General features: G+C 64.3%; 34 protein-coding genes and 1 pseudogene. 19 read left to right on the top strand and 16 right to left on the bottom strand.

Annotation, left to right across the window (positions count from 1 at the left end):
* A pseudogene (locus H0921_RS17155) lies at window positions 1–501 on the top strand (hypothetical protein); the annotation flags it as partial.
* A 47-nt stretch (window positions 502–548) separates the two neighbouring features.
* On the opposite strand, the gene H0921_RS17150 reads toward H0921_RS17155, so the two are convergent.
* The 5 genes from H0921_RS17150 to H0921_RS18265 all read right to left on the bottom strand — a co-directional run bounded on the left by H0921_RS17150 (window position 549) and on the right by H0921_RS18265 (window position 9,666).
* Window positions 549–1,928: a 3-keto-disaccharide hydrolase gene (locus H0921_RS17150; RefSeq protein ID WP_228500059.1), complete on the bottom strand. Its 1,380-nt coding sequence runs from the start codon at window positions 1,926–1,928 to the stop codon at window positions 549–551.
* Window positions 1,929–1,980: 52 nt separating this feature from the next.
* Entirely contained in the window at window positions 1,981–4,089 is a 2,109-nt protein-coding gene (locus H0921_RS17145; RefSeq protein ID WP_194539754.1) for a PPC domain-containing protein, read from the bottom strand.
* A gap of 187 nt (window positions 4,090–4,276) precedes the next feature.
* Window positions 4,277–4,993 (bottom strand): TapB family protein, encoded by a 717-nt coding sequence (locus tag H0921_RS17140; RefSeq protein ID WP_194539753.1) that lies wholly within the window; start codon window positions 4,991–4,993, stop codon window positions 4,277–4,279.
* Between the two features lie 254 nt (window positions 4,994–5,247).
* Complete coding sequence (locus H0921_RS17135) at window positions 5,248–6,936, bottom strand: WD40 domain-containing protein (protein ID WP_194539752.1); 1,689 nt, start codon at window positions 6,934–6,936, stop codon at window positions 5,248–5,250.
* Between the two features lie 255 nt (window positions 6,937–7,191).
* Window positions 7,192–9,666, bottom strand: coding sequence for a DUF1549 domain-containing protein (locus tag H0921_RS18265; RefSeq protein ID WP_194539751.1), 2,475 nt, complete (start codon window positions 9,664–9,666; stop codon window positions 7,192–7,194).
* Between the two features lie 622 nt (window positions 9,667–10,288).
* Here H0921_RS18265 and H0921_RS17125 point away from each other — a divergent pair.
* The 8 genes from H0921_RS17125 (at window position 10,289) to H0921_RS17090 (ending at window position 22,196) form a co-directional block, all read left to right on the top strand.
* Entirely contained in the window at window positions 10,289–10,693 is a 405-nt protein-coding gene (locus H0921_RS17125; protein ID WP_194539750.1) for a hypothetical protein, read from the top strand.
* 773 nt (window positions 10,694–11,466) lie between these two features.
* On the top strand, window positions 11,467–15,072 hold the full coding sequence (locus H0921_RS17120) for a HEAT repeat domain-containing protein (RefSeq protein WP_194539749.1): 3,606 nt from the start codon (window positions 11,467–11,469) through the stop codon (window positions 15,070–15,072).
* Window positions 15,073–15,440: 368 nt separating this feature from the next.
* The gene (locus H0921_RS17115; protein ID WP_194539755.1) at window positions 15,441–16,361 is read left to right on the top strand and encodes a DUF1559 family PulG-like putative transporter; all 921 of its coding nucleotides are present in this window, start codon (window positions 15,441–15,443) and stop codon (window positions 16,359–16,361) included.
* 196 nt (window positions 16,362–16,557) lie between these two features.
* Entirely contained in the window at window positions 16,558–17,094 is a 537-nt protein-coding gene (locus tag H0921_RS17110) for a hypothetical protein (RefSeq protein WP_194539748.1), read from the top strand.
* 402 nt (window positions 17,095–17,496) lie between these two features.
* Window positions 17,497–18,384: a DUF1559 family PulG-like putative transporter gene (locus H0921_RS17105; protein WP_194539747.1), complete on the top strand. Its 888-nt coding sequence runs from the start codon at window positions 17,497–17,499 to the stop codon at window positions 18,382–18,384.
* A 271-nt stretch (window positions 18,385–18,655) separates the two neighbouring features.
* A complete protein-coding gene (locus H0921_RS17100) occupies window positions 18,656–19,174 on the top strand; it encodes a carboxypeptidase-like regulatory domain-containing protein (RefSeq protein ID WP_194539746.1) in 519 nt (172 codons plus the stop codon).
* A gap of 38 nt (window positions 19,175–19,212) precedes the next feature.
* A complete protein-coding gene (locus tag H0921_RS17095) occupies window positions 19,213–20,745 on the top strand; it encodes a tetratricopeptide repeat protein (RefSeq protein ID WP_194539745.1) in 1,533 nt (510 codons plus the stop codon).
* The gene (locus H0921_RS17090) at window positions 20,742–22,196 is read left to right on the top strand and encodes a tetratricopeptide repeat protein (protein ID WP_194539744.1); all 1,455 of its coding nucleotides are present in this window, start codon (window positions 20,742–20,744) and stop codon (window positions 22,194–22,196) included. Before H0921_RS17095 ends, H0921_RS17090 begins: the two co-directional genes overlap by 4 nt.
* 177 nt (window positions 22,197–22,373) lie before the next feature.
* Here H0921_RS17090 and H0921_RS17085 read toward each other — a convergent pair whose 3' ends face one another.
* From H0921_RS17085 to H0921_RS17075, 3 genes are all read right to left on the bottom strand, one after another.
* Window positions 22,374–23,957 carry an FG-GAP repeat domain-containing protein gene (locus H0921_RS17085; protein WP_194539743.1) on the bottom strand — a complete coding sequence of 528 codons (1,584 nt, stop codon included), beginning with the start codon at window positions 23,955–23,957 and terminating at the stop codon, window positions 22,374–22,376.
* 53 nt (window positions 23,958–24,010) lie between these two features.
* The gene (locus H0921_RS17080) at window positions 24,011–26,995 is read right to left on the bottom strand and encodes a hypothetical protein (protein ID WP_194539742.1); all 2,985 of its coding nucleotides are present in this window, start codon (window positions 26,993–26,995) and stop codon (window positions 24,011–24,013) included.
* Between the two features lie 374 nt (window positions 26,996–27,369).
* On the bottom strand, window positions 27,370–28,440 hold the full coding sequence (locus H0921_RS17075; RefSeq protein ID WP_194539741.1) for a M42 family metallopeptidase: 1,071 nt from the start codon (window positions 28,438–28,440) through the stop codon (window positions 27,370–27,372).
* A gap of 446 nt (window positions 28,441–28,886) precedes the next feature.
* On the opposite strand from H0921_RS17075, the gene H0921_RS17070 reads away from it, so the two are divergent.
* Window positions 28,887–30,212: a homoserine dehydrogenase gene (locus tag H0921_RS17070; protein WP_194539740.1), complete on the top strand. Its 1,326-nt coding sequence runs from the start codon at window positions 28,887–28,889 to the stop codon at window positions 30,210–30,212.
* A 201-nt stretch (window positions 30,213–30,413) separates the two neighbouring features.
* A complete protein-coding gene (locus H0921_RS17065; protein WP_194539739.1) occupies window positions 30,414–31,493 on the top strand; it encodes an AAA family ATPase in 1,080 nt (359 codons plus the stop codon).
* 84 nt (window positions 31,494–31,577) lie between these two features.
* Here H0921_RS17065 and H0921_RS17060 read toward each other — a convergent pair whose 3' ends face one another.
* Window positions 31,578–32,399 carry a putative metallopeptidase gene (locus H0921_RS17060; protein WP_194539738.1) on the bottom strand — a complete coding sequence of 274 codons (822 nt, stop codon included), beginning with the start codon at window positions 32,397–32,399 and terminating at the stop codon, window positions 31,578–31,580.
* Window positions 32,400–32,838: 439 nt separating this feature from the next.
* Here H0921_RS17060 and H0921_RS18060 point away from each other — a divergent pair, with 439 nt between their 5' ends.
* Window positions 32,839–33,141, top strand: coding sequence for a hypothetical protein (locus tag H0921_RS18060; RefSeq protein ID WP_228500052.1), 303 nt, complete (start codon window positions 32,839–32,841; stop codon window positions 33,139–33,141).
* A gap of 13 nt (window positions 33,142–33,154) precedes the next feature.
* Here the strand turns inward: H0921_RS18060 and H0921_RS17050 are convergent, their stop codons facing one another.
* Together H0921_RS17050 and larB are read right to left on the bottom strand one after the other, a co-directional pair.
* Window positions 33,155–33,904: a hypothetical protein gene (locus H0921_RS17050; RefSeq protein ID WP_194539737.1), complete on the bottom strand. Its 750-nt coding sequence runs from the start codon at window positions 33,902–33,904 to the stop codon at window positions 33,155–33,157.
* A gap of 183 nt (window positions 33,905–34,087) precedes the next feature.
* On the bottom strand, window positions 34,088–34,906 hold the full coding sequence (larB, locus tag H0921_RS17045; protein ID WP_194539736.1) for a nickel pincer cofactor biosynthesis protein LarB: 819 nt from the start codon (window positions 34,904–34,906) through the stop codon (window positions 34,088–34,090).
* A gap of 246 nt (window positions 34,907–35,152) precedes the next feature.
* Here larB and H0921_RS17040 point away from each other — a divergent pair, with 246 nt between their 5' ends.
* Complete coding sequence (locus H0921_RS17040; RefSeq protein ID WP_194539735.1) at window positions 35,153–36,961, top strand: hypothetical protein; 1,809 nt, start codon at window positions 35,153–35,155, stop codon at window positions 36,959–36,961.
* A 54-nt stretch (window positions 36,962–37,015) separates the two neighbouring features.
* Here H0921_RS17040 and cls read toward each other — a convergent pair whose 3' ends face one another.
* Window positions 37,016–38,464 (bottom strand): cardiolipin synthase, encoded by a 1,449-nt coding sequence (cls, locus tag H0921_RS17035; protein WP_194539734.1) that lies wholly within the window; start codon window positions 38,462–38,464, stop codon window positions 37,016–37,018.
* 99 nt (window positions 38,465–38,563) lie between these two features.
* Here cls and H0921_RS17030 point away from each other — a divergent pair, with 99 nt between their 5' ends.
* A complete protein-coding gene (locus H0921_RS17030; RefSeq protein WP_194539733.1) occupies window positions 38,564–39,559 on the top strand; it encodes a zinc-dependent alcohol dehydrogenase family protein in 996 nt (331 codons plus the stop codon).
* A gap of 303 nt (window positions 39,560–39,862) precedes the next feature.
* Window positions 39,863–40,744: a hypothetical protein gene (locus tag H0921_RS17025; RefSeq protein WP_194539732.1), complete on the top strand. Its 882-nt coding sequence runs from the start codon at window positions 39,863–39,865 to the stop codon at window positions 40,742–40,744.
* A gap of 128 nt (window positions 40,745–40,872) precedes the next feature.
* Here H0921_RS17025 and H0921_RS17020 read toward each other — a convergent pair whose 3' ends face one another.
* The 3 genes from H0921_RS17020 to H0921_RS17010 form a co-directional block, all read right to left on the bottom strand.
* Window positions 40,873–43,233: a tetratricopeptide repeat protein gene (locus H0921_RS17020; protein ID WP_194539731.1), complete on the bottom strand. Its 2,361-nt coding sequence runs from the start codon at window positions 43,231–43,233 to the stop codon at window positions 40,873–40,875.
* A gap of 806 nt (window positions 43,234–44,039) precedes the next feature.
* Complete coding sequence (locus H0921_RS17015) at window positions 44,040–44,480, bottom strand: tellurite resistance TerB family protein (RefSeq protein ID WP_194539730.1); 441 nt, start codon at window positions 44,478–44,480, stop codon at window positions 44,040–44,042.
* A 438-nt stretch (window positions 44,481–44,918) separates the two neighbouring features.
* Entirely contained in the window at window positions 44,919–46,196 is a 1,278-nt protein-coding gene (locus H0921_RS17010; protein ID WP_194539729.1) for an ABC transporter permease, read from the bottom strand.
* Between the two features lie 739 nt (window positions 46,197–46,935).
* Here H0921_RS17010 and H0921_RS17005 point away from each other — a divergent pair.
* The 3 genes from H0921_RS17005 to H0921_RS16995 all read left to right on the top strand — a co-directional run bounded on the left by H0921_RS17005 (window position 46,936) and on the right by H0921_RS16995 (window position 51,661).
* Window positions 46,936–49,173, top strand: a complete 2,238-nt coding sequence (locus tag H0921_RS17005; protein WP_194539728.1) for a 3-hydroxyacyl-CoA dehydrogenase NAD-binding domain-containing protein — start codon at window positions 46,936–46,938, stop codon at window positions 49,171–49,173.
* Window positions 49,174–49,242: 69 nt separating this feature from the next.
* Window positions 49,243–51,198 carry an acyl-CoA dehydrogenase family protein gene (locus tag H0921_RS17000; protein ID WP_194539727.1) on the top strand — a complete coding sequence of 652 codons (1,956 nt, stop codon included), beginning with the start codon at window positions 49,243–49,245 and terminating at the stop codon, window positions 51,196–51,198.
* A 175-nt stretch (window positions 51,199–51,373) separates the two neighbouring features.
* Window positions 51,374–51,661, top strand: a complete 288-nt coding sequence (locus tag H0921_RS16995) for a hypothetical protein (RefSeq protein WP_194539726.1) — start codon at window positions 51,374–51,376, stop codon at window positions 51,659–51,661.
* Here the strand turns inward: H0921_RS16995 and H0921_RS16990 are convergent.
* Complete coding sequence (locus H0921_RS16990) at window positions 51,654–52,001, bottom strand: HU family DNA-binding protein (protein WP_194539725.1); 348 nt, start codon at window positions 51,999–52,001, stop codon at window positions 51,654–51,656. The two genes, H0921_RS16995 and H0921_RS16990, sit on opposite strands and share 8 nt — an antisense overlap.
* A gap of 304 nt (window positions 52,002–52,305) precedes the next feature.
* On the opposite strand from H0921_RS16990, the gene tkt reads away from it, so the two are divergent.
* The gene (gene tkt / locus H0921_RS16985) at window positions 52,306–54,360 is read left to right on the top strand and encodes a transketolase (protein WP_194539724.1); all 2,055 of its coding nucleotides are present in this window, start codon (window positions 52,306–52,308) and stop codon (window positions 54,358–54,360) included.
* The last annotated feature ends 845 nt before the right edge of the window (window positions 54,361–55,205 follow it).

Raw genomic sequence — 55,205 nt, 5'->3', positions numbered from 1 at the left:
AGTGGTCAGTTGCGGCATCGGCTGGAGGGGCACAAGGGTCGGGTGTATGATGTTTCTGTGAGTGGTGATGGTGGGGTGGTGGTGTCGGGGGGTAGTGATGGTCAGGTGTTGGTGTGGGATGGTGTGCGTGGTCAGTTGCGGCATCGGCTGAAGGGGCACAGGGGTGAGGTGAAGTGTGTTTCCGTGAGTGCTGATGGCAAGGTGGTGGTGGCAGGGGGTGTTGATGGTCAGGTGCTGGTGTGGGATGGGAGGAGTGGTCAGTTGCGGCATCGGCTGGAGGGGCACAGGGGTGAGGTGAAGTGTGTTTCCGTGAGTGGTGATGGTGGTGTGGTGGTGTCGGGGGGTGGTGATGGTCAGGTGTTGGTGTGGGATGGGGAGAGTGGTCAGTTGCGGCATCGGCTGGCGGGGCACAGGGGTGGGGTGTGGGGTGTTTCCGTGAGTGGTGATGGTGGGGTGGTGGTGGCGGGGGGTGATGATCGTCAGGTGTTGGTGTGGAAGTGAGCGGCTGGTGGGCACTCCGAAGCCAGGGGGAACTCCTGGAGTTTTGACTAATCCGTCAGGGTTTCGATGGCGATGTGGCGGAAGGCGACCGGGTCACCATGCCCGGCGAAGCCGAAGTGGCCGCTGCGCCGTGTGATGCCGGGATGGGGCTGATTGTCCTTGAAGGTGGTGATGGCGGCTAGATCGGCGTGGAGGATGCGGGTACCGTTGAGTTCGACGGTGACGGTGGATTGTCGTACCGAGACTTCCAGAAAGTTCCACTGGCCGGCGGGGCGGAGGTAGCCGCGGGTGGCGGGGGCGATGCCGTAGGCGGAGCCGTTGAATTGGCGGGGATCGAGGCGGGCATAGCGGGGGTGGTCATCGTCGAGGATTTGGATTTCGCACATGCCGTCGGTGGAGGGGCGGCCTTTGCCGGGGTAGCGGATGGCCAGGCCGTTGTTGCCGCCGGGGGGGAGGCGGTATTCCAGTCGCACGGTGAAGTCCGCAAACTGCTCGCGGGTGTAGAGGACGCCGCTTTTGCGGGGCTGGCAGATGATCTGCCCCTGTTCGACGGTGTAGGAGGCGGTGTCGCCGGTCCAGCCGGTGAGGTCCCGGCCGTTGAAGAGGGGGCGGAAGCGGTCGGCGCGGTGCTGGCGGAGGCGTTCGTTGGCTTCCTCCGGGGGAATCTCGCGGACGAAGAGGTTGCGCCAGCGGATTTCGCCGCCGTGGGTCTGGAGGAGGATTTTGCCGGTGCGGGGCAGGGGGGCCTTGCGATTCCAGTAGTTCTCCATGCGGGCATGATCGACGACGAGCTGGTCGTTGAGGTAGACGGTGGTGCGTTCGCCGATTTGGAGGATGCGGAAGCGGTTCCACTGGCCGAAGGGCTTATCCGCCCGGACGAGGGGGTCACGTCCTGGGGCGCCGGGGGAGTTGTTGAAGAGGCCGCCAGAGCCGAGGTGGGGCTTGCGGTGGGGATTTTTCGGGTCGTATTTCTGGTTGGGGTCCCAGATTTGTACCTGGGGGGTGTTGCGCAGGTAGATGCCGCTATCCGCACCGGGGACGGTTTTGTATTCCACGAGCAGCTCGATGTCGCCGAAGGCGCGCTCGGTGGCGAGGTAGGGACCGCGGCCATCGTTGATTAGCTCGCCGTTTTCAACGCGCCAGTGTTTGCGGGCCTGTTCGGTCCAGGCGGCGAAGCGTTGGGCTTGTTCCTGGGGCGGGAGTTTTTCCAGGTCAGCGGGACTGGCCCCTTTGGCGTGGATGTCCCAGCCGTGCCAGCCGGAGAGGTCTCGGCCATTGAAGAGGGCGGTGAAGCCGCGGGGCGGTTGGGGGGTCGCCGGGTCGGCCGCGGGATCAGCAGCGGGGGTCAGGGACAGACCGGCGGAGGTCAGCATGGCGGCAGCGAGCAGGGCAGGACCAAAGCGGAAGCGGCAGGCGGCGGGCAGCATGGTCATTCCTCCGCAGCATGCAGGGCGGGGCCGGGGGAGAGACAAGAGAGCGTCACTTTTCCACGGTCAGCAAGATCGGTTCGCTGGCATAGCCGATTTTGACCACGAAGTTGATCGGGACGAAGGCCTGGACGCAGATGGGGACATCGGTGCAGGGCGGGGCATCCGGGGCGGCGCGGAGGGTGATCGTGCCGCGGTCGCCGGCGCCCAGGAGCGTTTTGCTTTTTCCATCCACGAGGGTCACGCCGGGGGGCAAGGGGTTGCCGTAGACCGTGCCGAGGTGGCGGAGCAACACGTCGAGCGTAACCGGTTTGCCGGCATAGCGGGGGGAGCGCTCCACCGTGACGTTGAGGGTGACTTCCTGACCGGGCTTGAGGGTGATGCGATTCGGTTGGACCTGGACGCGGAGAACGTCCGAGGTTTGGGTCACGGCCAGGGCCTGCATGCGGACATCGAAGCGTCCGCGCCCGCCGCCGGGGAAGTAGATTTCCTCCACTGCCGTCGCCGTGCGCTGGAGGGTTTCCTTTTGGCCGTTGTGTTCGACCGTGGCGGTGCCGACGACCCGCACCGGTCCGCCGCCAAGCGGAGCGCCGGCATCTGCCGTCAGCACCAGCAGCCCCTGGGTCATATTCGCTGGAATGATCAAGGGGTTGACGCGGACGCCCGGCGGCAGCCCATCCACGCTGATCGCCACCGGACCCGCGAAGCCGTGCTTCCGGTTGACCTGCACGTACCAGGCGGCGCTGGAACCAGGGCCGATCAGGGCGATGGAGGGGTCCACCTTGAGGGAGAAGTCTGGCTTGGCCAAGTCGCAGGTGAGGAAGTAGGCGTACTCCTCGCCGCCTTTGTTGTTGAGGTCGCGCAGTCGCAGGAGGTAATCGCCGTCAGCGGGGGCGGTGAAGACCAGGGCGCTGTCCTTCATCGCGGGGGATTGGTCGTCGTTAGTCACGAGCACGTTTTTGCCGTCGGCGGAGAGTAGGTCCAGTTGGGCGTCAAGGCGGCTGGTCAGTTCGGTGCCGAAGCGGCGGGCGAAGACTTCGAGGACGACGGTCTGTCCCTTTTTGAGGGAGAGGCGGAAGTGGTCGAGGTCGCGTCGCTGGCCGATGCGGCCGTTGACGCCGCCGGGCACGGGCAGGGGGTTGGCCTGGGCGGGCGAGTCGTTCGGTTCCTGTTCCCGCTGGATGGGCAGGGTGCTGACGACGAGCGGCACGGGATTGGTCACGCGGCTGCTGCCCGGCGGACGGAGACTAACGCTGTGCAGGCCCGGAGCGGCCGGCGTAACGGCGGTCCACTGGGGCCGTTGCGGCGTGGATAGGACCGGCTCGAAGACCACGGAGGCTGACGGCGGCACCCCGATCGGGAAAATTTGCTTCACATAGGGCCGGTCCGTGATCGTGACGGCGTAGCTCCAGCGGGAATCGCCGTCGTACTTGGCGTCGCGAATGGCCAGGCGGTAGAGGCCATCAGCGGGCGGCGTAAAGACCAGAAGCGGATCGGCGAAGCGGTCATCGTCGCTACTGGCCAGTTCTCGCCCGGAGGCGTCGGCGATGCTCACGAGCGGGTCGGCGTGCTTCTGCAAGTCGTGGATTTTGTCCTGCAAGCGGGCGCAGTGGACTTCGATCGTCAGAGTCTGGCCCGCTTTGGCCGAAAAGGTGTAGTAATCGACGCTTTCCGCGCGGTCGATCCGCCCGCACAGGACGCAGGGGACGGTTACAGTTTGGGCTTTGTCCGGCGTGTTGTTGCTGCCGTTTTCCAGGACGACGGGATCGTCCACGATGAGTAACTGGCCGAGGGAGGAGATGCCGTGGGCCGTGCGGATGCGGAACTCGCGCACTCCGAGTGGAGCGTCGGCGGCGGCCTTGATCCGCAGGGTCAACTGGCGGACCGCCGGCACCGGAGCGGTGGGTGCGGCCTTTGGCGCCTCCTTGGGCGGGACGATTTCTGCCGTCACTCCTTCCCCTTCGATGTGCACCGCGAGCGCCTCGGCGAAGGAGCCGCCGTTCGCAAAGACCGTCACCTCCTGCGTGCTGCCCCGCGTGACCGCCGTGGGGTGGGTATGCGTGATCATGGGAAAGGAGGTCTGCCCCCAGACCGGCCCGCCCCATAGCAAGCCGGCCAGGCACCCCGCCACACCGCCGAGGATGGCTCGCACACGGACCATAACTTGCCCTCCCTCCGGCAATTCATACTGCCAGTTCACAGGACCCGGCGTTTACCGCTCGAACCGTTCGCTGCCGGACTATTCACACCTGGGACCGTTCGCCCCAAAGGGGCCGTTCACCCCAAAGGGCTGTTCGCCCCAGAACCGCCCCTCTTTGGGACTCAGAATCGCCCCTCTTTCGGGCCGGTCAACCCTTGACCGTCGCCGGTTCGTACTTCTCCAGTTCCAGGGTCGATTCCGTATCCGCGATCTTGTAGCTCAGCTTGACCAGGCCGACACCTTTGGCGAACCACAGGCGCACCGTCGTCTTGGTTCCCCCGACATCCATATCGGTGCCTTCCACCAGGACCGCTTCAAACTCCCCGGCGGGGACTTTGATCTTTTCCTTGTCATTGACGATGCGGAAGGTCCCTTTGACCAATTGCCCGCCTTGCGTCCCGACTTTGCTGTTGATCTCCCAGCTTTTGCCCTTCTGAATGGACTGCGGGAGCACCTGGACTGGCGGGTTGATTTCGTCATCTTTGACCTTGACCCGATAGAGGCCGTCGCTTTTGACGCAGTACAACTCCGAAGCCACCACCTTACCGCTCACGAGCGTGTCCACCTTGGTGCACTTCTCATCCTTAAACTTCTCGTCTTTATCGACCAGGACCTCGACGGATTGGTCCTGAACCTTGTAAACCCACTTGCTTTTGGGAATGAGGGGGAAGTAGCTGCTGACGTCGGAGGAGGAAGCGGGGTTGGATTTGGGTTGGGTGGCCGCTTCGGCGGGTTTCGTTTGTTCAGCAGGTTTCGTTTGAGTAGGCGCCGCTTTGCTCGCTCCGATCTCTTGGGCGGACAAATGGCCCGCGACCAGAAGTGCAGCCAAACCAGTTGCCAGACGGAAGCAGAGGCACAATTTCATTGCGAACGACTCCTTGTAAGGTCCGTGTGCACCGAATGCCGTCGGCTAGCCCGCAGCCCGACGCTTGCGGACTGTTATACGACTGCATACGCCTCCGGTCCGCCGCCAGTTCGCTCCACTGCTTCCCGAAGGGTGTCGGTCCATCTCGGCAGGTTCCCGATGAGTGTTGGTTCGCCTCGGTGCTGTTCGCCCCAAAGCGGGGGGGAAAGTCATCCTCCCAGTTCACGTGGGGAAGTTGGCCCTGGGCCAGATTCTCACCATTGGGGGGCCGGCAGTTTCTCGCCGCGGGCGGCTTTGCTCAGGGCCTCTGGATTGAGCAAGGGGCGCAGGAGCTTGGGATCGTCCAGGTTTCGGCCAGCAGCGGACCATTGGAGCCGGCCGGTCAGGGGGGCGGCGGCGGCGTAGTATCCTTCGGGCGCGAGGGCGATCCAGAGGTTGTCCCGGCCGCTCCAGAGCGTGAGCAAGGGGCGCAGGTCCGCCGTGGCCCAGAGGCGGACCAGGCCGTCCGAGCTGCCGGTCGCCACCCGTTGGCCGGAGGCGTCGAGGGCCACGGCGAAGACGGCATCCGCGACCCGGACGGAGCGCAGCAGAGCACCGTTGCTGCCGTTGTAGAGGCGCACCGTGCCATCCCCGCCCGCTGCCGCCAGGATTTTCCCACCTCCATCGAAGGCTAGCTCGTGCACAGCTACGCCGGGACCGCCTGTGCGGTTCTTCCGCTCCGCCGTTCGCGCATCCCACCAGTTGATCGCTGTCTCCAGACCGCTGGTGACCACGAGTTGCCCGCCGGGCTGCACCGCCGCTGCCAGGACCTCGTCATTCATCCCGCTGAGTGTCAGTCGGCCCTGGCCGGTGGCGGCGTCCACGATCCGCCCCGTGCGGTCCTTGCTTGCGGTGACATACCACTGACCATCGGGAGCGAAGGCCACGGCATAGACAAAGTCCGAATGCCCACTGAAACTGTGGCGCATCTGCCCGCTCTCCACGTCCCAGAGGCGGACGGTCTTGTCGAAGCTGGCCGAAGCGAGCAGGCGGCCATCCGGCGAAAAAGCAATAGCCGAGACAGCATCCCGGTGTCCCGTGAGGGTGCGGCGGAGTTGGCCGCTGCGGGCGTCGAAGAGCCGCACTTCCCCCCGTCCTGCCGGTTGACCCCCTGCCACAGCCAGAAGCTGCCCGTTCGGCGAAAACTTGACGTCGTGGATCATCCCCAGCACGTGGGTCGAGGACCAGAGCGGCTGGACCCGACCCAGGTCCCAAACGGTAGCCAGCCCATAGCAGCCTGTCGCCAGGAGCTGCCCATCCGCGGAAAACGCCACGGCGGCCACCGGAGGCAGCGGGCCGATCGGTGCGGAAACTTGCAGTGTGCCGGACAGTTTCAAAGTCGGCGGCGGACTGGCCCGTGTCGGCAAAGACACCGGCAGGGTGCGCACCACCCGCAGCGGCGTGGCCGGCGCTTCCGTCTCCACCCGCCGTTCCCCTTCCGGCAACCCCGCTGCAATCCACCGCCGGATCGTCTCGATCTCCTGGGGCGGCAGGGGGTCCGCCTCCAGCGGCATGCGCTTCTTGACATCCGTCGTCACCAAGCAGAGGTAAAGCAGGGACTTTTCCGGCTGGCCCGGGGTGACTAGCGGCTGGCCTTGCCGCGCTCCCTGGCGGATGCTCGCGAGCTGATCCAGGGCAATCCCGGCGGAAATATCCACTTCCTCCCGCCGTCGCTCGTTGTGGCAGACCGTGCAATTGCGGCGCAAAATCGGGCGGACATCCTGCCACCAAGTGGGACTCTGGGCGGCTTGCCCTTTGGCTTCCGGTGCCGACCCGCCGCTAGTCGGTGGTGATCCCTTGGCTTTTGACGCCGACCCGTCGCTTCCCGATGACGACCCCTTGACTTTGGGCGAAGACCCGCCTGGCCCTTGGGCCGCCGCCAGCGGCAGCAGTAATCCCACCACGGCCCCAGCTCCCAGCAACGCTAGCCGGCAGCGACCCAATACGGTTGTCCGGCATTTCCTCATGAACTAGACCCTCAACAGAAACGGCAAGCTGTCCATCTCAAACCGGTGGGACTCCAATGGGTCGAACCGGCGGGACTGAATCGTGTCGAACCGGTGGCACTGAATCATGTCGAACCCTTGGGACCCTGTTGCGTTGAACCGGCGGGTTTCCGTCAGGCGGGCGTATCGGGACGGTCGGATGGCAGTAGGCGATCAGTAGTTGAACAGGAACTCCCGGCTGTTGGCCAGCACCCAGACCAGGTCCTGCAATCCCTCGCGCAGGTTCGGCGCGGAGCGGACCCAGCTTTCCGCCTTCTTAAGTTCATCGGCACTGGGGCGGCGTGACCAGGCGGCCAGGTACAACTCCTCGACGATCTGCGGCAGCGGCGTCTTAGCGGCCAGCAGTTTGTCGATCCGCCCGTTGGGATCGGCCAGCTTCCGCTGGAGGACCGCGCCGTTGAGCAGATGCATCGCTTGGGCCAGGTTAGGTGTGCTGGTCCGCTCGCATTCGCAGAGCACCTGCCGGGCCGGACGCCCAAAGGTGTCCAGGAAGTAGGACGCCACCTCGCTATCCGGCAACTGCACGGCGCGCGTTCCCGGCGGCAACCCCGGATACTTCTCTGGACTGCCCGTCAGGTCGTCCAGGGCGTCCGCCAGTTGTTCCGCTGTCAGTCGCCGCACCACCCGCCGGGTGAAATAGACATTGGCGGCATCCGCCTGGTTCCCAGGCGTCACCTGGGCCGAGAGCTGATAGGCTCGGCTGGTGAAGATGAGCCGCAACAGATGCTTGAGGTCGTATTTGCTGCGGATCAACTCGTCGGCCAGGGCTTCCAGCAGGGCGGGATGCACCGGCGGGTTTGTCGCCCGCATGTCGTCCAGCGGTTCCACCAATCCCCGGCCCATCGTGTAACCCCAGATGCGGTTGGCCAGGTTCCGGGCGAAGAGGCGGTTCTCCGGACTGGTCAGCCACTCGGCCAGGCGGAAGCGCCGATCCAGCGGATCGTCCCAGGATTGCTTCTTGTCTCCATCCAGAGGCCGAGGCGCGACAAAGCTCCCGCGGCGCGGATGCATGGCCTCACCCGTCGAGCGCACGAATACCACCGTCTCTTGGCCGAACAGGCCGAACTCCTGGCTTCCCTTCGTGCCGATCCGGACGAAAAAGGCCGTCAGGCCGTAGTAATCATCCTGGCTCCATTTCTCGAACGGATGGTGATGGCACCGGGCACACCCGATACGGATTCCCAGAAACACTTGGGCCGTACTTTCCGCCCAGTCCTCCGCCGTCCGTCCGATGCGGAAGAAGTTCGCCGGGCCGTCCATGAAGGTGCTGCCTTCCGCCGTGATGATTTCGCGCACGAAGCGGTCCAGCGGCACGTTGTCCCGCATCTGCGCCCGCACCCAGTTGTGGAAACTCCACATGCCTTTCTCTTGCAACGCCGTGCGGTTGATCCGCAGCAGGTCCCCCCAGCGCAAGGCCCACCAATCCGCGAATTCGCCCCGCTGGAGCACCGTCTCCACCGCTCGCTGGCGCTTGTCCGCGCCGGAGTCCGCCAGGAAAGCCCGCACTTCCGCCGGTGTCGGCAGCCGACCCAGCGCATCCAGATACAGCCGCCGCAGGAACTCCTCATCACTGCACACCGGCGACGGCGTCAGCCCCAGCTCCTTCCACTTTTCCACTAGCAGCCGATCGATGATGTTCTCCGTCGGATATTCCGGGAAAGAAGTCAGCCGGGCATATGGCCAGGTGATCTGAGCCACACTTGCCTGGCCGCCGAAGCGGATCATGATGTGCGTCTGCCCCGGCCCTTTCGCCCGCACCAAGCCGTCACTTGTCACTTCCGCGACGCCTTCGTTGAGGCTGTCGTACTGGGCATGCCGTGTGGCATCTGTCCGCCGTCCATCGGACCAGATCGCCGTCACCGCCAGTTGCTGCTGCTCCCCGTTTCCCAAGCTCCGCGCTGGGGGGAACACCTCCAGGCCCACGACTTCCACGTCGGTGCCGCTCGGTCCCGGCGCTCCGTCCGCCAGCCATTGGGCCAGGACTTCGTAATCCCGGCTGCCCCGCCGCAGGCGTTCCCCGCCCCCGTGCTCCATGACCAAGGCCGGCTTAGCCAGTAGAATGCTCCGGTCCGGCTCGGCCACCACCACGCGCCGCCCTTCGCTGCTCCGCACGATCTGGGCATAATCGAAGGCCGGGTCGAACCCGAAGAGCGACAGCCGGAAGCCGCCGCGTCCCAACGCCGCCCCATGGCACCCGCCGCTGTTGCATCCCGCCTTGGTCAGGATCGGTTCCACTTCCCGCACGAAATCCACGAGTTCATCCGCCGCGTAGCGCTCCACCCGCACCGGGACCGCCGCCTCCTGTCCCCCCGCCCGCACGCGCACCACCGTCTGCCCATCACCCCGCGGACGCACCACGCCCCCTTCCACCGCCGCCACCTGCTCATTCTCGACCTGCCACTGCGCCTCCCGGCTCCAGTCGCGCACTCCGCCAGCTCCCGCCGGCCCTAGCACCACTAGCCGCTGCTCCGCCCGCCGGCCGGTCAGCTTCACCTCGGCCGGATACACCACCAGCTTTCCCTCCCCCCCTTGCGGACCTTCCGCGGACCACACCCGCTCGCCACCCCAGAGCACCAGAAGGCACACACCCCAATACACCCGCAACCCACGCTGCTGGACTGGCTTCATGGCTCTTTTCCCTAGGATTCGACAAAACCTGAGATACGAACACGTAGGCGGGAATATCTTTTCAGGCAGGTTCCCTTTTATCCTGATACCTTCCCGCCGTCCTGTCAAGGATTTTTTTCTCGCACCGCCGCCCTTGTTCTCCGCCTACCCATGTGTCGACACCTGTCAGGATGCCGTCTCCCCTAGCGCGCCTGCCTACCTGTTTGCCGATCCGCCTTCGAGATTCCGAGTTTTCCACAGCGCCCTTCCGAGTCCGCTCTTGCGCTGCCGCGGGGTGCTGGAGCGTCCCTCGTTCCCTTCGGCTTTCGGCATCCTAAATCAATTTTTCACAATAACTTAGGATTGGCAGGAAAAAAACAGGCTCTGGCTTGACGCCCTCGCTCCGCTTCCCTAAGAAGCATCTACCTTGCTCCGGGAGGAGGCCGCCGTTGGCTCGTGGCCCTGCACGCCACCCTGACGCTCTAGCCTCTCCCCCTGAGCTTCCGTATAAGGGGATTGATCTGTCTGTGAGGGCAGACACCCCCAGGAGGATTTTCCCCCGTGTGACAGTGGACAGCGGCCTGCCGCCGTTGGCCTTGTCGGCAGCGGCCCACGGCCGTCACCTATACTTGAGGAATTGCCCATGACTGCACGCATTCTGCTCGAACCCTTGACATCCCGTACCTGGCCCATGCCGCCAACCCTGGAAGATCAGGACGATCTCCGCGCTCTCCCCGTCCTCCCCGACCTCTTCGCTTACGATGATGACGATGAGGACGACTACGACGATGACGACGAGGACTACGACGACGACGAGGATGAGGACTTCGACGACGAGGATGAGGACTTCGACGACGAAGACCTCGACGACGAATTCGATGAGGATGACGACTTCGACGAAGACTTCGAGGATGAAGACGAACTCGAAGACTTCGACGAGGAGGAAGATTTCGACGAGGATGACGACTTCGATGAGTACGAGGACGAGGACGACGAAGACGAGGACTATGACGAGGATGAGGACGATGACGATGAGGACGAGGATTGAGTCCTCCCCATCCGTCCGCTTTTCCTGACCCTTCACCCTGGTGCCGTTCGCCTGCGGTTGTAAAGCCAAGCTAGCCCTGTCGGCGCCGGCCAGAGTCGAGGGCCGGCTTTTCCTCGGCCCGTTCAGCTCAAAGCCACGTTGGCTCTGTCGGCGCCGGCCAGAGTCGAGGGCCGGCTTTTCCTCGGCCCGTTCAGCTCAAAGCCACGTTGGCTCTATCGGCGCCGGCCAGAGTCGAGGGCCGGCTTTTCCTCGGCCCGCTAGCCTCTCGGTAGTTCGCCGATTTCTCCGCTCGCCGCTCCTCCCTGCTGCTTCCTCACGCAGTTGTCACCGGCGGCACCGCATTTTGTCTGATCCTCATCCTGTTGATCCGCATTCTGTCGGGATTCGGGAATGAAGAGCAGCTCCCACGGGGGGGACGGCCTATTCCTCCCTTCGTGGTGCCAAGCGGCAATGTGTGCCCTTTCACTTCCGAGACGTATAGAAAATTCTGATCATCGTTAGTATATTCCAATGAAAAAAACGCCTACCGAGCTTGCATGACTTGTGCGAGCGCATTACAATTTCACGCGACGTCGGCCTCAGTGGTACCGCTACCACCTGCGGATCCTCCTTCCAGCGCTTCATGGTATTGGGAGTTACCGCTTGATCGCCCGTGGGGGAAGGTCCGCGTTGCCGTCCAGGAAGCTCGTGAAGTTGAGCAGCATCGGAGGCGTTGGGGCGTTCTTCCGCCGGAAAAAAAAAGCTGGGCTGTATTCCATCGGGAGGTGAGAGCGATGAATCTGAACCGCTGGTTTTGCCCGAAGTGCGGGGAGTCCTATGTGATGCAAACCACCTCGGCCAAGGCACACTGTCCTGGCTGTGGGGTCGCTTTGGTGCCACTGGCTCGCGAAGGAGCGGTGACGCCGGGGTCCTCATGGAATCCTGGCGGTGCAGAGGGCACACCCGCGGCTTCTGCCGGGCCGCCGCGCCCCGCTACCCCTGCCGCTCCGCCTGCCGCACCGATTCCGATTACGCCCGCCCGCATCGTGCCGCCTCCGCCGCTGCCTACCCCTCCGGCTCCTGCCGCCGTTCCGCTGGCTTACAGTCCGCCGCCGGCTTCCGCACCGGGAGCACGCCCACCTTCCGCAGTGGGGTTGCCGGCCCCCGCCGCTCCGGCTGGCCGAATGGGAGCCGGTTCTGGGGTAGCCCGCCGTCCCGTTCCCCCCGCCGCCCCCGCTGCGCCAACGCCCTCCTCCCCCTCCTCCACGGGACTGATCCTCCTCCTCATCGGCATCCCCCTTTTCCTGATCCTGCTCGCCGGCGCCGGCATCGGGGGTTATTACTACTACACGCAATACGTCAAAAACGAAAATGTATCCCAGGGTGGAGGGGGTTCCGGCGATGGGGGAGGATCGCAACCGCCTGGCGGCGGTGGGGGCAATGGGGACGGATCGCCTCCTGACATCCCGCCACCTCCGCCGCCCTCGGATGGCCCCCTGTCTCCTCAGGACATCGCGCGGGAGATGACCCGCTGCTCGGTCCTCCTGGCCGTCAAGAAAGGTTTACGGACCTACTACCAAACGGGTTGCATCATCGACACCTCCCATCGCCTGGCGGTCACCAGTAGCCAAATCTTCACCCAGCAAAACAACCCGGAGATTACGGTCTATTTCCCGATGTACGAGAAAACCTCGAACAATCTGGTCCATGACTTCTCGCGGTACAAGAGCAGCTCTTCCCCAGCATTCCGCACGAAGGGCCGAGCGGTCCTGCTCTATTCGCAGGCCAACCTGGTTTTGCTCCAACTGCAGCAGCTTGCTCCGAACGCTCAGGCCGCCGTTCTTCCATTGCAATCCACGGTGCAACCGGACCAGAAGGTCTACACCCTGCGCAACACGGTGGCGGGCCGCTCGAAATTGTGGCAGCTGACGCAGGACACGGTCCAGCCCAAGAAGAATAACAACTTCCTCGACGACCTCGAGGATTTGCTCGATGCCAATGAAAAACTTCTCCAAGGGAGTAAGCAGATGCTTGAGACTTTCGGCCTCGATGAGCTGGCCGAAGAGATGAAAGCCGATGAACTCCAGGAGATGATCGACAGCGAGCGCCAGATGTTGCGAAGCCTCAGGAAGCTGGTGGATCCAAACATGCCCGAAAATCGACAGGCGGTCTTCGCCACCCGCACGGTCAGCGACAAGGATGTCAACGGTGGACCCGTGGCCAACGACAATGGCGAATTGGTGGGGCTGATGGTGCAACGCAATCCCCGGAACCGCCAGACCTGCTTCAACATCCGTGTTTCCGAAATCGAAAATCTGGTCAACGAATACTTCAAAAAGCAGAATCAGACCTGGACGCCGGTTCGCGGACGGCAGGCGAGGGCCGAGGCGCAGGCCAAGCAATACGTTGAGCAATTGCTCCAAGTCGTTGAAAAAGGGACGGCCGAGGAACGGAGCAAGGCCCTCCAGAAGCTCGGAGAGCAAAAGTCCCGTGCTCAGGCGGCCATTCCGGTGCTGCTGCGCCTACTGCCGACGGCGGATCCGAAGTTGCAACAGGAGATTGAACAGATTCTCTATCTCTTGGGAGCGCCGTCCCCGGAGATGGCCAAGGCGCTCCTCGATGCTCTGGATTCCTCCTCCCCCGCCGCTCGCCTTTACGCCGCCAAGATGTTCGCCCAGGGTACGCCGACCCTTCCCGACGTCGACGTTGCGATTCTCGTCGCCAAACTGTCGAAGTATCCGCCGGAAATCCAGAAACTGCTCGTTACCGCCATTGGAAAAAACGGCGAGCTGAGCCACATCCGCCTCATCGAACTGGCCGAGATCACGCAGGGTACAGTGCAGGCGGAGTTGATCGCCAAGCTCTATGCGCTGCCGCCGCCGGATGCCTCCTGCACCGCTCACCTGGTCAAGTGCTTGCAGTCTCCCTCGCCGGCTTTGCGGAATTACGCCATCCGCATGTTTGCCAACAATACGCCGCCGTTGCCGCAGGAACAGCTCGCGTTGGCAGTGGAATTGCTCAAGGTCGCCCAGGGGGAAGCACGCCGGGACTTGTACAAAATCCTCAAGCAGGCCGGTCTGGCGGGTCGCAGCGTGGCGCTGGGAGTGGTCCTGGAAGGCGTGGCGGACCCCGACGCTGAGATTGCGGAGCTAGCCAAGGAATTGCTCGCCACCTACGGCCAAGCCCATATCAATGACAAGCCGCTGCTCCTGGAGAAGCTGCGCCATAACCATCCCGAGGTTCGGCAGCGCGCCCTGACCCTGCTGGTGCCCCTCTGTAGCGAGGCAGAACAGGCGAAAATCTGGGTCGAGGCGATCCGGGACCCGAACCTAGAAATCCGCCGCCTGGCTGCGCAAAACGCCTTGAAGCACCCGCTATTGCAAGCTCAACTCGAACAACTCGTCCCGCCTCTGTTCAAGGATACCGATCTCTCGATTCGCCGGATGGCGGTGCAGTGTTTGCAACAGCGTCCCCAACTAGCCCGCGGCTTGCTCGTTGAACTGATCGCCCGTTATCAGGGGATGACGGAAGATAACCCGGAGCTGGCTCAGGAAGTCGCCCTTCTGCTGGCGATGGTCGTACCGCCGGAGACGCAGCATCTGATTCTGTTGCGGGATTTGTTGCGGCATTCGCATGGTCCGGTCCGCCGGGAGGCCGCCCTGCGCCTCAAGGAAATGAAAACGGATGCGTCCGAGGCGGTTCCCGATCTGATCGAGCGGCTTCAGAAGGATGAGGACCTGCGGGTGCGCGCCGCCGCGGTGCAGGCCCTTCAGGCTATTGGCCCACGTGTGGCGGACAAGGTCATCCCTATACTGGATCAAATCCTGACCAACTACACGCCCCATCCCGAATTGAAGGCCGAGGAGGGCGGGGAAAACGGCAAGATCAGCCCGCAGGAGGAACTGCTCATCGCGGCGATCCAGGCGCTGGGTTCCTTCGGCACCCGCGGGCGTAACATTCTCGAAGCGCACTGCCGCAATACCCGCCTCAGCTTTCCAGCCCGCGAAGCGATCGGCATCCATCTGGCCAGCCTGAACGATCAGTCCGATGAGATTCTCCTGGCCCTGATCGAGCTGGCAGAGCAGAGCGAGAAGGTGCGGCCGGCCATCGCGGAAGCGGTCATCCGTCGGCCCAACACGGTGATTGTGAACGAAATGCTCCTGGCCACTTCCGCCTGGAAGCCTCCCAGCCGCGCCGGAGGACAGCGGAACGTGCCCTATCCCCTCGACTATCGCTCCTGGGCCATCGATACTCTGGGCCGATTGCGGCTCAACGACCTGAACTCCGAGCTGCGCGAGCGTGTGGTCAAACGCCTGACCTACCTGGCTGAGAACGACTCCAATCCCCAAATCAATGCCGCGGGCCGGGTGGCCTTGAAGCGCCTCAAATTGGGCAACTGAAGCGCGGAAGCTCCCCTGGCCGCCGAGGCCACTCCAGCCTCTTCCCTTCCGCCGGTCGTCCCGTCTCGCGGCTGCCTCGGGGCATTCCGCCTTCCCTGAGCGCGGGAAACCGCCCCTTTCCCCTCTTTTTCTCGGTATGAGAGTCGAGTGTTACTCGATCTTGGCGCCGCCGCTTGCTGGCTGCGGATGGTAGGCGGCACGTCAATCCCTTTTCAAAAAAATGAAGAAAAACCTTGACGAATCTCATAAATGGCGTTAATCTGGGGATTTGATGAAGAGAGACTCGCACTCTTCGTCCTCGTGAGTCTAGACTCGTGGCTCACGAAAGCCTCGTCGATGCACCTCGGTCTTCTTTGAGGAGGTTGATCATGAGAGGGTTTTCTTCTCCGGTGTGGCGTCGTGGTTTTACGCTGATTGAGTTGTTGGTGGTGATTGCGATTATTGCGATTTTGATTGGGTTGCTGTTGCCCGCGGTGCAGAAGGTGCGGGAGGCGGCGGCGCGTGCGGACTGTTCGAATCGTTTGAAGCAGATTGCGTTGGCGACGATCAATGCGGCGGACACGCATGAGGGGAAGCTGCCGCCGTCCATCGGCCTCTACCCCCGCAATGCCCAAGCCCATTACAACACGAATGGCGGGCTGTACCTCCACATTTTGCAGTTCATCGAAGAACAGCCGATGCTGGAACAGACGCGTTCGCAGCCGGACCCGGATGGTCGGAATGGGAGTTTCATAACCTATTCGCAGTGGGTGTATGTGCCGGATCGTGGTCGGACGAAGAAGTTGTTGTGTCCGGCGGAGTATACGGACCCGCAGGACAATTGGGCGCGTTCGAGTTATGGGGTGAATGGCCGCATCTTCCGGCATGTGTATCCAGGCTGGGGTCTGGGCTACACCCGCTATCCGTCCCATATCACCGATGGAACGTCGAACACGATTTTCTTCACGGAGAAGTTGGCGCGGTGCAATTCCTCCACCCTGGGGTTGGAGTGGAGCAGCGGCGCGTACAACGAGAACTACTGGCCGGACTGGGGATCGATCCTCTACCCGATGCCACAAGACATGAGCGGCACGCCGACGGGTGCGGCCTCGGCGCCGCAGATTCAGCCGCCGACCTCCAACGGTGTGGGAATCTGCAACGGAGCGCGGGCCAGTTCGCCGCACGTGGGTGGGATTCAGACGGCGTTGGGGGACGGCAGCGTGCGCTTTGTGTCGCAGCGGGTTTCCGGTCTGACCTGGTGGGCCGCCCTGACCCCCAACTTGGGAGACCAACTGGGTAACGACTGGTAACCGCCTGTCATCCGGCCGCTGGGGCGGTGTGTGATCGCCCCCTCATCGCTCCGTCGGTTCAAACTGTTGCCGGATGACTGCTGCCAACTCCTCGCCCTACTCCTCACGCCGATAGCAAACCACAACGAGACAGTGAACGAACCGTTGGCCGTATTCCATCCCGTTCCTTTTCCTCTGTTGCTGGAGTGGCTGACGTATGAAGGCACAAATCAGGTCCCGTCCCTCGGGTTGGCTTCTGCTGGCTGTGGTGATCGTGCCGCTGACTGCTTGCGGTCCACGGAGCGGTTCGCTCAGCGGCAAGGTTACTTACAAAGGGGAACCCCTGAAAGGAGGCACCATTACCTTCCTCGGCCCGTACACCTATTCCACGGATATCAAGCTCGATGGCAGTTACGAAATCCCGAAGATGTACTCCGGCAGCTACAAGATCAGCATTGAGACGGAATCCCTCAAAAGCGGAGGTGGGGGCAGCCCGTTTGCGTTCAAAACCCCCGCCGGCATGAAACTGCCGAGCAAAGATCAACTTCCCAAGGAAGCGACTGCACCGCCCACGGAGAAACTCCCCGTCGATCCGTCCGCCTTCGGCTACTCCCAGCCCAAGGCCAACCCGGATTACGACCCCAAAAAGCGTTATGTGGCGATCCCGAAAAAGTACGCCGATGTGAATGAGTCGGGACTCACCTACGATTTCCCCGGAGGGACACAGACTCACAACATTGATTTGAAAGACTGAGCCGCCTCAGACCCCCCATTGGGGATTCGTCTGGGAAGGGGGAGGTCCTAACCGCGGGACGATTGCGGCCTGTTTCGCCGAGACAGGAATGGTGAATTGGGACTTCACGCCAAGCCGGGCAGCCGGGATGGTCCCAACCGCGTCAGGCCTCAACCCAGCAAGAGCCTGAGGCGATAGATCGGGTCAAGGACCCAGGAGGTGATAGCAGAACCCGTCGCAGGACGGGCGAAGTGGGAAAATTTGTATGAAAATGTAAAGTTTTTTCCTTGACTCCGGGATCGGGAACAGTTAGGCTGCATAATTGACGGAGATGCGTCGAGCATTTTCCGTTACGTAAGCAGCCTGGACTCACCGCTTACGGAGTTTTTGTCTTTCTATTTGTTCCCGTCTCGGAGGTTTGTCATGAGAGGTTACTCACTCCTGGGGTGGCGTCGTGGTTTTACGCTGATTGAGTTGTTGGTAGTGATTGCGATTATTGCGATTTTGATTGGGTTGCTGTTGCCCGCGGTGCAGAAGGTGCGGGAGGCGGCGGCGCGTGCGGATTGTTCGAATCGTTTGAAGCAGATTGCGTTGGCGACGATCAATGCGGCGGACACGCATGAGGGGAAGCTGCCGCCGTCCATCGGCCTCTATCCCCGCAATGCCCAGGCCAACTATAACTCCAACGGCGGTATCTTTCTGCACATCCTGCCGTTTATCGAAGAGCAAGTGATGTTTGACCAGACGCGTTCGCAGCCGGACCCGGATGGTCGGAATGGGAGTTTCATAACCTATTCGCAGTGGGTGTATGTGCCGGATCGTGGTCGGACGAAGAAGTTGTTGTGTCCGGCGGAGTATACGGACCCGCAGGACAATTGGGCGCGTTCGAGTTATGGGGTGAATGGCCGCGTCTTCCGGAATGTGTATCCGGGTTGGGGCTTGGGCTACACTCGCTATCCCGCGGCCATCACGGATGGCACGTCCAATACGATCTTCTTCTCCGAGAAGTTGGCGCGGTGCAATTCCGGGAACTACAACGAGAACTATTGGCCGGATTGGGGTCCGGTGTTCTCTTCGCCGGACTTAGGAGGCACGCCGACGGGTGCGGCATCGGCCCCGCAGATTCAGCCGCCGACCTCCAATGGTATCGGGATTTGTGATGGCGGTCGGGCCAGTTCGCCGCACGTGGGTGGGATTCAGACGGCGTTGGGGGATGGCAGCGTGCGCTTTGTGTCGCAGCGGGTTTCCGGTCTGACCTGGTGGGCCGCTCTCACCCCCAATGTCGGGGATCAGTTGGGTAACGATTGGTAATCCCTGGGAGCATCCTCTTCGCCCGTTCGGGGAGAGGGGACTCTATCCTCTCTCCCCCATCGTCCATCTTGAGATTGGCATCCGTCCAACAAACCGATTGGCCTTCCGTCCCACCGAGCGACGACGAGCTGAGCGGCTCGGCAACGATTCGTTCCCGATGAATTCTGGCGAATCAGGTTCGCGGGTCGAGTTTCCAACCGCCAAGGTGCGGACCTTGGGGCGGACTCGGCCACGGTTCTTTCTTGTTCCACACGAATGAAGGGGCACGGCTATGAATGCACGCGTAGGGTTTTCGCTAAGCCGGGGAGTGGTAGGGGCCGCGGTGCTTGCTCTGGGCATCTTGGCCTGTTCGCCGCCCACGGGATCGGTCAGTGGCAAGGTGACCTACAAAGGCCAGCCGCTCAAGGGGGGGTACGTCGCCTTTATCAACTCCAGCGGCGGGCAGACATTTTCCGCTCCGATTCAGGAAGACGGCAGCTATCAGATTCCCAAAATCACTGGCGGGAGTTACAAGGTCACGGTCGAGACGGAGTCGCTCAAGCCGCAGGGGGAGACGAAAGGCGTGCCGTTCAAGAGCGTGTCCAAGGAAGGTCCGCCGAAGGAGAATCTGCCCCCCAAGTTGAATTTGCCCGGCAATCCGGCGGATTACGGGTATAAAATGGCTTCACCGGGAGCTCAGATGGATCGTTACGTGCCCATTCCCCGTAAGTATGCCGACCCGGACCAATCAGGCCTGAAGTTCGATTTTCGGGGTGGGAACCAGACGTATGACATCAATCTGAGCGACTGACGGGGAAGGGCAGCCCGCCGCGCTTGGCCAGGTGGGGCATGAGTTCAGACAGCGGATTGCCAGCGGAGCCGGCTCGGACTCCAGCTCCCGATGAGCCGGAGGGGAGCAGAGCCGCACCGGATGCGTCTGCATCGGCTTGTTCGCCATCTCCCTTGCAAGAGATTGGGGCCTCCATTCCCGCGGCGATTCCCAATGTTGGAAAAACTGGCGAAGCGCCTTCCCCGGTCTGCCCAGGAACGGGGGCGATTCCCCGCCGCTGCGGTCCGCGGTTTCAGTCATGGCAGCGGGTCATTGTAACAGGGCTGTTACTCGCTGGTCTCGGTGTCGGTGGCTGGGCCGTGTGGGACGAGTGGCGCTTCCGTGCCACGCTAAGCCGTGCCCGCCTGGAAGCCGAACGAGGCCATACCCAAGCGGCGATCCGCGCCCTGGAATGGTGCATCCAACGGCGGCCCGAACAGCGGGAAGTGATCCTGCTGAGTGCTCAGATCGCCCGGCGGAGCGGCCACCTGGAAAGTGCCGAGAACTTGCTGGATCAGTATTGGCAGCTCTACGGCGATGAAGAACCGCTGGTCCTGGAGCGGCTGCTCTTGCAAGCGGCCCGCGGCGATGTGGATGCCGTAGCCGCCCGGCTGCGGGAACGTATGCAACGCAACACGGCGGAACGCCGGCTCATCCAGGAGGCGTGGATCAGCGGTCTGTTAGCCCGCTTCCGCTGGGGTGAGGCGGGACAATTCCTGACCCAGTGGCTGGCGGACAGCCCCGAGGACCCGTGGGCGCTCTACCTCTTCGGGCGGCTCCAGGAACAGCGGGATGATGTGGAAGGAGCCAAGGAATACTACCGCCGACTGGTGGAATCGGACCCGGAACATGACGAGGCCCGCCAGCGCTTGGCCCAGCTCCTGGTGCAAACCCGCCACGGGGAAGAAGCCGAACCGCACGTCCGCTTCTTGCTGACCCGCCTGAATCCTCCGCCCCGCGAAGTCCAGGTGCTCTGGGCCAGGACCCTGGTTCTCCTCGGCCGGCTGGACGAGGCGCAGGCGGCCCTCGATGCCGTTTTGAGCGAACATCCGCACTACCCCGCAGCCTTGGCGGAACGCGGTAAAGTGGCCCTGTTCCAGGAGCAGCCTGGGGAAGCGCTCCGCTATCTGGCGGAGGCTGTTCATTATGATCCCGGCGATCTGGCCATTCGGCATCAGTATGCCATGGTTCTGTCGCAGCAGGGGCGAGAAGAGGAGGCGGCCCAACAGCGGAAGCTCATCGCGCAATTGGAAGCCGACGGCGAGCGGATCAAGGCCCTGATCGAAGGGCCGCTCCAACGGGAGCCAAACAACGCGGCCATTCACCATGAGATCGGCATGATTGCCTTGCGGGCGGGCCAGATCACCGAGGCGTTACGCTGGTTCCACTCCGCCCTGCGGATCGACCCCCAGCATGCGCCCACGCACCGCGTGTTGATGGTGTACTATGAGGAGTCTGGGCAACCCGCCTTAGCCGCCCGGCACCGCGCTTTGGCTCGTGATACGGACCGGCAAAAGACTGAGGACAGTTCGAAAATCCAGCCACCGCCATGAATGCACGATCAGACAACGCTCAACAGCAGGGTTCGGAACAGCGTTCGGAAGCCTCCCTTCCGGCCGGAGGGTCCGAAGCCTCGGTTGCGGAGGCCGGCCCGTCTTCCGGGTTGGGTTCCTCCTCCGTGTTGGCTCCGCCGGTGGAAGCCGCTCCCAGCTCGCCGAGTCGAGCGGTGCATTCTGGCCGGTCGAGCCGGCGCCGTTGGCTGCGCTGGGGCATTTTGGGGCTTTTGCTGGTCCTGAGCGGCCCTCAGGTAGGGGCTGCTTGGCGTTACTTTCAGGCCCGCCGGGAACTGGCTGCCTGGCGCCCGGGACAAGCGCGGCAAGCCTTGCAATTCTGTCTGAAGCTGTGGCCCTGGTCTCGCTGGAGCGCCACCCATCTGCTCTACGCTCAGGCCCAGCGGCAGCTCGAAGATTACGACACCGCCCGGCAGCATCTGCATTTCGCCCAGCGCTTGCGCGGCGGCGCGGATGAACAAACCGCTTTGCAGTGGGCTTTGCTCGAAGCCAGCGCCGGCAACGTCCTGGAAACGGAAGAGTATCTGCAAAAGCAGGCCGACCGCTGGCCGGAACTCCGCCCGCTCATCTGGGAAGCCCTGGCCGTGGGATACTTCCGCGTCTCCCGCCTGCCGGATGCCATGAGCGTGCTCAATCACTGGCTCAAACGGGAACCGGATCAGGTGCGGGCCTTGGAACTGCGGGGCCAGACTTACATCGCCGGCCAGGGTGTCAGCCGGGGGGTGGAAGATTACAAGCGGGTGCTGGAATTGGCCCCGGAGCGGGAACTCACGCGCTGGAAACTGGCCGAAGCGCTCATCGCCCTGAGCGCCTATCAGGAAGCGGCAGGCCACCTGGAAATCCTGCGGCAGAAATGGCACGATGACCCCACGCTCCTGGCTCACCTGGCCCGCTGCTACAACATGCTCGGCCGGCAGGACGAGGCGGAACACCTCCTCCAAATCGCCTTGCGGCAGGACCCGCAGCATCCGCTCTGCCTACGGACGGCAGCGCAGATCGCCTTGAGCCAGCCCCAAGGACCGGACCTGCCCCGCGCCATCGCCGCCTTGCGAGAAGTGGTCCGTCAGCGCCCCACGGATTATCTGGCCCAGCAGTTGCTGTTCCAGGCCCTTCAGCACTCCGGAGACACCGAGGCGGCCCGCCAGCAGTTGGCCGTGGTGGAATCCCTGCGCGAACGCCAGGCCCGCCTCAGCGAATTGCAAACCCGCCGCTTGCCGGAACAGCCTCTCAACCCCGCCTTGCACTACGAAATGGCCGTCCTGCTCCTCCAGAATGGCCAGGAAGCCGCCGCGGAAAACTGGCTCAAATCGGCGCTCAGTCTAGACCCGCACTTCCGCCCGGCCCACGCCACTTTGGCCCGCTTGTATGAGCAGCGTGGCGAAGAGGGACGCGCCGCCTTCCACCGCGCCTTCCTGCAATCCCCCGCGCCGTGAAACTTCCCCGCGCCGTGAGATTCCCCGCGCTCCGTATCCGCATTCCCCGCTAGCGTGGGGCTTTCCCCCCCCGTTCCTTACCCGCCCGTTATCCAATTCCTCGCGTCGCTTTTCTCTCGAAGTGAGCCGCCGGGGAGAATGGTCTTCCAACCTCCTCGAGCGATGCGAGGCGTCCGGTCACTTGCCCGGACCGGCATTGTGCCAAATCCACAGGGGCTGTTGATCCTGGGGATGGCTGTAATTGCCGACGATGAGGTCGAGGCGGCCCTGGCCGCTCAGATCGGCGAGGCAGCAACTGACGGCATCGCAATCCCCCCGGAGCAGCACGTGTCGGTCAAACTGGCCTGGTGCGGTCTGGCGGAAGAGCACGACGGCATCCGCCTGCATCTGGTGGCGATCGCGGAACTTGTCGGCCGGGAGGAAGCTGACGGCGAGGATGTCGGGCAGGGGGCCGCCGCAGATCGGTCCGGCTACAGCGTGATGGATGCCGTACATGTCGGCGATGCGATGGTAGCGAAAGCGGAGGCCGCCGAGGTTTTCCAGCCAGCCTAAGCCGTGGTACGGCTTCCACAGATACGGTTCATCGAGAATGTCGCCGTTGGTGGAAAGGATGTCCAGGCGTCCGTCGCCGTTGAGATCGACCAGCTCGATGCCGCTGCTGCCCCAGCCGGGATGAGGGGCGGAGTAGAGGGTTTGCTTGCGGAACTGGCCTTGGCCGTCGTTGAGGAAGGCGACGATGGTTTCATGTTCCTGGGCGAAAACGGCGACGAAGTCGGGGCGCCCGTCCTCGTTCAGGTCCGCCACGGGGACGTGGATGGCGCCGGTGCGGCCGTCGAGCTGGCGGGGGACGAAGTGGGGCCGGTGCCAATCGCTCGTGTGGTTTTCCAGGAGGAGCACTTCGCCAACTTCATGCAAGCCGAAGACGGCCACGACCAAATCGAGGCGATCCGGACGGCGGAAGGGAGCGGCTCGGACGTCCGCCACGCGCCCGACGTTTTCCAGGAGCGTATGAGGTTGGAAGGTGCCATCGGCTTGTCCGCGGAGCCAGACGACCCGGCCGCAGCGCTGATCCGTCGGCGGAAAGCTGCCCAGGTCCGCCACCACGAGATCGAGAATACCGTCGCCGTCCAAATCGACGACCGTGGCCCGCGCCGGATTGCGTACACTGCCTAGCAGTTGCCACTGCGGGGGCGAAGCGGCGGGGCGATAGAGCAGAATCCGTCCCCCTTGCATGTCACACGCGAGCAACTCTAGAGGGGCGGCGGCCCGTTGCTCCGGCGTAGATAATCCACGAGGCAGCCGTACCGCCTGGACGTGCGAGATCATTGCCCGGCCTGATCCCACCGGCGGCGGTACTTTCCCACGTTCCAGCCGGATTGGCAACGGCTCGCGGGCATACTGGGCCTTGAGCGGCGGGAAGTGTTCCGGCGCCCGTTCCTGATAGTACCGGATCACATCAGCCATCCGCGGCGGCGTCATGGCCATCCCGGAACGCTCGAAAAAGCCATAGGCCCGCTCCACCTCCATACGCCAGTGTTCCCGCGGGAAAGTATCCGGCGGCGGATAGGCATGGCAGGCGGCGCCGCAAAAATGCTGAATGCGCTGCTCCAAATCCGCCGGCGGCGGTGGAGACGATGCAGACCCTCCGTCGCCACCAGGAGGGGTGGGGGCCGTCGGTTCCTGGGAACCCTGACACCCCGCGAGCAGTACCACAAGACCCGGCACAATCCACCAGCTCCAGACGAGATGAGGACAGCGCATCGGAGGACTCCTGCGGAGGACTTCCGGGGAAAAACAACATCCGAAGGATGCACTCATAAGGCTGCCTTCAGCGGCGGCTCAGGGAGCAGCTTCCGGTAGCGCTCCAGAAGGTGCCGGCCCGGGTGATTCGAGCCGGGGGCTTCCTCCTCATGATAACCGCGGTCGGCCTCGGTGAGAACACGGCGTGCCAGGGCGAAGTCTCCGCTTTCCAGGGCGAGCAGGCCGCTAAGGAGGGCGAAATCGGCCGCAGCCAAGCGGAGGGTTTGGGCGTGTTCCCAGCTTTGGGTGAGGCGGGCGGTTTTCCAGTGTCCCAGCCAGCGGAAGGCGAGCAGGCCGCTGCCCGGAGCGGATAGCCCGACCTCGCTTCCTACCGCCTGAGCCAAGGCGACCGGCAGGGAAGCGGGGAGCAACCGTTCCCGTTCCTCGTGGAGGAAACGGCGGATGGCCTCCGCCGCCTCCTGAGCTTGGCGATACTGTCCCGCGGCGACTGCGGTCAACAACTCGAACCAGAGGTAGGCCGGTAACTGGTAGGTGCGGGGGCGGGAGCGGGAGCGCGGACCGGAGTCATCCGGCAAGGGCACCTCGTACAGACCCAGGGACAGCGGCTGCTGGCGCCACTCATTCCGATCCAGCAGGATGCGGGCTTCCGCGACCCGACCCGTTTGCACGAGCAACTCCAGGAGCAGGACCACGCCTTCTGATCCGTACAGCTCGGCGGAGGAGCTTTGGAGCACTTCCAGAGCGGTTTCGTAAAGGCCCAACTGGGCCGCCAGACGCGCGCGCAGCAGGGGTTGTCCGGCCAGGCCGCTACTGCGCAGGATAAAGCGATTCTCGTTGTCCCGGAGCTGCTGTTCGATCTGGGCGGCTAGCTCCTGCCACTGGGCGCAGCGCTGCTGGAAGGCGGCGGCGTCTTCTCCGGGGAGCGGGCCGGTCCGCCGTTGCCAGTGCAGGACCTGCTGGACGTGGGTCCAGGCGATGTCCCAGGCGGGGAGGTTGAGCCAGGCGTGCACGAGGGCTTCCTGGACGGCGAGCCAGTCGGGCTGATGCCGGACGGCTTGCACCAGGGCGGCGCGGTATTGGGCCAGGCGCAGTTGTTGCAACGGGGGGAAGGGAGGAGTGCTTTCCCACGGATGCTGGAGGAGCATTTGGGCGGTGCGAGCGGCGAGGAGCCAGGCCAGGGCATCCGCCGGGTCCTGTTCCAGGCCGCAGCGGGCGGCGCGCAACGCCAGCAGGGCTGCCCGCGGTTCCGACGTGTCGGCGGGCATCAGCTCTTGCAACCGCAGGTACACACTGGCGGCATCCGCCTGGGAGGAACCGCTGCGGCTGCGCGGCCAGGACCACCGCCACCAGGGCTGCGGCAGCGCCAGGAATGCCGGGCCGCCCCCCTCCGGTTGCAACTGCCGGTCCTGCCAATCCCGCTCCAGGAGCTGCTGCCAGTCCTCGGCACGTCCCGGCGCTCGGAGCAGCACCAGAGCGCTGCCGGCCACCTGCACGGGCCGCCACGCGCCGCGGTTCTGATAGACCTCTTTCAAAGCCGCACTCCAGCGCCCGCGATCCGGGTCGTACAGCACCGCCAGCAAACCGGGAGGGACCGCCGCTTCGACTGCCGACGCTTCACCTGCGGTCGCCGCTTCAGTTGGGCTTTCCCCTTCCGTTGTCGAGGGAAGCAGGCCGAGTTGTGCGGAGAGCTGCCGGACCTGCGGAGCGCGGTCCGCGAAGAGTGTCAAGCGGGAGTCATAGGAGCTGCGTACTCCGGGGGCGAACCAGGCCAGATAGTGTGCCACATCGGGATGCGTAGTGAACAGGGGCGGGGGGGAGGAACCGCTGTTGGCCTGCCACCGTTGCACGGCTTCCGCGACGCGGCGCAAAGTGGGATGCTCGGAAATCCGCCAGCTCAAGCCCTCCCGATCTCGCGGCCAAAGGCCCAAACTTCCAGGGAAGATTAGCGCTCCCAGGAGCACCAACGCGGCCAGGGTCGTCAGGGCGAAGGGACCGCGCGCCCCGTGCCAGGCGGTGAAGAGCCGGCCCAGATGCGCCGCGATCACGGGAACGGCCGCCACGGTCCAGAGAGGGGCCAGCCGCGCCTGCCACAAGGCCAGGGGGCAGAGCACAAGTCCCAGCAGCAGGGGAGCAGACCACTGCCGACGGCGAACCAAGGCAATGACGGCCAGTAGCCACAATCCCAGGAGCAACAACAATGCCGCCAGGGGCAGCGGTATGTCACCGTTTCTCCACCGCACGCCCGACCACGGCGCGGCAAAGACGCCGGAGAGGCGTGGATCGCTCGGCCAGCCGTACCACCAGACCGCCGGGGATAACTCGACCGGCCAGGTCCACGCGTGCCAATGATGGGGACTACACAGACTGGCCAGCCCCGTCACCAGGAGCACCCCCCAGGGCCGCTTTCCTTCTTCCACCTGCCGCGGGCGCAACACTTCCGCCAGAGCCGCGAGCGGGCCGAGGAAAAACCAACTGTCCAAGTTCACCCACCCCGCCGTGAGCAGGGGCAGACCCCAGAGCCGGCGCCCCCCTTGCTGACAGCACCAGAGCACCGCGGCCAGCGCCAATAGGGACAGGAGTGTCGGTTGGAGCAGCAAGCGGGGACTGAGGGCGAGGATGGCCAGCAGGACCAGGGCTGCGGCGAGCCAGTCCCCGGCCCCGCGCCGGCTCATCTGCCAGAGCAGCCCAGCCAGGAGGGCGGCCAACGCGGCCTTAACGGCCATCACCACTTGTTCCCCCGCGTATTTCCACAGGACGTACAAACCCCAGTCGTAAAGCCAGGCGTGGTTCGTCCAGTACCGCCCCGCGGTCTCTTGCCCGAAGGGATCGACGCCGAACTGGTACTCTCCCTGGGCCAGCAGCCGCCCGACTGCCCGATGGAGCCAAACGTCCGAATTGCGGGCGACAAACGAAGCGCTGGCGCCAGCTACCATCGCCACCAAAATCACCAGGAACCGATCCCGTGCCCGTGTCCAGGACCGGATTGGCCCCACCACGGCGGCTGGCCTAACCGACTGCACTTCGCTTTGCGTCACCATAACGATCGCCCTGCGTCGGACTTCCGTTTTGCCGGAGATGGGGGTACTTACCTTTAGCTGGTTTTACAGTTCCTGGTCATTCTGCCGTTGCCATTTCGTCACGGTTCCTGGTCATTCTGCCGTTGCCATTTCGTCACGGTTCCTGGTCATTCTGCCGTTGCCATTCCGTCACGTTGTCCGGGTTCTGCCTCTCGTGGTTTGCCGGCCGTGGAGCGGATTCCCTTCACGAGGAGTACGAGGAAGGCGAAGTCGTTCCCGGTTTGGCGATGGCCTCCATCGAATGAATGCTTCCGTGGAGCGCGTGGCCTCCCTTGAGCCGATGGTTCTGCACCCCGGAGGCTGGCCAGGGTCGTTCATGGGCTTGCACGGCTCATTCACGGCGTCCAGTCCAGGTCGGGGGTGAGAGAGGCGCAGAACTCGGCGAGGAGTTGGGCTGCTTGTACCAGGTCCTGCCGGTGCACCACTTCCACCGGGCTGTGCATATAGCGGTTGGGGATACCGATGAGACCGCAAGCGACTCCGTGACGGCTGATCTGGATGGCGTTGGCATCGGTGCCCGTGGCGCGGGGAACGCCCCGGACTTGAATGGCCAACTCCAGGCGGCTAGCTGCCGCTTCCAAGCGGTCGAACACCCGCGGGTTGATGTTCGGGCCGCGGAAGACAACGGGTCCCCCGCCGCAGCGGATTTCCCCTTGGGTTTTGCGATCGTTGCCGGGTGTATCCGTGGCATGGCAGACATCGACAGCGATCCCCACGGTGGGTTGCACGGTGTAGGCGGCGGTGGTCGCCCCGCGCAAGCCGATCTCTTCCGCCACGGTCGAGACGGCGTAGAGGTCCACGTGTAAAGGTCGGTCGCGCAGGAGCCGCAAGGCTTCCAGGCAGACCCATAGGCCGACTTTGTCATCCATTCCCGGCCCGGCGAGCAGATCATTGCGCAGCGGCCGCCAGCCCAAGGCGAACGTCACCGGATCGCCAATGCGGACCCATTCCTCGGCCTCGGCCCGATTGCGCGCCCCGATGTCCAGCCAGATGTCGGGAAAGTCCGGGACTTTGTTTTTCTCCTCCGGTTTGAGCAGATGGACGGCCCGCCGGGCGACCACGCCGCTGATCGGTCCCTGCCGCGTCCAGACCGTCAGGCACTGCCCCAAAAGGATTTGCATGTCCCAGCCGCCGATCGGCTGCACGTAGAGGAAACCTTCCGTGTCGATATGCTGCACCATCAGGCCGATCTGGTCACAGTGGCCGGCGAGCATCACACGCACGGACCCTGCCGACCGCCCCTGCGCCCGCCGGATGGCATAGACGTTGCCGTGCACATCCGTCCGCACTTCATCGGCGAAACCCTGGGCATACTCGCGCACCACTTGCTGGATCGGCTGCTCGAAACCGGATGGACTTGGTGTGTGCAATAACCGGTGGAAGAACTCTTCCGCCTGCGGCTCCATATTCCCTCCCGTGACTGGCCAATACCCTGGACCGCTCGGAGCTTTCCCCCGCTCCGGAGTGCGATGCCGTCTGGTTCTGTGCTCTGAAGTTATGCTAGCATTCCACTCCCGCAACGGGATGGGTGCTCTGGTGTTCCCTGGCTGCTTTTCCGCCGGCCGGTGGTGGAACCGGACTCTATTTCGTTTTCGGTCGCATTCCGCTGGCATCGGCGGGCGGGGGCCGCCACGCTGTTAGCGGGACAGCCGCTGTTGGGATGGCGGGTTTTCTCGGAAGGCGGAGGCCAAGGGGCGGAGGATGGCGCGGAGACATGCCACGGCGCCGGTGGTGAAGAGGGCAGGGGGGCCGGGCCAGGTGAAGTTCCCGCTCCGCCGGGGTTCTGTGGCCGGGCTGTCGGCAGGGGCATGATAATAAATGCTACAATCCGCATTGGGGGGAGTACTGCATCATGAGCGACGCCTTGGGAATTGCCGTGGTGGGATGCGGGACGGTGGGCGGCGGGGTGGTGGAAGCTCTGCTGCGGCACCGGGATCGCCTGGCGCAACGCGCGGGCCGGCCCTTGCAATTGCGCCACATCGTCGTGCGCGACCGGCACAAGCCCCGCGAGCCGTTCGTTCCCCGCGAGTTGCTCACGGATAGCCTCGCCCCGGTGCTCCAGGATGCGGCGGTGCAGGTGGTGGTGGAACTGATCGGCGGGACGACAGCGGCGCGCGAAGTGGTGCTCTCCTCACTAGCGGCCGGCAAACATGTGGTGACAGCCAACAAAGCCCTGCTGGCGGAGGCGGGGCCGGACATTTTTGAAGCCGCCCGGCGCGCCGAGCGGACCGTCTGCTTCGAGGCGGCGGTCGCCGGGGGAGTCCCGATCATCCGCGCCCTGGGCGAAAGCCTGGCCGCCAATCAGATCACCGCCATCCAGGGCATCCTCAACGGAACGAGCAATTATATTCTCACGGCGATGGCGGAGCGCGGCTTGCCCTACGCTCAGGCCCTGGAGGAAGCCCAAGCGCACGGCTACGCCGAGGCCGACCCCAGCCTCGATGTCGACGGCTCCGACGCCGCCCACAAATTGGCCATCTTGGCCCAGATTGCCTTCGGTGTCATCGCCCGGCCTCAGGACATCACCCGTCAGGGAATCGATCAGCTCCACCCGATGGACATCCGCTTCGCCCAGGAACTTGGTTACACGATCAAACTGCTGGCCGAAGCCTGGACCCGCAGCGACCCCCAGCATCCGGACGGGCCGCGAGGCGTGGCCTTGCATGTCGCCCCGGTCCTGTTGCGGCATACCGATCTTTTGGCCCAGGTTCGTGGGGCTTACAACGCCATTGCCGTCTATGGCGATATTGTGGGCGAGACGCTCTATCAAGGCCCCGGCGCCGGCCGCGGTCCGACGACCAGCTCCGTGCTGGCCGACCTCATCGACCTGGCGGTGGGCCGTGCCCAACGTACCTTCGCCGCCGCCCGACTTTGGTCCCGCGCTGATCGCGGCTTCGTCCTCGACCCGCCGGAACAGGTCCAGAGCCGCTTCTACCTCCGCCTGCTCGTCGCCGACAAACCCGGCGTCCTCGCCGACATCGCCCGCATCCTCGCCCAGCACACCATCAGCATCTCCAGCGTGGTCCAGCACGAAGCCCCGGAAGGCGATGGCGAACCGGTCCCCTTGGTCATTGTCACCCATTACGCCACGACCGGCCATTTCCTCGCCGCCGTCGAGCAGATCAATCGCCTGCCCACCGTCGCCACCCCCGCCGTCTATTACAGCATGGGGGACTGATTTCTCCTGTCTCCTGCAGCATGGGGGACTGATTTCTCCCGGCGTTTTTGCGGCCCTGGTGCGGTCCCGGCCTGCTGTGCTTGTATCGCCGCCCCTGGGTCCTTTACAATCACACCGAGTGTTGAGCTGGCGGGGACGGCAGCCACGCCGCCCCTTGGCCAGCCTAGGGAGAAACCAGACGAGCCTCCTAGGACCCAAAACATGAACCGACCTGCCCCGCCGAATTGGACCGACCAGCCGCCCCCAGCCGTTGCCCTCCAAGAGGACGAGGAGCAGTGGAGCTACGAGGAGTTGCAGGAGCAAGCGGAAGACCTCCGCCAGCGGCTCCATCTTTTCCGCCAGTCCCTGGGTCGTTTTTTCGTCCAAAAACAGGAGATCATCGATCTGATGTGCGTGGCGGCGATCGCCCAGGAACCGCTGCTCTTGGTCGGCCCGCCCGGCACCGCCAAGTCCGACCTGGTCATCAAATTCAAGGAAGCGCTGGGTGTCCCCGACGGGGAGTACTTCGAGTACATGCTGACGCGCTTTACGGAACCGAGCGAAATCCTCGGGGCCATCGACATCCAGGAGCTGCGCGAAGGGCGCTATGTCCGCCGCAAAGAGGGGAAGCTGCCGACGGCGCGCATCGCCTTCCTCGACGAGATTTTCAAGTCAAACTCCGCCATTTTGAACATCTTGCTCACCATTCTCAACGAACGGAAGTTTTACCAGGAAGGCCGGCCGGAACCGGTTCCGCTGCGGATTCTCTTCGCCGCCACCAACGAGATCCCGGAGCATGGGGAGCTGGCCGCCCTGCGCGACCGCTTCGTCCTGAAGGTGGAAAGCCGCTCCGTCCATAGCGAGGCGGAGAGGTTCGTGGAGCTGATCGACCAGGGTCTGCGCAACGAAGCCTGGAGGATGCTCAATCAAAAGCCCTGGTGCCAAGGGCATGCCACCTTGGCGGATTTCCTCAAGGCCCACCGCTACTTCATGTACCTCTTCAGCGAGTCCCGCCAGGACTTCCCCAGCGGCGAACTCATCAACGACCGCACCCAGTATTTTCCGGAAGATGTGCTGCGAGAGTTCTACCGCCTGATCCGCACGATCAGCAAGGAGGACGGCATCTTCGTCAGCGACCGCAAGGTGGTCAAGCTCTACAAGCTCCTGCGCGTCCGCGCCTGGCTCTTTCATGGCGGCGTGGTCTGCCGGGAGGACCTGCAACTGCTCCAGTATCTGGGAGAAACCCTGCAAGAGATGAAGTTGCTCCGCGACAAGATACCGCAATATCTCGGCCTCCACTGAATGTCGGCTTGACCTGGAGCGCTTTTACTGTCTTGTTCCGCTGGCGGTTCAAGCCGGGGCGGAGCTTGCGAGGGGCCGCGCTGCTCAGGAAGCGGCGTCGATCTCTGGCGAGAGGCGAGCCTCCGCATCGGCGGGAGGGGCGTGATCCGGGGTGAGCAGTCGACGGTTGCGGGCGGCGGTGCGCAACGTGGTCCAGCCGATGGGTAGGATTTTGGGCCGGGGGACGATGGCCGCTACAATTCCGCCGTGCCGTTCCGCCAACTTCCGGGCGTCGTAGCGCAGAAACTCGTACACCTGGGGCTGCCGATGCCCGCGCAGATATTCCTGGGCCAGGCGGTGCATGTGGGCATCATAGGAAGCCTTGGAGTGGGTATGCAGGCAGTAGCGCCCGGCATGGCGGCGCAGGTCCCCATTGAAGGCCGGGTTGATGTGATACAGCTCGTGAAAGACAGTTGTGAGCTTTTCGGCGAACGTCTGATCCAGAAAGCGGGGCAGGCAGAAGGTAATCAGGTAGAGGATTTCCCGGCCCTCGACGAAGAAGCGCTGGACCTGGTATTCGCAGGTACCCTGGCGGCGGGTGAGCGCCCCGTGGCGGAAGCGCAAGGGTGTGACACGGGCTTGCAGGCCATAGCGGCTGCGGCTGCGGCTGGGAGTGAAGGTGACCAGCACCTGGTCCATGCGTATATGGGACAGCTCCGGACAGCGGGCGACGATGTCGGCGCACAAGCGGGTCATTGCTGCGGAAAAGTCCCAGGCTGAACCGGCGCGGGCGCTGTCAGGGCGGGACCGCCGGGCGGCGGGTGTCGAGCAAGTGCCCGGTACGGCCACCCACCGCCGGGGCAGCGGCTGGCTTCCCCCCCAATGCAGCTCCAACGCCGATCGCTCCTGTGGCCGCAGCGCTCCCATTGCTGATCCTCGCCTCCTCCAGCTTCCTCTCCGCTTTCCGCGGCGATACACTCCATGCGGTTGCCATGCTAGAAAGCCGCGGCAGGCCGGTCAACAGGGGACATCCGTTTCCCATCCGCTTTCACCGTCTCCCACTTGCATTTTTGCCGTTTCCCCGCATTTTTCCCCGGGAGCGCGGCTTTCCCATCCTGTCCATCGTTTCGTCCTCTGTCCTGAACAAGTTGGCAGACTGGACAAAGGGAAGGGATTGAGACGGACCGGCTGCCTCCCCATGTTCCTACCTTGATCCCCCAGCTTCTCGTCAGGAAGGGCCATATTTCTGGCAAAATCCTTTCAAGTTTTTCAGGCGGCGGAGTCGATACCACAGGCGCGAGTGGTATGGACCTGAGGAGAGCAGGCAGTGCCAAGCCGCTTTGGCGGTTGCGGCCGGGAGGTGGGCATGAGCAGAGCGAAGGTCGGGCAGTGGCTCCGGGGATTGGGGGGTGCGGTCGGCGCTCTGGTGGTGGCGACGGGGTGCCAGACGTGGTACGGCGGCATGACTCTCCCCAGCGGGCGCTATTTGCAGCATTATCCCCAGTATTTTGCTCCGGACCCGGCTCATCCGCTGCCTCGTGAGCTGGCCAGCATGGCCACGGCGGAAGACATCGCGGGCGGCGGGCCTCGTCAAGGGGGCGGCGCTGCTCCGGCGCCCCCTCCTGCTCCCGTTCCTGTGCCGGCGCCTGCTCCGGCTCCGAAGCAGTGAGCGCCTCTTGCTCTTAGAGCCGGTGCTTCCCCGGCAGGTTTTGCCAGCCCCGGCGCACGCCTCCAAAGGCTGGTTCCTCTTGCACCGGCGGCACACCGCTGCTATGCCCCCCAGACGCCGGAGTCGAGGGCGGCACGGATGGCTCGCTTCGGACTCCGGCCTCACACCTAAAACAGGGGGGAACATCCATCATGGGCCAAGGATGGCGCGTCAGGGGCCAGGGATGGCCCGACTCTACTCCGAGAAATCCGCCGCGGTGGCTCGGCACCGTCGCATGTTTCGGCAGTTTGTTTTTGCTCATGACCACGGGGTGTCGCACGTCGGAGTGCGAGGCGTGCCGCTCCCGTGGACCCAACCGCATACTCTCCTCCACGTCGCACCCCCCAGTCGGCTTGCCGGGGACGCCGACGCTGCCGCCGGGTCCGGCTGCGGCTTCGACCCCACCGCCCTCAACACCCCGCAGCTCGGATTCCCGTATGAGTAGCGGCATGGTACCCGCCAGTCCGGCTTCGGCAACGCGCCGGGTCCCACCTCCCGCGGGGACCGCTTCCGGGGGCAGCACGGTGATGCCCGCCAACGGTTCCGCGCCGCAATTCCCGCCGCCGCAGGATTTGTCCGCTCCCGTGGGTGGTCCGCCGGCTGCCGGGACGTCGGCTCCGGGGAAGAGCAACTGGGCGCCGGCCACCCCGTTGTCACCGGCTCCGCTCGGCTTGCACGACCCCGGTCCCCTGCCGCCTCCGCCGCCCGGTGCGATGGGCAACATGCCTGTCCTGCCTCCCACACCGCCGCCTGGCTTGCCCCAGTGAGTCGCCGCAAACTGCATGGACCATGCTTTTTCCATCCCCGCGGAGTGCAAAGAGGGGGGAATGAGTGCAAAGAAGGGGGAAGGTGGGTAATCAAAAGGCACCTTCTTCCCACCAGATGAGACGGCGAAATACCGGGGAAGTTAGGGGGAGGAGCATGCCGGATCGGTAGGGGTAGAACGGGGGGCGGGAACCGGAGCAGCTCCAGCGGCCCGGCGTGCGATGCGCGCGGCAATGTCCCCGGCTTTGAAACCCGCGTCGATGTTGACAACGGCTACGCCGGCGGCACAACTGTTGAGCATGGTCAGAAGCGCCGCCAGCCCCCCGAAGGAGGCCCCATAGCCGACACTGGTCGGGCAGGCAATCACCGGGCAGGAGACCAAACCGCCGACAACGCTGGGCAGAGCGCCATCCATTCCGGCGACCACGACCACGGCATCGGCCTGAGCCAGCCGGTCCCGCTGCCGCAGAATCCGGTGCACTCCGGCTACCCCCACATCCACGATCATCTCCACCGCCGCTCCCATGACCCGCGCGGTGACCAGCGCTTCCTGAGCCACGGGCAAATCGCTCGTCCCGGCAGTGACCACGCAGACGCGCCCCTGCGGTGCGGGCCGTTCCCCGGCAGCCGGCCACCAGAAGGTCCGCGCCAGACGATCCTGCTCCGCCTCCGGAAAGCAGGCCGCCAGATGCCGGGCTTGTTCCTCATTGACCCGTGTCACGAAGCAGTCCTGTCCCGCCTCCCGCAGGCGCCGAACGGCCCCTTCGATCCATTCCTTGGTTTTTCCTTCCGCGAACACCACCTCCGGGAAGCCGCAGCGCTGCGCCCGCTGCAAGTCCAACGTGGCGTATCCCAGCTCCGCCACTGCCGGCTGGCTCAAACGCTGCATCGCCGCCTCCACGCTCAGCGATCCTTGACGCACCGCTTCCAGCAAACTCCGCAGCTCACCTTCCGCAAGCATCGCATCCTCCGCCCCTTCTGCTGGGCGAGCCTTTTCCCCTCGCGGGATCATTCGCCGCATGTCCTGATCTGGCCAGGGAGGGACCGCAAAGCCCGGATCTTCGCTGCCTTCGCCAGTCTCGCTTGATTCCTTTCATTCGGATTCAATTTTCCAACCCCGCGGACCGATACAAACGGAAGAGGCGCGGGTGTGCGCCTCGCCCTAAGGGGGAAAAGCGGCAAACCCGCTCGTCCACGGGAGGGGGCGATGTCCTACGCGATAGTCTTTCTTATGGGATGGAGTGTGGCCCAACCACCGAACCCTTCGCCCGGCGGAGACTACATCCCGATCAACTCCCGTACGCTCAAGCTGCCCATCAAGTACGAAAAGGACCGGCGGCACATCCGGCAGATGAAATTATTCGTCGCCCGCAATGGAGAGAATACCTGGTATCAGGAAGCGGCGGTCTCGCCAGATCAGGACCATTTCACCTTTCACGCCAAGGAAGACGGGCTGTATTGGTTCATCATGGTCGAGGAGGATGTGCAGGGTCGGCAAGTGCCCGCGGATTTGACCCGCACGCTTCCGGACCTCAAGGTGCTCATTGACACGACGCCGCCTCGTGTACGTTTGACGACTTTGCAGCGGCAGGGAGAGGAGATCATCGCGGAGTGGATGATCGAGGATACCTATCCGGCGGAAGCCAAGACGCAGGTCCACGTGCGCCCCGTTGGCTCCGGCGGAGAATGGCAGGAAGTGCGGCTGGCGCCGGGGGTGTATCATGGCGTCCGCTTCCCGATGCGTGCGCCGCAAGCCGTGGAGCTGCGCGTCACCGCCTATGATCTCGCGGGGAACAAGGGGGAAGTGGTCCAGGTGGTACCGGCGGCGGAGGGGTGGCGCGCAGGGGCGGCTACCGCTAGCGCTGGCCCAGGAACCGGGCCGATTGCACCGGCTTCTTCCACGGGGGTGCCCGTTCCCGAAGCGGGGGGCATTCCTCCGCCGGCGCCGCTGGCCCCGTCTGCACCCGCCGCGCCCGCGGTGCCGGGACCGGGCACGCCGCCGTTCCCGGTAGCTCCGACGCTACCGCCTGCTCCGCCGCTTGTTCCCCCAGGAAACCTGCCCACTCCGTCCTCGGCTTCGCCGCTCTCTCCGATGCCGCCTTTGGCCCCAGGATCCGCTTCCTCGCCGCCTCCGACGGCCCCCGCTGGCGAACGCCCTCTGCCCACGGTGGAATCCCGCCCGGCAGCCGCTTCGCCGCTCGCCTCTTCGGCCTCTCCGCTGGCCACAGCTCCGGTTCCCACTTGGCCGTCCCCGACCGCTTCCGGCCCGCCCCAGGTGGAGGAAACACGCGCGACCGTCATCAATTACTTGGCCTTCGATTTGGCCTACGAAGTCGAAGCACGCGGACCCTCCGGCCTGAGCCGACTGGACCTTTGGGTCACCCGCGATAACGGCCGCACTTGGATGAAATGGAGCCAACACGAACCACAGGGTTCCACCGTTCGCGTCAATTTGAATCTGCCCTCGAATCCGCAGCCGGAGGGGAGCTACGGCTTCCGCATCGTGCCGGTCAGCGGCGCCGGACTGAGCGAGCGCGAGCCAATCAGCGGCGATGCCCCCGACCTGCGCGTCATCGTCGATGTCACCCCGCCGCAGGTGGAAGTCTATCCGCCCGTGGGGGACCCGCAGCAGCCCCAGACCTTGCTCTTACAATGGAAGGCGGTGGACAAGCACTGGGGCGCCCATCCCATTCTCTTGCAGTGGAGCGAGAAAGCGAACGGCCCCTGGCAGCCGGTTGTCACCAGCACCAGTGAAGTCCAGCAAGCGGCGGCGAGTGCGGCCGCCGGTCCTTCCACCGGCCAGTGGATCGCTAACACCGGCAGCTATGCCTGGCGCGTGCCCGCGGGGTTGCCTCCCCGTGTTTATCTCAAAGTCACAGCCCGCGACGCCGCCGGCAACATCCGCGAAGTGGTCACCCGCGATCCCATCCTCGTCGATTTGGTCAAGCCCAAGGCCCGCATCAGCGGTCTCGTGGGGCCGGCGTTGTCCGCCGTCTCCAGTCAGACGCCCCCCTGACACTGGCTGAACGAACCCCGGCCCTGGAACGCCGCTTTCCCGCTCCGGTCCGCCTCATAGCACCGGAGAAAAGAGCCGGGCGCCATTCTCGAAGATGCGGCTCATCCACGGCCTTTGGGCAAACACCTCCCGGTCCACCCGTACCGCCTGGGCTAAATCGGAGAGAAACTGCTCCTCCAGCTTCTGCGTCACGGCGGTGTCAAAGAACTGGCAGTTGACCTCGAAGTTGAGAAAGAGGCTGCGGTTGTCGAAGTTGGCCGTCCCCACCGAAGCCCATTGTCCATCCACCAGCAGATATTTGGAGTGGAGCATGCCGGGAATGTACTGGTAGATTTTGCCGCCGGCGTCGAGCAGGTCGCTCCAGTAGAAGCGGGCGGCGAGAAAGGGGAGCCATTTGTCCGGGCGGAAGAGGGTGAGGAAGCGCACGTCGACGCCGCTGCGGGCCGCCAGGCACAGGGCATCGCGCAGGCCGCTATCCGGGACGAAGTAGGGACTGGCCAGCCACACCCGCCGCCGGGCCTGCACGATCGCCGCAAAATACGTCTCCCGGATCGCCTTGTATTCCCCGTCCGGACCGGATGCCACCACCTGGGCCAATACTTCGCCCTGCGGCTCGGACCACTTCGGATAATACTCCTCGCCTTTCACCGCCTCGCCCGTTGCGAAATGCCAGTCTTCCAAAAACAGCCGCTGCAAACCCGCCACCACCGGCCCTTCCAGGCGCATGTGCGTGTCGCGCCAAAACCCGTAACGCCGGTCCAGACCCAAATACTCCTGCCCGATGTTGAACCCGCCGGTAAACGCCACGCGGCCATCCACCACGACGATCTTGCGGTGATTGCGGAGATTCACCCGCAGGCGGTAGAGCGGATTGAGCACGGGGAGGAAGGGGGCATGCCGGCCGCCTGCTCGGCGCACGTGCCGCAACAGCCGCCGGGACAGATCATGCGCCCCAATCGAATCGTACAGGAAGCGGACGATCACCCCCCGCCGCGCTGCCGCGCTCAACGCTTCGATGAACTGTTCCCCGCAAGCGTCGGACCGGAAGATGAAAAACTCGATATGCACGTGATGCCGGGCCGCTCCGATGGCCTCCAAAAGCGCCGCATACAGCGGCTTCCCCTCGTGGTAAAACTCCACCGCGTTCCCCGCCGTCACCGGAAAGCCTTCCGCATGTTCCGCCAGCCGGGCCAGCATCTGCCACCGCCGCGGCACGGGTACGCTCGCCTCCGACGACCAGGCGCAAATCTGCCGGAATAATCGCCGCCGCTGTTGCTTCCGCCGTAAAGGCCGCGCCACCCACTGATAGCCAAACAGGAAAAATAAAAACGCCCCCAGAAACGGCACCAAAATCACCGTCAGGCTCCAGGCGATCGCCGACATCGTCTCCCGCTTCAAATGCAGCACCCACACCAAAGTCAAGCCAGTGACGATGATGTCGATGAGCAGCGCCCAGGCGGCTATGTCCTGCCAGAATCGCTCGATGAATTGCATCGCCGTCATGACCTCAGTATAGCAAAAGGGACGGTGCTGCCGCCGCTTTCCCACCGCTGACCTCGGCGGCCCGATCCTCCCCTGGAATCTGCACGAGGAGCGCTGCGCGTGAAACGATTGGTCTTTGAACAACCCGGCGAACCGCGCCAGGTCCTCCGCTTGCAGGAGGATGTCCCCGTGCCCCCCTTGCAGCGCGGGGAAGTGCTCATCCGGATGCTCGCCGCCCCGATCAACCCCTCCGACCTGATGTACATTTCCGGGCGCTACGGCCTGCAACCGACTCTCCCCGCCGTGCCGGGCTTTGAAGGCGTCGGCGTGGTCGAATCCCACGGCGGCGGCTGGCTGGCCCGCCTCCGCGGCGGACGCCGCGTCGCTGTCCTTGGACCGCGCCTCGGCACCTGGGCCGAGTACACCATCGCCTCCGCTCGCCAGGTCTTCCCCGTTCCCGATGCCTGGACCGACGAGCAAGCCGCCACCTTCTTCGTCAATCCCGCCACCGCCCTGGCGATGGTCCGCTATGTCCTCCAGGTGCCGCCGGGAGAATGGCTCCTCCAATCCGCTGCTGCCAGCGAAGTCGGCAAAATGATCATCCGCCTCGCACAGCTCTATCGTTTCCGAACCCTCAACGTCGTCCGCCGCCCGGAACAGATCGAGGAATTGCGCCGCCTCGGCGCCGATGCCGTCCTCCTTGCTTCCGGCGAACCGCTCCCTCAGCAGGTGGCGCGCCTGGCTCCCCAAGGCGTCCGCTATGCCGTCGATTGCGTCGGCGGGGAACTCGGCTCCCAACTCCTCGCCGCCCTCGCCCCCCAAGCCCGCTGCCTCATCTACGGCTCCCTCGCCGAGGCCCCTCTTCAGGTGGACCCCCGCTTCCTCATCAGCACCGGCCTGCACATCCAGGGCTTTTGGCTCGCCCGCTGGCTCCGCCAACAAAACGTCCTCCGCCTCCTCCGCTTCTTCCGCTCCGTCCGCCAGCTCATCCAGCGCGGCATCCTCCAGTCCGCCATCGCCGCCGTCTATCCCCTCGAACAGTTCCGCGACGCCCTCGATCACGCCCAACGCCCCGGCAAAGGCGGCAAAATCCTCCTCCGCATCACCTCACGCTGACACCCTACGGGCACGCCCGTCCTGCTGACCCTACGCGGAACGAGACCATACCACTCCAACAGCAACCCGCCACCGAAAAGGGGACAGCTCACTCCCCGTCCCTCTCCCCCTTCATCTGCCAACCAAAAAACTTTTACCTATCCCTCTTGCTTGCACTCCGAAGATCAATTACGCTTATGGTTGTAACAACATCTTCCCATCGTGTTTGTTCGATATCTTGCGTTCTCCGTATTTCGGAGGACCTATCTCCATCAATTCCCAGGTGAACCCCGAAGTTTCGGATGGTGAGGGGGAGGTTCTGTCATGTCAATGGTTCGTCACATCAGGAAGAGAGGAGCTGGGGAAAACACAAACCCTGGAGGATGCGAAAACCGCCCGGCGCTCAGCCTGCTGGAGTTTTTAGTAGCGGTTGCCATTGTGGCGATCCTGCTGGCCTTGCTCCTGCCCGCGGTGCAGAAGGTGCGCTCGGCTGCTTCCCTGCTGCGGGAGAAAAACAAGGTCAAACAGATCACGCTGGCGATCCATATGTATGCCGATAACCATGACTGGATCGGTAGTGATAAACCATTTATCGGTATCCTGCCCTATCTCGAACAAGGTGTCTATTACAAAATGGTTTATCCTAATGGTCCCAACGATACGACATATGAAACTATCAAAATGCCACCCTATCTCAACCAGGATGACCCTTCGCTCTTTATCCAGGAAAATCAAGTATCTAGTTACGGCGTCAATGGATTGATTCACAAGGAGTTCAATTCCCGGAGATTAGCTATAATCCGTGATGGGATGTCCAACACCATTGAAATCACAACACACTATGCAAATATCATGAAACAAAAAGGACAAAAAACACATGTCTCTAAGAAATTCTGGAATTGGTTTGTGAATCGGCCCCTATTTGGCGTGGGGGGAGGTGAATTCGATATTTTGCCGCCGACGTTTGCCAATCCGTATTGTCGGGATGTCTTGCCGGGGTCGGCGGAGGCGCAGAGCGTGACCTTCCAGCTCCGTCCCAAGATCGAGGAGGCCGACCCCCGCATTCCTCAGAGTCCCTACACGCATGGCCTGTTGGCAGGGTTGGCGGACGGCAGCGTGCGGATGATCTCTCCTCAGATCAGTCCGCAGACGTTCTGGGCAGCGGTGAGTCCCAACGGCGGCGAAGTCCTCGGCCCCGACTGGTGACAGCCCTATGTCCCATCCTCCTCTTCCCGCACGTCCAGTCTCTGGCTGAAAAAACTCAAGCCTTCGGCAGAGACGGCTTCGGCACTTCTGCGGCAATCCGAGGGAAGGACGGCCATGCTCCTGGACGCTCAGCGTTCGCTGGCGAACCAGACCTTTTGCCAATAGGAACGGCTGTATTCGCCGCTGCTGGCTGGGAAAGCATCTGGGGGAAGGCGGTCGAACAGTTCCTTCATCTGGTCGCGGATTTGGCGTTCGCGGACGGGGTCACCCTTGAGTTTGAAGGCGTGATACATGAGGCTGAGGATGATGAGTTCCTCCACGGTGCCGCGGTGGTGTTCGCGGAGGCGGTCGGCCTCGAAGAGGAGTTCATTGAGGGATTTTGGGGTATTCAGGAGCAGGTAAGTTTGCAGGAGCCGCAGGTGGGCCTGGAGGCGGAGCCAGGCTTGCCGTTCGTCGAGTTGGCCGTGCCGCTGGTGGTGGCGTTCCATTTCGTCGATGACTTGACGGAACAGTTGGGCGGCCTCTTCACGCAAGCGTTGGGCGGCGGAGGGGTCGGGCTGAAGCGGCGGCGGGGCAGTGGAACGCTGCACGAGGCAAATGCCCAGGAGCAAGCGGGCCAAGGGAGCTTCGGGACCCGCAGGGTAAAGGGCGATCTGCTTGCGCAGCCAGACTTCGGCTTCGGCGAATCGTCCGGCGCGGATGTGGTCATGGGCCAGCTCGATGAGGGCGCGTTCGTGGTAGTCCCGCTCGGTTTCGGAGAGGGTCTGCTGGGTGGCGATCTGTTCAAAGAGGGCGAGGGCGAGGGGGCGCAGGCGGTTGTCCCGGCTGTCGATGAAGCGGCGGGCCAAGCGATAGCGGACGCGTGTGGCAGCGGGACCGGAACTCGCCAGGGCTTCGTTGAAGGCTTGGAGGATGTCGGGAAGGGGCTGTTCGGCGGCAATGAGGGTTTCGGCGAGTTCCGCCCAGAGTGTTCCGGCGAGGGATTCGGGCAGGTCAGGGAGCCGGACGGCCCGGCGAAGCGTGGCGATGGCCAGCGGCAATTGTCCAGCCTGGCGGTAGAGGAGGGCAGCGCGGCGGAGCCATTCGCCTTGTTGGGCGGACGGCGCGGACACGCCGGCCAATTGTTCGTATTCCTGCGCGGCGGCCATAGCCCGCTCAGCCAGCGGTTCGCCCCGACGCTGCAACGCCTCCACCCAGGCGGATAGCACCTCGGCGCGCTTCTCCCGCTCCCGTCCTTGCTGACAGAGGGGACGGTAGGCTTCCACCACGCTCAGAGCGGCCTCGAACTGTCCATCTTCTGTCAGCACTCCTGCGGCCAGCTCGAAGATGGGCACCGCTTCATTCAGGCGCAGAAACGGATTGCGCCAAGACTGAGGGCCGGACAGCCCGCGGGTAGCCTGTTGCAGATACGGGACGGCCCGCCGCCGACGCTCCGAGGTCGGCTCTTTGAGCAGCAACTCAGCCAGGCGCAAGGCTGCCGCTTGGGACTCCGGCGGTTCGCCTCCCGCAGCTTCTTCGTAGAGGGACAGTGCAGCGTGGTATTCCCGCATTTGCTGCTTGCACCAGGCCAAATGATAGGCGGCCCGGCGGCGCAGGGACGGATCAATCCCGCTCAACCCGCGGAGCAGCTCCAGGTCTCGTGCGGCACCTTGCCAGTCATCCTCCGCAATTTTGACCTGAGCTAGGAGAAAGCGGCCCGACGCCTGCACAGCTACGGCCGCCTCCGGACCGATCTGCTCCAGCCACTTGCGGGCCTGGGCCCAGTCTTTGCGGCGGACGAGGAGTTCCCCCAGCTTCAGCTTGGCGCGGGCAAGGGATGGCGGCGGCGTCGCCAGACCCGCACCAAGCAGATACTTCGTCAATCCCTCCCGTGCTGTGGGCCAATCCGGCGGGGACAGGCGCAGGGCCAGCTCCGCTTGCAGGCGCCCTGCGTCCCCGGCATCTTCCCCGTAGGGCACCGCGGCGAGCACCGCGATCCAGACGCGGATGTCCCCCTCGGCGGGCGGAGGTTGCTGTTGCGCCGCTGCCCGCGCCTTAGTCAGCCGGAATGTCCACCGCGGACGCTCGCTGGGGTCCAGGGCCTCAGCCTGCACCTGCTCCAATTGCTTCAGCGCGGCCTGCCAGTAGGACTGCGCCTCGGTTTCGTCACCGGTCAGTTCCGCCAGCCGAACGTAACCGCTCCCCAAAGCATACCGCCCCTGCTGCTCCCACTGTGCCGGTGGGTCGCCGCGCGCCGCCAGTGCCTCGACCAGGGTCCGAATCTCCTCCCGGTCTGGCGTTACCCGCTGGCATGCCTCCTGGAGTTGCTCCACCAGCCGACCGTAGGCCGACGCTTCGTCCTCCGTCCACGACGGCAGCCAGCCCAAATGCGCCGCCGTAAACACCGCCACTCCGAGCAGAAACACAGGAATCTGCCAGATTTGCCCTAAAGTCATCCTGCCGCTCTTCGCCTCGTGCCACGTCACAGCTAACTCACCTATCCGAGCCATTGAGCTATCCCTTCCCTTCGCCCCACACCCTGCCTACTACACCCCACCGCTTCCCTCGCCGTCAAGCCCAACCCGCCAAGTCCTACACGTTGGGTGCAGCCAGATTTTCTGGAGGGTCCCTGCCGGGCAGCTCTGCTAAGTCTGGGGAAACACCTCGCGGGTTCAGCCCCCACCCCCAGAGAATCTAGGTACACCCGGCTTCGTCCCGATACTCCCGAAGACCACAGGAGGCGGGAGGCTCCACCCGACGATGGAGCAAAGGCCCCACACTCTGCACCGGCAGACGCCGTCGACTACGGAGCAAAACATTGTATTCCAGCAGCCGCTGAGGAAGGGTGGATTCCCAACTCGATTGGACTTCGAGATGGAGGAGGTAGGGTTGGGGGTAGTGGAGCGGAAGACTCTGTCGGGGAGGCGTTGGATGGTGGCGAGGGCGGGATCGGGGTTTTCGGGTTCGATAGGCGGGATGAGGTGGAGTCGGGGGGCGAGGGCGGCGAGCCAATCCTGGCCGCAGGGTTCGAGCAGGATGCGTGTCACCGTGTCCTACTCACCGGCCATCGGGTTTCTCCGGGGAGGCGGGCCGCCTCCTGCTGCCTCCCCCGCCAACTCACCCGCAGCCACAAGCCCCGCCGTCTGCTCGCCTACAACCTTGATGGCTGATTGGTCGGATTTCACCGACGAAGTAGGAAGAAGGGGGTTCCCTCTCGGAAGGTGGCGGACGGAGTCGCTTTGGGAGTTTGAGGGATTGACCGACCCGGTTCCCCTCGGAGCGGAGGATGCGGGGCGGTGTCAGCGGAGCTGCTGGCTCAGCCGCGGTTTTTGATGATCATCACTTCCACAATGGTGATCGCTTGGTCCCCGCTGATCCCCAAAATCTGCTGGAGCTGATTGAGGTATTCCTTCTCTTCCTCTTCCACAACGCCGTCGGCGAGGACCAGATCGCAGGCGTTGGCAAAGGCCGTCTCGTGGAGCCTCTCCGGCAGCACCTGGGCGCAAGCCCGCAGTACGCTCTCCACCCCCTGCCGCTTGATCATGCCCAAGAGCCGATTGAGCATGTTGTTGAATTTCTCCTCGGTCCAGTTGTCGTAAAGTTTCATCCGGGAGAGGATGGTACACAGTCCTTGGGCCTCCTCGCTGCTGATGTGGCCATCCGAAGCAATGGCTCCCATCAGGATGCCCGCGAATGCTTCTTGCTTGGTCAGCTCCCGCTGCCCTCGCTCGCCGAAAATGCTGTCAAACAGACCCATGGGATACCTCCTCGTCAAGGAACCGGAATGGAAGGTGAAACCAAGGCTACTCGGGGACAACGGGAGACTTTCCGGGGCGCGATGCCGGGGAAATGCGCCGTTGCTCCGATGAGTATGCTGGAATGTCTCCTGGGGTAAGAAACGGCACGGGCAGAATCCCCGCTCAATCTGCTTTTATCGGAAGCCCACACGGGATGCCCGCGAATCTCTTTCACCTTATCCGCGGGCCGACAGTTTGTCGAGTCAAAAGGGGAACACCCGGCCGCGTGGACCGGTTTGGCTCTGGCCGTTTCCCCGATTCAGGTTGACCGGTCCGGGTATCCGCAGAGCAGGCGCTGGTCCGTGTTCGTGACGGGCGGGTTGTTTCGCGAACGGTCCGCTGGGCTGGGAAGCGGGAAAGGCGCCAAGTCGGCGAAGTTTCCCATCCTCGGACGCTTGTCAGGCCAAGTCCCGATCCTCGAAGAGGAGAAGGCCCACGATGAGGGCGATGGCTGCGTAGAGGACGGAATAACCCAGCACAGTGAGGACGTAGCCGCCGAATCGCCACAGGTCCAGCGGAGCTTCGCGGATGATGGCCGGACCCATGTTGAAGAACTCCAGGGCGGGCAGGAGCACGTCGAAGAGCCTGCCGAGGAAGGCTACCAATCCCGCCCCTACCGCTGTGCCGGAAGCTGATTCCGTCACGCGGACCACCACCGGCGCCAAATGCCCCAGGAAGTAGATGAGCAGGCAGAGCACGATATTGACGACGAAGCTCAAGCGTGTCGCCAGCGCCGCAGCAATGGCCACGAGGATCATCACCTTGCCGAAGCCAAGCATCTGGCCGAGGGTGTGGGCCGTTACGTCGGAAAACCACAGGCCCGCCCCCCGCGCCACCGCCTTGCCAGGCGAGGAAGGCACGGGAGTCTCGAACAAGGGCACTACACTCCGCTGGGCTTGGAAAGTCATCGGATCGACGACCTTGCTCAGCGGCGCATAGGGATCCACCGGGTCCGGATCGTTGTTGATCTGGTCGAACTCCCGCACAGCTCGCAAGGCATACGTCAGGTTCCAGCCCAAAAACAGGGTCAGGATCAGGCAGGCGAGTATGATCCCCACATACTTGCCGATCAAAAACTGCCGCCGATTCACCGGCTTGCTCATGAGGGTGACCGCCGTCCGGCCCTCGATCTCCTCGCTGATCGACATGCTCGCCGAAAGCACGCCGAAGATGATCGCCGCTAGCATGGCGATGTCGAAGCCGATCTGCTTCATCATCTTGTAGTCGTCGCCGAAGGTGAAATAGGGGATGCAGACCGACAGCCAGGTCAAAAGCACGCCGCCCAGGGTGATGAGCCAGAACATCGGCTGCCGGCACGCCTCCCGATAGGCCGCGTAGGCCACCGCTCCACCCTTGGGCCAGAGCGCCACCACGCCGTAGGGAATCACGATGAGCAGGTCGATGAGGAGTTGCAAATGCAACAGGCCGCCGTAGATGTACCGCCCGTTCCAGGAGAGGGTCCGCGAGTCCGTGTTGTAGCCCATGTAGATGGCCAGGGCCACACCTGCTGCCAATAAGCCCAATCCCACCGACATCATCGCCGAGGGAGTGACCAAAGCTCGGCGGAAGCCCCGCGGGTCCACCACATACAGCCACGGCAACGCCGCCAAAAATTGCACCAACGCTAAAAACAAACCCGCCAGGAGGATGCTTGGATCGCTCAGCCACGCGCCCATGGCGTTGCTCCCGTTCCGCTCGACAGCCCTCAACTCTGCCACTTACCGCTGGTCTCAGCGGCACAGCCGGAATCCGCCCGCTCTCCGACACCTTGCGGGCCGTCTCCCCGCACCGTGCCATGCGTCGGATGGACGGATATGTTTTATACGCCCGCTCTGTCCGCGGCGTTCGCTTCCGTCTTCTCTGGAGTTTCTCCGTCTCGCCCCGCCTCTCGACCTGCCGCTGAGGTTTCTCCTTCCCCCGCCGCAGTCCGACCGACGCTCCAGGACTACGGTTGGTCCTCTTCCGCCGAGGCTTTCCCCGTAAGTAGCAGTCCCTGGCCAGCAGGAGCAGGTGGCACTCGTTGACCAGTAGGAACCATTGGCAGTCCCTGGCCAGCAGGAGCAGGTGGCAGTCGTTGACCACCGGGAACCGCAGCTTCTCCCGCGAGGGCGGAAGCAGGCCGGTGACATACCTCTGTCCCTCATATCGATTGCGGGCGGTCCATTTCGGCGATGCACCGGGCGGCCGGTCTGTCAAGCCGGGGAGGGACGTGTCTTGCCGGGGGAGGTCAGGAGGAAGAGGAAGGGCAGTCGGAGTTGATGGTAGTAGGAATTGGAGGAGGATAATTCCTGGAGTTTGGGTGTTGCGGGAGAGTAGAATGGGGTAAGCTAGGGGTGAGAGTCGAAGAGCCGGGGAAAAGCGGGATGTGACGGAACGCAAGCAGGACGCGGCACCTTCAACCGGGGAGGAACGATCATGGCGGCCATCGTGGCTCAGGAAGCGTGGGAGCATTTGCGATGGGAACGGGATGAGCGTGAGGTGGAGGTGGTGACTTTCGATGTGAGCGGTTCGCCGGTGAACATCTTCACGGAGGGGTTGTTTGCCGAGCTGCGGTCGCTGGTGGAGCGGTGGGAAAGGAGCCTGCCGCGGGCTGTGGTGTTCCGCAGCGGGAAGGCGTCGGGGTTTCTGGCCGGGGCGGATGTCAAGCAAATCCAGCGGTTGCAGACGGAGGAGGAAGTCGAGGCGGTGCTGCGGGCGGGGCAGGATTTGTTCACGCGCTTGGAACGGCTGACGTGCCCGACCCTCGCAGCGATCCACGGTCCGTGCTTGGGGGGCGGCCTGGAGTTCGCTTTGGCCTGCCGCTTCCGCATCGCACGGGATGATCCTTCGACCCGCTTGGGCTTGCCGGAGGTGCAATTGGGCTTGATTCCGGGTTGGGGCGGAACACAACGGCTGCCGCGGCTGATCGGCTGGCGCCGGGCGGTGACGATGATCCTTGAAGGCTCGACCCTCCATGCCCGCAAAGCGTGGGAAGCGGGTCTGGTCGATGCGGTGTATCCGCCGGAGAGCTGGGAGGCCGGGATTGAGTCGTTCCTGGCAGATCGCTTGCGGGACTTGCCGGTGCCCTATCCGCGGCGGAGCCTGACGGACCGGCTGGTAGATGGCACCTGGGCGGGGCGCTGGTGGCTGCTGGTGCAAGCGCGCAAGCGGCTGGGGATCAAGGCGGAGCATTATCCGGCGCTCCTGGCAGCGCTGCGGGCCATCGAAGCGGGGATGCGCGGCGGCGTGGAGCAGGGATACGCTGCGGAACGGGAAGAGTTCCGCCGAGTGGTCTTTACGCCGCAGTCCCGGCGCCTCATCGAGCTGTTCTTTGCACGCGAGAAGGCCCGGAAAGCTTCGACCTGGGTGCGTGCCGCCGTACGGCCGAGAGCCTTCCAGAAAGCCGTGGTGGTTGGCGGCGGCGTCATGGGCAGCGGCATCGCCCAACTGCTCGCTGTCAACGGCCTGTCTGTAGTCATCAAGGAGATTCAACCCGACCTGGCCGCGGCGGCCCGCCAGCGTGTCGAGGAGCTGACGCGCGCGGCGGTCAGCAAAGGGGTCTTGCCCGCAGCGGAGGCGGAAGCCGCCTTGCAGCGCCTGACAGCGACAGCGGAGTGGGGACCCGCGGCGGGAGCCGACCTGGCCATCGAAGCCGTCGTCGAGAAGGAAGAGGTCAAGCGGGAAGTGTTCCGGCAACTCGCGGAGCAGTTGGGAGCGGAGGCGGTGCTGGTGTCGAACACCTCGGCCCTGTCGATCACGCGCCTGGCGGAAGCGGTGGATCAGCCCCCGCGCGTGGCCGGCCTGCACTTCTTCAACCCGGTCCACAAGATGCCCCTGGTCGAAGTGGTCCGCACCCCGTTCACCAGCGAAGAGGCCATCGCCGCCCTGGTGGAACTGGTTCGCAAAGTCGGCAAGGTGCCTGTGGTCGTGAACGATAGCCCCGGCTTTGTGGTCAATCGCATCCTCTTTCCGTATCTGGACGAGGCGGTGCGTTTGCTGCGGGAGGGGATAGCGGCGGAGGCAATCGATCGGGCCGCGGTGCGTTTCGGGATGCCGATGGGGCCGCTGGAACTTCTGGACCAAATCGGCGTGGACATCGCCGCGGATGTGAGCCGGACCTTCGCTGCCTTGGCCGCCGAACCCAGTCCCACCCCAGAGTACTTCGCCGCGATGGTCGCGGACGGAGCCTTGGGCAAAAAGAGCGGGCGCGGCTTCTACCGCTATGACGGGGAGAAGAAGAAGGGGGTCAGTCCCTGGGGGCAAGTCCGCGGCGGGGAAGCTGTGGCCAGCGTGAGCGATGAAGAGGTGGAGAACGGCCTGAGCGAACTCCAGCAGCGGCTGATCTATCCGATGATCAACGAGGCGGCCCGGTGCCTGGAAAGCGGCGTGGCCGAGGAAGCCTGGATCATTGATCTGGCGATGGTGCTGGGGACTGGTTTTGCACCCTTCCGAGGCGGCCCGCTGCACACCGCCGATGCTTTGGGCATCCCCCGCGTCGTGCGGGAATTGGACGTGCTCCAGCGCCGCTTTGGCCCCCGCTTTACTCCTGCGGCCCTCCTCCGCATGCTGGCCAGCGAGGAGCGGGATTTCTACCCCGCCGCCTCCTCCGAACGCGTCCCCGCCGGGGCGGCCCCCGCCGCTCAGTCCTCTCATCCCCAGGAGGCCCGGCCATGAGGGTGTCTTGTCCTCCGGCGTGCCTGGCAGGGTCTTTGTTCCCGCTAACCTGTCTTTGGAGAAGCGGCGATGAGCACTGAGAGCCGTCCTGGCGTGCTTCCACCGGGAATCGAACCGGCCTCCGCGGATGGAGTGGCCGGGAGCAGCCGCCCGTCGTTTGCCGAGGAGGCTTTGCGCCTCAGCGGCAAGAGCGCGGAGGAGGTCCGCCGCCTGGGGGCGGTCGATGCCGCGGATGAACAGGTGGAAAGCCTTTTCGCCAGCCGGTATCAGACGGCGGCCAGCCCCATCCACCGCGCCGTCTGGGACGCTCAGGTCCAAGCGGAGCAATGGGACCTGCGTCCCCCGCCCCTGGACGAAACCAGCGCCCGGGCCATGCGGGAGGCCGTGGAAGTGGTCCAACGCCACCGCCAGGCGGGAACGCTCTGGGATGAGCAAGGGAAGATCGCCCCGGCGGTGCTGGAGGACCTGGCTGCGACCGGCTATTGGGGCTTGCTGGTGGAGAAGAAATACGGCGGTCTCGGCTTGCCCTTCGCCCACTTCGCCCCTTTCCTGACCCGCATGGCCACGGTGGACCCGACCGTCGCCGGCTTGGCGTCCGTCCACGGCTGCATCGGGGCCGTCGATCCCATCCAAACCTTCGGGACCGACGAGCAGAAGCAGCGCTGGCTGCCCGAACTGGCCTCCGGACGCCGACTGTCCGCCTTCGCCCTGACCGAACCGAACGCCGGCTCGGACCTGACCGCTCTGCGCACCACGGCGGTCCGGGACGGAGATGATTACGTCATCCACGGGGAAAAACTGTTCATCACCAACGTGCTGCCAGGCCGGACCATCGGCTTGGTCTGCCTGATCGACCAAAAACCCGCTGTGCTGATTGTGGACCTGCCCCCGACGGAGACCGCCCAATTCCGCCTGAAGCGCTACGGCCTCTACGCCCTCAAGCACGCTCACAATTACGGCATCATTTTCGACGGCCTGCGGGTCCCTGTGAGCCACCGCCTGCAAGCCCCCGGCGGCGACGGCCTGATGATCGCTTATCACGGCCTCAACCGCGGGCGGGTCGCTCTGTGCGCCACCGCGGCGGGAACCATGCGGCTGATGCTCGCCGACATCCTCCCCTGGGCACGCTTCCGCATCACCTATGGACAGCCGATTGTCACGCGCGAATTGGTCCGCCGCCGCATCGGCCACCTGGCCGGCCTGATCGTCGCCTGCGATGCTCTCACGGCCTGGGGAGCGGCCCTGCTCGACGCCGGCTACCGCGGCGAGATGGAATGCATCGTCGCCAAAATCTTCGGCAGCGAGGCCCAGAAAGAGGCCGCCATCGAGCTGCACATGAAGACCCACGGCGGGCGCGCCTTCCTCCACGGCCATCTCTTCGGCGACAACGTCCACGACTTCCTCGCCCCCTGCATCTACGAAGGGGAAGGCGAAATGCTCGGCATGGCCTTCTTCAAGTCCCTGGTCAAGCAGCATGGGCGGCAGTTCTTCGAGCCGATCGGGCGCATCCTGGCCGCCGCCGGCATTCGCAAGCCGAACTTCCTCAATCCGCTCCATCTCTGGAAGCTCAAGGCACCGCTGTGGGCCTATACCCGCTGGCTGCTGGGCCGCTTCTTCCGCCGCAGGGTCTGCGAACTGCCCCCGTTGCCCCCGGAGTTGCAGCGCCATGCCCGCTTCGCCGCCGAACAGCTCGCCCACATGGCCGCCGAACTCTCCGCCGCACTCCGCAAACACCAGCTCAAACTCGCCGACCGCCAGTGCCGCATGTCCGAACTTTCCGCCCGCGCTCAAATGCTCACCGTCATCCTCTGCACCGCCCTCTACGCCGGCCGCCAATCGGACAGCCTCATCCGCGCTGCTGCCGACAACCTCTGCCGCACCCTCACCCGCCAATTCCTCGGCCGCCGCCCCTCCGACCGCGACTTCCGCGATCTGACCGAACTCGGCGCCGCCATTGCCGACCACCCCGATACTCTCGCCGCCGGCATCACCGCCCCGCCCATCCTCATGCCCTACAATCCCTGACCACCCGCTGACACCGGACCCACGGATGTCAACTGACCGGGCTGTGTCATCAGCCCCGTCCCGGCTCCCTGCTCCCGGAGCAGCCCCGCGCTTGCCGCCTGACCCTTCCCGAATTTTCCGCCGGAAAACTGTTTCCTTTTCTGAATACCCGTATATAATGTACAAATGATCCAAAATGGCAGTCAAGCCCCCGCCCGCTTGCCGGGAGGTTTCCGTGCTCCCCTCGGCTTTCACGGTGGTCTCAGCGGAAGGAGGGAACGCCTCGGCGGAAGCGCCCGTGGCGGTGTCACCGGCAGCGCCTCGTCTCCGCCAGTACGGCGCCAGCGAGGGCAGCACCCGCTGGGAGCAGGAATCGAGGGGCGTGGACGCCGCAGAGTCCCATACAAACTCCCACGCCGCGGGAGCAGGGCCAAGCGGCAGCGAGACGGTCGATCGGGAAGGAAGAGGGGACGGGCTTACATGAGTTTCTCTTTCAGGGCCTTCAGAGCACGCGCTGTCACCCGCACGGAAGCCGGCTTGTCCTTGGTGATCATCTTCTCGCCGGTGAAGCGATTGATCATCTCCTTGCCGCCCTTCTGCGCGGGGACGTACTTGGCCCGCACCTTGAGCAGGCCGGGCAAGGTCAGCGACTTGACCGAGTCGTTCTTGCTGACGCGCAGTTGCTTCTTCATGATGTCGGCGATGGCATCGAAGACCTTCGCCACATCGGCCTTCTTCAAGCCCGTTCGCTCTGCGATCTCGGTGAAGAACTGGCTCTTGGTCAGAGACTTGCTCGCACTCTTGGCACCGTTGGCTTTGGCCATGACATGCTTCTCCACTACTAGGGGACAGATACCCCGGAACCTCCGGCAAAATTGGCCAGAGTCGCCGCGACTTGGCCGTTCTTCCCTCAAATATGAGGCATTTTTCTATCTTTTCGGCTCTTGTCAAGCGATTTTTGCTAGTTTTTACCGCTTTTTTCGCCCGTTTGTGCCAGAAACGGCGACTATTCCGACCTCCTGGGCGCCGTGGCCCGCCTTGTCCGCCTCTCGCCGGGGCCGGGGCAGCCTTCCTATCATCATCGGCAACGGGGCTGTTTTTCCCGATCCCTGCTGTGTGAGGAGATGCATGGAGGAATTCACCGATCTGGATCGCCTGGCTATCACCACCATTCGGACTCTGGCGATGGACGCCGTGCAGAAGGCCAACTCCGGCCACCCCGGCGCCCCGATGGGATTGGCCCCCGCCGCCTACGTCCTCTGGTCCCGCTTCCTCACCTATGATCCCGACGATCCCCTCTGGCCCAACCGCGATCGCTTCGTCCTGTCCAATGGCCATGCCTCCATGCTGCTGTACGCCCTGATCCATCTGGCTGGCATCCGCCATGTCGATGACCAGGGACGAGTCACCGAGGAACCGGCCTTGCCCCTGGAGCAAATCCAGGCCTTCCGCCAGCTCGGCAGCCGCACGCCGGGACACCCCGAATACCACCTCACCGCCGGTGTCGAGACCACCACCGGCCCGCTCGGCCAAGGGGTGGCCAATGCCGTGGGGATGGCCATCGCCCAGCGCTGGCTGGCCGCCCACTTTACCCGCCCCGGTTTCGAGGGTCTCTTCGATCACCACATCTACGCCTTCTGCGGGGATGGCTGCCTCATGGAGGGCGTCGCCGCTGAAGCCGTCTCCCTCGCCGGGCATCTGCGCCTGGGCAACCTGACGCTCCTCTACGACGACAACCACATCACCATCGACGGGCCGACCGAGCTGGCCTTCACCGAGGACGTGGCCGCCCGCTTCCGCGCCTGCCACTGGCACGTCCTGCGTGTGGCCGACGGGAATGACCTTCAGGCCATCGCCGAGGCCTTCCACGAAGCCCGCCGCGTCCGCGACCGCCCCACCCTCATCTGCCTGCGCACCCACATCGGCTACGGCGCCCCCCATAAGCAGGACACCCATGCCGCCCATGGCGAACCCCTCGGTGCCGAAGAGGTCCGCCTCACCAAACGCTTCTACGGCTGGCCCGAAGACGCCCAGTTCCTCGTGCCCCCCGAGGCTGCCCACCACTTCCGGCAGCTCCTCGCACGCCGCGGTGCTCAAGCGCGTCAACTCTGGCACGCCCTCTGGGAACGTTACCGCCACCAGTTCCCGGAACTGGCGGAGCAGCTCCTGCTCCTGCTCCAACGCCGGCTGCCGCCGCACTGGGACCGCGACCTGCCGGCCTTTCCCCCGGACCCCAAAGGACTGGCCACCCGCGACAGCTCCGGCCAGGTCCTCAACCTCCTGGCCCAACGCATCCCCTGGCTTTTGGGTGGCTCCGCTGACCTCAACCCCTCCACCAAGACCTTCCTCAAGTTCCCCGAAGCCGGTGTCTTCACCGCCGCTTCCCCCCAGGGCCGCAACATCCACTTCGGAGTCCGCGAACACGCGATGGCTGCCATCCTCAACGGCCTGGCCCTGTCCCACCTTCGCCCCTACGGTTCCTCCTTCCTCGTCTTCACCGACTACTGCCGGCCCGCCATCCGCCTCTCCGCCCTCATGCACCTGCCCGTCCTCTACATCTTCACCCATGACTCCATAGCCGTCGGCGAAGATGGACCCACCCACCAGCCCGTGGAGCACCTCGCCGCCCTCCGCGCCATCCCGAACCTCCTGGTCATTCGCCCCTGCGACGCCAACGAAGTCGTGGAAGCCTACCGCGTTGCCCTGGCCCAAACCCATCGCCCCGTCCTTCTGGCCCTGACCCGCCAGGCCGTCCCCACGCTGGACCGTTCCCGCCTCGCCCCGGCTTCCGGACTGGCCCGCGGGGCTTACGTCCTCCGCGACGCCCCCGACCCCCGCGTCCTCCTCATCGCCAGCGGGAGTGAAGTCCATCTCTGCCTCGCGGCTGCGGAACTCCTGGACCGGGAAAACATCCCCGCCCGTGTCGTCAGCATGCCCTCCTGGGAACTCTTTGAAGAGCAACCCCGTGACTACCGCGACGCCGTCCTGCCGCCCCACCTCACCGCCCGCGTCTGCGTCGAAATGGCGTCCCCCCTCGGCTGGGAACGTTACGCTGGTCCCACGGGAGCCATCCTGGCCATGCGTTCCTTCGGCGCTTCGGCCCCCCTCAAGGATGTCACCCGCCACTTCGGCTTCACCCCGGAAGCAGTCGCGGCGGCGGCCAAGGCCCAACTCGGAGGCTGAACGCACCGCCTTCCTGCCCCGTCGGCAACGGGCCTCATTCCGCGGGCCAATGTCCAGGATGCCGAAGCGGAAGAATTGCGACGGATCGAATTTTCGACTGCGTTGGGACAAACCGCTGTCACTGTGAGAAGAACCCGCCGCTCCGCCACTGCCACCCGCTGCACCCGGCCCACCACGCCCGCCACGAGGTCCGCCTCGACCACCCCGCGGGGAACCGCCATCACCACCACCACTCGAACCGCCGCCGCCGGAACCATCGCCATCACCACCACCCGGACCGCCGCTGCCATTCCCCGGCCCGTTCGGCCCCTCCTCGTCTTCCTCGTCCCAACCGCCGTCCTCCTCATCCCCTTCGTCCCAATCCTCGTCCTCCCCGTCCCAGTCCTCGCCCTCTTCGTCCCAAGCCGCCTCGTCCTCGGTCCAAGCCCCATTGTCCAGCTCGTCCCCGTTCTCCCCCGCTGCCGTTTCGGTCCCTGGAGCCGGCTTGACAGTCCCCGATTTTTCCCCGCTTTCGGCAGTCGAAAAAGCCGAGCCGTCCGCCGTTGCACCTGCCGATGCCTCCCCAGCTTCCACTGTCAAATCTGTGTGAATATCCTTTGGATTGTAACTGACAAACTTCTCAGAGCTTATCTTCGGGGACGAAGACGGGGAACCATTTTCGGAAGAAGTCGAAGCGGTGGAACCACCAGGTGCAACATTCGCAGGCCCAGATTCCCCCGGATTTTGGCCAATTTTTGCTTCCGCATGACCATTCGCCGTCGTGGAATGACTGCCGTTAACTCCCGGAGATGTTCCTGTGGCAGCCGCGGAAGTGCCGTTTGTCAAATCCGATCCATTGACATCCT

The organism is Thermogemmata fonticola, assembly GCF_013694095.1.
Classification (GTDB): Bacteria; Planctomycetota; Planctomycetia; order Gemmatales; family Gemmataceae; genus Thermogemmata; species Thermogemmata fonticola.
The sequence above is the reverse complement of the archived record's forward strand: the minus strand, read 5'-3'. Positions and strand labels throughout refer to the sequence as shown.

Bases quoted from the DNA above. Each gene is read 5' to 3' on its own strand.
- H0921_RS17150 (WP_228500059.1), bottom strand. From the start codon at position 1,928: ATGCTGCCCGCCGCCTGCCGCTTCCGCTTTGGTCCTGCCCTGCTCGCT.
- H0921_RS17145 (WP_194539754.1), bottom strand. From the start codon at position 4,089: ATGGTCCGTGTGCGAGCCATCCTCGGCGGTGTGGCGGGGTGCCTGGCC.
- H0921_RS17140 (WP_194539753.1), bottom strand. From the start codon at position 4,993: ATGAAATTGTGCCTCTGCTTCCGTCTGGCAACTGGTTTGGCTGCACTT.
- H0921_RS18265 (WP_194539751.1), bottom strand. From the start codon at position 9,666: ATGAAGCCAGTCCAGCAGCGTGGGTTGCGGGTGTATTGGGGTGTGTGC.
- H0921_RS17125 (WP_194539750.1), top strand. From the start codon at position 10,289: ATGACTGCACGCATTCTGCTCGAACCCTTGACATCCCGTACCTGGCCC.
- H0921_RS17120 (WP_194539749.1), top strand. From the start codon at position 11,467: ATGAATCTGAACCGCTGGTTTTGCCCGAAGTGCGGGGAGTCCTATGTG.
- H0921_RS17115 (WP_194539755.1), top strand. From the start codon at position 15,441: ATGAGAGGGTTTTCTTCTCCGGTGTGGCGTCGTGGTTTTACGCTGATT.
- H0921_RS17110 (WP_194539748.1), top strand. From the start codon at position 16,558: ATGAAGGCACAAATCAGGTCCCGTCCCTCGGGTTGGCTTCTGCTGGCT.
- H0921_RS17105 (WP_194539747.1), top strand. From the start codon at position 17,497: ATGAGAGGTTACTCACTCCTGGGGTGGCGTCGTGGTTTTACGCTGATT.
- H0921_RS17100 (WP_194539746.1), top strand. From the start codon at position 18,656: ATGAATGCACGCGTAGGGTTTTCGCTAAGCCGGGGAGTGGTAGGGGCC.
- H0921_RS17095 (WP_194539745.1), top strand. From the start codon at position 19,213: ATGAGTTCAGACAGCGGATTGCCAGCGGAGCCGGCTCGGACTCCAGCT.
- H0921_RS17090 (WP_194539744.1), top strand. From the start codon at position 20,742: ATGAATGCACGATCAGACAACGCTCAACAGCAGGGTTCGGAACAGCGT.
- H0921_RS17085 (WP_194539743.1), bottom strand. From the start codon at position 23,957: ATGCGCTGTCCTCATCTCGTCTGGAGCTGGTGGATTGTGCCGGGTCTT.
- H0921_RS17080 (WP_194539742.1), bottom strand. From the start codon at position 26,995: ATGGTGACGCAAAGCGAAGTGCAGTCGGTTAGGCCAGCCGCCGTGGTG.
- H0921_RS17075 (WP_194539741.1), bottom strand. From the start codon at position 28,440: ATGGAGCCGCAGGCGGAAGAGTTCTTCCACCGGTTATTGCACACACCA.
- H0921_RS17070 (WP_194539740.1), top strand. From the start codon at position 28,887: ATGAGCGACGCCTTGGGAATTGCCGTGGTGGGATGCGGGACGGTGGGC.
- H0921_RS17065 (WP_194539739.1), top strand. From the start codon at position 30,414: ATGAACCGACCTGCCCCGCCGAATTGGACCGACCAGCCGCCCCCAGCC.
- H0921_RS17060 (WP_194539738.1), bottom strand. From the start codon at position 32,399: ATGGGAGCGCTGCGGCCACAGGAGCGATCGGCGTTGGAGCTGCATTGG.
- H0921_RS18060 (WP_228500052.1), top strand. From the start codon at position 32,839: ATGAGCAGAGCGAAGGTCGGGCAGTGGCTCCGGGGATTGGGGGGTGCG.
- H0921_RS17050 (WP_194539737.1), bottom strand. From the start codon at position 33,904: ATGTTGCCCATCGCACCGGGCGGCGGAGGCGGCAGGGGACCGGGGTCG.
- larB (WP_194539736.1), bottom strand. From the start codon at position 34,906: ATGCTTGCGGAAGGTGAGCTGCGGAGTTTGCTGGAAGCGGTGCGTCAA.
- H0921_RS17040 (WP_194539735.1), top strand. From the start codon at position 35,153: ATGTCCTACGCGATAGTCTTTCTTATGGGATGGAGTGTGGCCCAACCA.
- cls (WP_194539734.1), bottom strand. From the start codon at position 38,464: ATGACGGCGATGCAATTCATCGAGCGATTCTGGCAGGACATAGCCGCC.
- H0921_RS17025 (WP_194539732.1), top strand. From the start codon at position 39,863: ATGTCAATGGTTCGTCACATCAGGAAGAGAGGAGCTGGGGAAAACACA.
- H0921_RS17020 (WP_194539731.1), bottom strand. From the start codon at position 43,233: ATGGCTCGGATAGGTGAGTTAGCTGTGACGTGGCACGAGGCGAAGAGC.
- H0921_RS17015 (WP_194539730.1), bottom strand. From the start codon at position 44,480: ATGGGTCTGTTTGACAGCATTTTCGGCGAGCGAGGGCAGCGGGAGCTG.
- H0921_RS17010 (WP_194539729.1), bottom strand. From the start codon at position 46,196: ATGGGCGCGTGGCTGAGCGATCCAAGCATCCTCCTGGCGGGTTTGTTT.
- H0921_RS17005 (WP_194539728.1), top strand. From the start codon at position 46,936: ATGGCGGCCATCGTGGCTCAGGAAGCGTGGGAGCATTTGCGATGGGAA.
- H0921_RS17000 (WP_194539727.1), top strand. From the start codon at position 49,243: ATGAGCACTGAGAGCCGTCCTGGCGTGCTTCCACCGGGAATCGAACCG.
- H0921_RS16995 (WP_194539726.1), top strand. From the start codon at position 51,374: ATGGCAGTCAAGCCCCCGCCCGCTTGCCGGGAGGTTTCCGTGCTCCCC.
- H0921_RS16990 (WP_194539725.1), bottom strand. From the start codon at position 52,001: ATGGCCAAAGCCAACGGTGCCAAGAGTGCGAGCAAGTCTCTGACCAAG.
- tkt (WP_194539724.1), top strand. From the start codon at position 52,306: ATGGAGGAATTCACCGATCTGGATCGCCTGGCTATCACCACCATTCGG.